The sequence below is a fragment of the Segeticoccus sp. genome (assembly GCF_035708005.1).
In genome coordinates, this window is sequence record NZ_DASSTI010000011.1 from 1 (window position 1) to 40650 (window position 40650).

Here is a 40650-nt window from a genome sequence, read left to right on the forward strand (position 1 = left end):
CGCACCTACACCGCCCACCTGGTCGGCACCGACTCCCTGACCGACCTGGCCGTCATCCAGATCGACAACCCCCCCACCGACCTGACCCCCATCCACCCGGCCGGCAACAACAGCCTGACCGTGGGCCAACCCGTCATGGCCATCGGCAACCCCCTGGGCCTGGCCGGCACCGTCACCACCGGCATCGTCTCGGCCCTGGACCGCCCGGTCACCACCCAACAAGAGGGCGCCAACAACAACCCCTTCACCAACTCCGGGGCCGAGCCGGTGGTCACCAACGCCGTGCAGACCAGCGCCGCGATCAACCCCGGCAACAGCGGCGGCGCCCTGGTCGACGCCTCCGGCTCCCTGGTCGGCATCAACTCCTCCATCGCCACCGTCAGCCAGTCCTCCTCCCTGGGCGGCCAAAGCGGCAACATCGGCATCGGCTTCGCCATCCCGGTCTCGGAGGTCAAGACCATCGCCGGCCAACTCATCAACACCGGCCACGCCGAACACGCCTACCTGGGCGTCTACCTCAAGAACGCCCGCGTCAAGGTCGGCTCGGCCACCCGCGACGCCGCCGGCGTGGCCCGCGTCGTCCCCCACTCCCCCGCCGCCAACGCCGGCCTGAAGAAGGGCGACGCCATCACCGCCATCGACGGCGAAACCGTCAACGGCTCCCTGTCCCTGGTCGCCCAGGTCCACCAACGCAGCGTCGGCGAGAAAGCCACCCTCACCCTCATCCGAGGCGGCCACCAACACCAGATCAACGTCACCTTCACGGCGAGCCCGAACGCGTGATCTCTCCGAACCTGCCCGGCTGCCAGCCCAGTACCTGGGCGGCGGGTCAGCACGTAGGGCGACTCAGCAGCGGCCCGTGCCCATGTCGAGGAGCCGCTCGAGCACGACGGGTGCGGTCCGCAGGCCATCGTGCTCGTGCTCATTGGTCACCCACGCCCGGGAACCCCCCACCCGTCCCAGCGTCTCGAGCTGGAGGTCGGCATCGACGTAGAGGTCGTCGTAGTAGACAGCGGCACACAGGGGAACCTCGTTGGCGGCCAGCCGTTCCACGTCATACAGCGGGCTCCAGTCGTCCTTGGCGGCGAGCAGGTCGGCCGCCGCCGCGAACGGGCGAAGCGAGCGGATCTCGCGGAACATCCAGGGGAACATCATCTCGGCGGTCAGCAGCACCGGCCTGGCAGTCGAGGCGAACTCCGGCCTCCGGTCGTACTCCCGCTGTGCCGCCCAGCCCGTCGCGGCTCCGGCTCCGTAGCTGTACTCCTGCAGGGCATAGAGCACGTTGTCGACATACCCGGTCCGGGTCTGCACGTCATACAGGAAGGAAGGGTGCAGTTCGCCGCCCGCCCACGCGTCGTCGAGCAGCCAGTGGACCGTCTCGAAGCCGTAGCTCATGCCGAACACGCCACCTAGGGTGCGAAGTCGGTGCGGAGTGAGCACGTCGCCGTCCGGGAGGCGTACCTGCTCCTCCTCGAGGTGGTCCACCAACCGCGCCACGGCGGCCACGTCCTGCGGATAGCGCGCGTAGTACTCGTGGCTCCGTCCCTGTGCGCGGGAGAACGTGCGGGCGTAGACGTCCTCCGCGGTCGCGGTCACTCCCGGAATGCCGCCGGTGACGTAGCAGTGGGCCAGGCCCTCTGGGGCCTGCGACAGGTAGGTCAGGGTGACGAATCCACCGTAGCTCTGCCCCAAGGTGTCCCACCGCGCGCCGCCGGTCAGCCGGCGGCGCAGGATCTCCGCGTCCGCCACGATGGCGTCGGCGCGGAACAGGCTCAGGTAGTCGGCAAGCTCCTGTGCGGGACGGTCTTGGGCGGTCGTCGGAGTGATCGGCGTGCTGCGGCCCGTCCCACGCTGATCGAGCAGGACGACGCGGTGGCTGCGCAGTGCGACGTCGATCCAGCCCGACCGGTCCACGGGCCGAGGTGACTTACCCCCCGGACCGCCCTGCAGGAACAGCAGGTACGGCAGGTCCTCGTGCTGCTTGGCGGGATCGACGAGTTCGCGCGCGAAGACCTCGATCGTGGCGCCGTCAGGTCTGCTGTGATCGAGCGGAACAGTGACGACGTGCTCGCGTGCGACGTAGCCGGGTAGTCGGATCATGTCCCGATCCTGCCGCATCGACGCCGCCGTCCCCGGTGTCGACCCGCACCGCGCGGGCCACCTTCATGCTCGGATCTGAGCAGTCAAGGTCAAATTTGGTCAAAGATTTGCTCCTGCGACGCTCCCGACCGCTGATCTGCCGGTAGCGTCTCCGGCCGTACCCACCCCGTTGAGGAGCCCCCATGACCCGTCGATCCCGTGCCCGAGTCGTTGCCCTGACCGCCACCGTCGCCACCGCCCTCGGTGTGATCGGCACGACCTCGGCGGAGGCCGACACCGGCCCCGGCACCAACTCGGGATCCGCCTTCTCGGTGTCCGTCGGGAGCCGGGGGCCGTGGTCCAACCCGGACGACACGCCGGCGGGGACCTTCATCGACCGGAACGGGACGTTCTACTACCAGCAGTCCCACGCCTTGTACGGCCAAGATGCTCCGCGCGCCTGGGACTTCTACACCGGCAGCAACGTCGACACCGCCGCCCGGTCCAGCACCAGTGACGCTGCGGACCCGGGCAACCCGCTGGACTCCAACGCCGACACCACCTGGCGGTGCAACCACAGCCCGACGGGACTCGAGTCAACGTTCGCCCCGGCCGGATCGCGCTACTCCCAGCGCAACTACTGCGACCTTGTCGGTGTCTGGGTCGACCCCGACACCGGCAACTGGTACGGCCTCGTCCACAACGAGTTCACCCCCCAGCCGTTCGGCGACGGGCTGCACTTCGACGCGATCGACTACGCGGTGTCGACCGACGACGGCCGCACCTGGACCATCAAGGACCACGTGATCACCTCGCCGTTCAGCACCACGCGCGGCGATTCGGGCGCCTTCCCCGAGCAGACCTACGACTACGGCGACGGCGACCCGCGGCTGTTCGTCGACGCGAGGTCGGGCTACTTCTACGTCTATTACGGCTCCCGGATCGTGGACAAGGGCGGCAGCTGGAGGGCGTTCTACTCGCACGTCGCGCGGGCGCCGATCTCCGCCAAGATGGCGCCCAGCTCGTGGCACAAGTGGTACGACGGCCGGTGGTCCCAGCCGGGCCAGGGCGGCCAGGAGAGCAACCTCGTGCCGGTCACGGCCGAAGACCCCGACGGCTACACACCTCCGGCCAAGGAGTACGACCCGAGGAACCCCGGGACCACCGCCGAGCAGGTGGCGGCCGGCACGACCCCGCCGACCTCGCCGCTGTTCGTCATGGACATCACCTACGACGCGTACCTGGGGCTCTACATCGGCGAGCCGCAGAACGTCGACCAGAGCGGCAACGCCCCGCAGCAGTACTACGCCACCGACAACCTGGCCACGCAGAAGTGGACCCTGATCGGCGACACGGGCGGCTATCACACGGCGTCGTGGTACCGGTGGTTCCTCGACCCGGTGAACAAGACGAGTACCTCGATCGTGGGCAAGGACTTCCGGGCCTACTGCTCGTTCGGTTGCTCCGACGGCCGGTATGCCGAGTACGTCAACGTCTCGATCGACTCCCCCGCCCCTGCGCACCCGGTGGCCACCGACACGGCATACCGCATCTCCTCGGCACGGGGCTGGTTGCTGGCACAGGCGCCGCACAGCCACGCCACCACGTCGGTGCGCACGGACAAGGGGCTGGCCTCCTGGGCCTTCGTCGCCAACGGCGACGGCTCCTACCGCATCGTCAACACCGCCACCGGTGGCGTGCTGGGAGTCGACTCCGGGTCCACGCGGGGACGTGCGTGGGGAGCGCAGCCGACCGTGACCCCTCCGTCCGAGGACGGCCCCTCCGTGGGGCAGCAGTGGTTCGTGCTGCCGGACACCTCGGCCACAGACGGATCGGCGACCGGCACGGTGCGGATCGTCAACCGCTACAGCGGCTTGGTGCTCGGTGTCTCGCACCACCCCGACCGCCTCGTGGAGACCACTCCCGTGCGGTCATGGACGGACCGGACCCGCGGGAAGCGCGGTGCGCCCCGTACGGCCGCGGAGCAGGTGCTGACGCTGACGCCGGTTCGCTGACCCCTTCGACCTGGGCTGGTCCAGTGACGTCTGGGACTTTCGGACCCGACTCGACCGAGGTCAGAGGCGATAGACGCGCGTGGCGTTCTCGGAGCCGATGAGGCCCAGGACTCGAACGGCGTCCGCCCGGGACCAGTCCCCGTCGGCGACCCACTGGCCGACCACGTCGCTCACGGCCCGTCGCCACAGCATCGATCCGAGGAGGTGTAGCTCCGCCGGACCCCAGGCGTCCGAGGAGTACAGCTGCTTGTGGAACGGGGCGACCTCGAAGGACTCCGCGACCAGCTGCCGGCTCTGTGCTCCGACGTAGTTGATGCCGAGGCCGACGTCGAAGTAGACGTTGTCGAAGACCTGGGCGAGGTAGCCCGCCTCACGGTGGTACGGGTAGCAGTGCAGGAGCATGATCGGCACCCGGGTGGGCTCGACCTGGCGCAGCCAGCCCGTGAGCAGCACCGGGTTCGCCCGGTGCAGGTCGAGGTCGGGATCGCCATAGCCCGTGTGCAACTGCAGCGGAAGACCCCGGTCCACCCCGCACCACAGCAGGTAGCGGAGCAGGACCGGGTCGTCGATGCGGACGTTGGAGGGCTCACGAGCCAGCAGCGTGTCCACACTCGCCCGGACCTCTCCGTCCGACGGCCGTTCCGGAGCGAAGTCGAAGCCGTACCGGTAGGCCACGATGCTCTTGAGCCCCACGGCATCAGCGGTTGCCGCCGTCAACCGCTCCGGAAACAGGGTGACGAACTCGGATCCGCTTCCCACCTGCGTGAGCAAGGACTCCGCGACGGTTTCGAGACGCACGACCTCCTTGGCGGTCGAACCGGCCACTGCGGCGTGCTCCGCCACCCCGAGGATCGCGTCCCCGAGGTAACCGGTGTCGAGGAGGAAGCACGAGACTCCGGCCGCGCCCAGCAGCCGTCGGGACACCGCCTGGTTCCCGAGCGAGACACGGGCCTGCCAGTAGTCATCGGCCGTCGCGTGCACCGGCAGCCCCAGGTACGGGGAGCACCAGCGCCGAATGGCGAAGCCGACCTGCGAGTCGAACTGGGTGCCTGCCGAGGAGCCCTCGGGGGCCTCAGTGATCATCGACTCGAACTGCCCCCGACTGACGTCAGACCTCAGCGCGCCGTGGACATGGTGATCCACCAGGGGCAGGGAGGCCACCTCCTCGCCGATCGGCCCGTCGAACATCCTGTGCTCCGTCACCATCCTGCGAACTCCTTCACGGCCTCGGCGTCCACACGTCCGGACTGGGCGTCGTCGATCGCCCGGGTCAGCAGCTCCACCGCGACATCGACCTCGTCGTCGGCGATGACCAGCGGCGGGGTGACCTCGAGGACGTTGCCACCGACGTAGTAGCACACGGCACCCAGCTCCCACAGGCGATAGACCACCTGTGCGGCCAGGTCCGGGGCCGGCGTCTTGCTCTGGCGGTCCTGCACCAGCTCGACTCCGATGACGAGACCGGGGCCCCGGATGTCCCCGACGCACTCCAGACCGGCGGTTGCCTCAGCAAGCCCACTGCGCAGTCGCCGCCCCGCCTCGGCCGCCCGCTGCGCGAGGCCCTCCTTGACCAGCACGTCGAGCACCGCGCGGGCCACGGCGGTGCAGACCGGGTTGCCAGCAGTCGTCAGGAGGGCCGAGGCAACGGGCTGATCGAGCACGGCAGCGGGGCCCACGGCTGCCGAGATGGGCAAACCCGCACCCAGCGCCTTGCCGAAGGTGACCAGGTCGGGGGTGGCGCCGTCGCGCTCGAACGCGTGCAGTGTCCCCGGGCGTCCCAGTCCGACCTTCACCTCGTCGCAGATCGTGAGGACGTCCAGTCTCCGGCACAGCTGTGTCAGCTCCGCCAGGAAGCCGGGTGGGGGGACCACCAGGCCGCCGTCGGACAGGATCGGCTCGACGATGAGGCAGGCGACGTCGTCTTGGGAACACTCACGTTCCACCGCCTGCAGTACGGCGGCGACCTCGCGCTGGGGGTCCGCGGCCCGGTACGGGTTCGGATAGGGCAGAAACACGGTGTCGGGTGTGCTGGCCACGCTCCCCGCGTCGATGTGGACCCCCGAGACGCCCATCGCGACGCCCAGGCCCCCGTGGTAGCTGTGCTCGAAGGCGATCACTCGGCGCTTTCCCGTGGCGAAGCGGGCACAGCGCAGGGCTACATCGTTCGCGTCCGTGCCGGCGTGCCCGAGGTAGACCCGGCGGTCCGGATCCCCTGGCGTCAGGGCGAGGAGGTCCTCGGCCAGTCCGACGCTGTCTGGGTGGACGGCCGAGAGACCCCCGGCTCCCGCCGGGCGCGAGATTGCCCGGTGCGCAGCGTCCACCACCGCTGGGTGTCCGTGCCCCAGCCCGGCGGCCGTCCACGTGGCCGAGAGGTCCAGCAGTCGGCGCCCACCTGGTTCGGTCAGCCAGCAGCCGTGCCCCGACTCCACGGCGAGGGGGAAGAACCGCAGCTTCTCGACACCCGCGACGACGCGGTCCCTGGCGTAGAGCTCCGCAGCCGAAGACGTCACCGGTCCACCAGCTCTTCCGTGGCATCGGGCAGGTCTTCGCGTCCCTCACCCAGCTCATGGGCAAGGGAGGCACCGATCCGCTTCGTCAGCCGCGGCGCGGTGAGGGCGATGACCACGCCGATCGCCACCCAGATGAGGGCCAGGTAGGCGGGTGAGAAACCGACCTGGTCGCGCAGGCCGTACCAGATCACCATGAGGATGAACACGGCTCCCAGGCCCGGTATGACGAGCTCAGCCATGCGCACGGAGATCAGCTTCCGTCGTGCAGCGAAGAAGACGGCCAGTTCCACGAGCAGGTACACGACGAGCACACACGTCGCGCCGGTGACGGCGAAGTAGAAGTAGGAGTCGATGGCCGCGTTGCCGGTTCCCATGTGGGGCCACCCGCTGAGGTAGGAGGCCAGGTCGACGATGAGGACCGCGGCGAACACCACCCCGACAGCGTTGCGCGGCAGGGCACTCGGCCCCGACACCTGGGCGAGCTGTCGCGGCCCGAAACCGTCGCGGGCGAGGGCGAACATGAGCCGCGAGGCGGTCGCCACGGACGACAGGTTCGACCCGAACGCCGACATCACGGCGGCGATGATCACCAAGAGCGCGAACCAGCGGCCGACGTAGGTGTTGGCCAGGTCTCCGAGGGTGTTGCCCGAGCTGCCGAAGGCCTTGAGGCCCTGCGGATCGGTGCCGAAGCCGATCGTCTGGGCGAACATGACCACCACGAACAGCACGCCGGTGAGGAGCACCGAGCCGAACAGCGCACGCGGGATGTTGCGACGGGGCTGGTCGGTCTCCTCACCCAGAGCGGCGCAGCCTTCGAAGCCGGCCCAGGAGAGGAAGGCCGCGACGACGGCAGCGATCACGGAGCCGAACGTCGTGCCGTGGAAGGTGAAGACCTCGAAGGTGACGCCCGTCCGGCTGTTTCCTCCGGCGGCGAAGATGACGATGGCCAGGACGATCATGGCGGCGATGCCGAATCCCTCGATGACCAGGAGCCATCGGGCGACCGTGGAGGTGTCCCGGACGTTGAGGTATGCCGAGATGGCCACCCCGATCACCGCGGTGACGATCCACGCCACCTGCGGTGGCGCACCGCCGCCCGCAGCCGCGGCGAGGAACGCGTTGAGGAAGGCACCGAGCAACGCCACCGTGCAGATGGAGAAGAACAGGTAGGTCCCCATGAGGGTGAACCCGGCGACGAAGCCCGCTCGTGGTCCCATCGTCACGCCGACGAGGGCATAGGCGCTTCCGGAGTGGTTGTAGCGCCGGGTGAGTCGGGCGAAGCCGTAGGCGACGAGTCCGACCCCCACGGCGCCGAGGAGGAAGACCAAGGGAACGGCCGACCCCACCTGCGCGATGAGGCCCTGCCCGTTGCCGGCCATTGCCAGGGTGGGGCCCATCAGCCCCAGGGAGAGGGCCAGGGCCTCCCAGAGCTTGAGCTTGCGACGCGCTGCGTTCATGGTGATGTCTCCAATGCCTCAGGAGCAGGTCAGGCGGACCAGGCCATGCGGGTCCGGTGGAATCGCGTGTCCCCCATCGCTTCGGCGGCCTTGGCCTCCGCGAGTCGGACGGCGGTCACGGCGCGGTGGAGCGGCTCGCCGAGGATCGACTCTGCCGTCGGGCTCGCCTCCAGCAGTCGGGCCGCTGACTCCAGCGACGTGGGAAGGCGGACGACACCGGCGGCCCGGGCGTCCTCGGCCGACAGGTCCGCCGGGTTGGCGGACACGGCCGCGGGCAACGCGGCCCGGTCCTGAAGGCCCTGCAGTGCGTGCCCGACGAGGAGGCCGACGGCCAGGTACGGGTTCGCGGCGGTGTCGATGCACTTCACCTCGACGTTGGCGCCGTTGGGGTTCCCGGGGTTGGCGGCGATGAGCCGGACCGCGGCCTCGCGGTTCTCCACGCCCCAGCAGCCGAACGCGCCGGACCAGTGGCCCGGCAGCAGGCGGTCGAGGGACACCACCGACCCGGCGAGCACCGCCATACACGCCGGCAGACCGGAGACCAGTCCCGCCACGAGGTGGGCGCCCTCCGGGGTGAGATCAGCTGCCTCGCTGCCCCCGGTCAGGAGCGGGGAGCCGTCGCGCGCGAAGGAGAAGTGGACGTGGGCGCCGTTGCCGGCGCCGTCGGGGAACGGCATGGGCGAGAAGGAGGCCTGCAGGCCACAGGTCCGAGCGACTCGGCAGATCACCGTCCGCGCCAGCACGGCCGCATCGGCCGCACCCAGCAGGTCGGACGGCAGCAGGGACACCTCGAACTGCCCCGGGCCGTACTCCGCGTGCAGCTGGGCCACGCCCACGCCTGCCTCATCCAGCTGCTCGGCGAGCGTGCTCGCGAAGCCGGAGAGCGTGGACAGCGGGCCCAGCCCGTAGCCGGGCCAGCCGGTGTCCGCTCCGAGGCGATCACCCTCGGCGTCCAGCAAGGTGAACTCCAGCTCGAAGCCGGCCCGGGCGCTGAGGCCGAGGGCCACCAGCCGGTCCGCCTGCCGTCGAGCGACGTCGCGCCAGCACAGCGGGGACCGCTCCCCCTCCTGCGTGTAGACGTCCGCCGGGGCCCAGGCGAAGCCCTCGTCCAAGACCACCGCCCGGCTGAGGTCGGCTCGCAGGCGAAGGTCACCGACCACACCGATCTCGCTGGTCATCGCGATGTCGCCGTCGACGCAGAACACGGGCCACGTCAGGGAGGCACCCATCCCCGCGGCGGCGAACTGCTCGATCTGCGCGGGCGCGACAGCCTTCGCTCTCAGGACACCGCCGGAGTCGACGATGACTCCCGCCAGCAGGCGCGCACCCGCGCTGCGCAGCCGGTCGGCTTGTTCGCCATGGACAGAGGGGGCAGAGGGGGGCACCGTCGGCACTGAAACACACCATTCTCTCTTGCGGATATATGGTGCGGATCGTTATATCAGTTTCAGGCGAGGACGGGAAGGGAGTCTGCGGGATGTGCCGACTGCTGGGTTACGTGATGAGACGACCCACTGCTGCCCGGGCAACATTGGCCGAGGGCCAGTTCGAGGACTTCACCGCGCTGTCCTCCGTCCATGCCGACGGCTGGGGGATGGCGTGGACGCAGGGAGGGGCTCTCGGCAGCGCCACCTCGCCACGCGCGGCCGCCGACGACGAGCGCTACCACGACCTGGCCGGGAAGCCGTTGGGCGACGCGGGTCTGGTGCACCTGCGGTGGGCCACCGACGGCCTCGAGGTGGCGCCGGAGAACACCCATCCCTTCGTGGAGGATGGCTTGGCCCTGGCGCACAACGGCAGCATCCAGCCCGTGGACCGGCTCGACAGCCTGCTGGCCGGGCATACCAGGGACGGGTTGCGCGGCACGACCGACAGCGAGCGCTACTTCCGGCTGGTCCTGCAGGAGCGTGCCCGGGGATGCAGCGACGTGGAGGCCGTCCAGCGCACCGTCGCACGGATGTTGCAGGAGTTCGGGCACGCCAGCCTGAACGCCCTCGTGCTCTCGCCGTCGCAGCTCATCGCGGTGCATGCGAGCCGCACCGCAGCCGCCCCGCTGTCCGACCTGGAGGAGCTGTTCCCCGGCCTGAGCAGCGCGCCCATGGACCACGTCGAGGCCTACTTCCAGATGCGGTACCGCGAGACCGCCGAGGGCGTGGTCGTGACGTCCACGGGATACACGCAGTCCGACTGGGTGGGCCTACCCCACAACTCGATGCTCGTGATCGACCGCGTGACCTGCGCGACGCGGGTTGTCGACCTCGCCTCCTCACTGGACGCCGCCTCATGACCCAGCCCGTTGCCGACCGGCTGCGGACCGCCCTCGCCCAGCTGACTCCGTCCGAGCGCCAGGTGGGGCGGGCCCTGCTCGCCGACTACCCGCGGGCCGGCCTGCAGAGCAGCAGCGACCTCGCCGCGAGCGCCGACGTCAGTGCACCCACCGTGGTGCGCTTTGCGCGCGCGCTCGGTTTCGCCGGCTACCGCGAACTGCAGTCGGCGTTGGTCGCCGAGCTCGAACATCGCGCCGCCAGCCCGATCACCCGGTATGCCGAGACGCGGTCCCAGCCGGTCGGCACCGGGTGGTTCGGCACCAAGCTGAACGACAGCATCGACAGCATCTCCACCTCCCTTCGGGACCTCCCGGAGGCGAACGTGGAAGTGGCCGTCGACCTCCTCAGCGACGAGAAGCTGAGAGTCCACGCGCGCGGCGGGCGCTTCAGCAACTTCCTGGCGCAGTACCTGCTGATGCACCTGCACCAGGTGCGCCGGAACGTCTCGGCACCCTCCGTGCCCCTGACCCCGGGCCTCGCCTTCACGATCGACGCCGGCAGGCACGACCTGTTCGTGTTGTATGACGTGCGTCGCTACCAGCAGAGCACCACCGAGCTCGCCCAGCGACTCGCCGAACGGGGGTCGCGCGTCATCGTCGTGACCGACCCGTGGCTCTCCCCCGCAGCCAACCGGGCGGACGTGGTCCTGCCGACGTCGGTCGGCACCTCCAGCGCGTTCGATTCCCTCGCCTCGGCGTTCGTCCTGACCGAGCTGCTCGTGAACGCCGTCCTGCAGCGACTCGGGGACGACGCACTCCAACGGATCACCGCGTGGGATGAGGCCAGCGGCTACGAGACCCTCCCGTGAGGACCGCCCTCAGCGTTCCTGCCACCAGCGCTCGCTCCGCGACGAGGCCCCGTCCGGATCTCCGGTGGAAGCGGCTGGCAGGGCGTCCATCAGCTCGAGGATGCGCTGCATGCCGCTGTGCCAGTTCTGCTTGAGTGCGGTCAGCGCGCCCGCGAGGTCGCCATGGACGAGGCACTGGGCGATCTGCTCGTGCTCCTCCGCCGCCCGCTGCAACATCGTGTCCTGACCGACCTGGAGGTGCTCGTAGCGGCGCAGGCCAACCTTGACAGAGGTCAACAACTCCATCAGGCGATCATTGGTACAGCCGCTGAGCAGCAGGTCATGCCACTCGTCGTCGTAGCGTTCCACAGTGCCGACCGGGGCCTCGGAGTCGGAGAACTCGTACGCCTTCCGCAGCAGCGTCGGCGCCACCTTGTCGAGGACGGCCGGGTCACTGAGCTGGAGTGCCAGCATCTCCAAGGAGGCCAGCACCTCACAGAGGTCGGTGAACTCCTTGCGGCTCAGCGGAGCAAACCGAAATCCCTTGCCACTGTGGCTCTGGATCACGCCCTCGTGCTCGAGCGTGATCAGCGCCTCGCGAAGAGGTGTCCGGCTCACCCCCAACCGAGCCGCCAGCTGCCCTTCGTTGATGGCGTGGTTCGCGGAGATCTCTCCTCGCTCGAGCAGCAGCAACACCTCTTCACGCACCTGCTCGCGCAACGGCCTCCGGTCAATCGGCACCTGCGTCACCCCCTCCCGTGTTCACGCGGTCCCTCCCCCATCGACGGGGATCACGGCACCGCTGATGAAGGCAGCCTCATCGCTTGCCAGGAACGCCACCGTCTGGGCGATGTCCAGCGGCTTGCCGATGCGTTGCAGCGGACGGTCCGCGGCCTCGGCGTAGAAGTCCTCGCGGTCGACCCCGAGCTGGCGCGCCTCATCCTGCAACATCCCCGTATCGGTGTCGCCCGGGCACACGCAGTTCACTCGGACTCCCTGCGGCCCGTGATCGATGGCCATGGCCCTCGTCATGTTGACGACTGCGCCCTTGGACGCGCAGTAGGACACGGCCCGGCCGCCGCCGGAGATGCCCCAGCCGGATCCGGTGTTGACGATCGCGCCCCCGCCGCCCGCGGCCAAGGCCGGCACGGCGTATCGGCTCATGAGCATGATCGACCGGACATTGACCGCCATGACGAGGTCCCAGTCGTCGGTCGTGATATCGCAGACGGTCGACCGGCGGATGATGCCCGCGTTGTTGAACAGAAAGTCGAGCCCGCCGTACTCGTCGATAGCCGATTGGACCACCTGCCGACAATCCTCGTCCTGCGACACGTCACAAGGGACGAACAGGCAACGACCGCCGCCGGCGGAGATCGCGTCTGCTGCGGCCTTGCCTCGGTCACGGTTGTGGTCGGCCAGGACGACGGAAGCTCCCCGCTCGGCCAAGAGCGCGGCCGTCGCCCGCCCGATCCCGCCTCCCGCCCCCGTGACGATGGCGCGCCGGCCGGCAAGTGTCTGAGTCATCCGTATCCCTTCTGTGCCCTTCTGTGCCTTGGACCCGCAACGGGCGGACCACTCCGTGGAAAGCCCTTGACACCCTACCCCAACTGAACTCAGTATTCTGAATACAGTCGACGGAGGGAACGGGACATGACGCAACGGCGACGCACACTCGCGGCGATGGTGGCGTTCGGAGCGGTCGCGACCGTGGGGGTCAGCGCCTGCGCAACCGGTGGCGCGGCCGCTGGGGGTGATACTCCGACATCCGTTGAGGCTTCGACCCCAGGCAAGTTGAGTGGCACCGTCACCGTCTGGTCGTGGGACGTCGCGGCACAGGCGCTCAAACGGCTTGCCCCCGCGTTCGAGAATCAGCACCCGGGTGTCCACGTCAAGGTCGTGGACATCGGCTACGACAACGCCTACGACAAGATCTCGGTCGGTCTGCAGTCCGGCTCCGGCCTTCCCGACGTGCTGACCGTCGAGTCCGACCACATGGCGACCTACTTCTCGCGCTTCCCCAAGGGCTTCGTCGACCTGGCGCCGGCGGCGCAGAAGTACAAGAACGACTTCGACCCCGCCAAGTGGGCCGCCTCCTCCGACCAGCAGGGCCACCTGTTCAGCCTCCCGTGGGACTCCGGACCCGTCGGGCTCTTCTACCGCAAGGACGTGCTCAAGAAGGCCGGCGTCAACCCGGCCAGCATCAAGACCTGGGACGACTACGTGCGTGCCGGCGAGCGGGTCAAGGCGAAGACCGGCAAGGCCATGCTGATCGCCGACGTGACCAACGGCGACGCCCTCTTCCCCATGCTGCTCCAGCAGCTCGGGCAGTCCTACTTCTCCGCAGACGGCAAGGTCGCGGTGGACACCCCGGCTGCGCACAAGGCCCTCGGCCTCATGCAGGCCATGCAGCGCAAGGGGCTGATCGACAACGAGAAGGGCTGGGACGGCCTCGTCACGGCCACCAAGGCCGGCAAGGCGGCGGCGCAGCCGATCGCGGTGTGGTGGAGCGGCACGCTCACCAGTGAGATGCCGGAGCTGAAGGGCAAGTACGGCGTGATGCCACTTCCGACGTTCGGCGGCCAAGGCGCCCCGACGACCAACAACGGCGGGTCCACGCTGGCGATCCCCAGCCAGTCCAAGAACCAGCAGGCGGCTTGGGCGTTCGCCAAGTTCATGCTGGCGAACAAGGCCAACCAGGTCTCGATGATGAAGAAGGAGGGCCTGTTCCCCTCCTACCTGCCGGCTCTGGACGACCCGTTCTTCCACCAGCCGCAGCCGTACTTCGGGGGTCAGCCGGCCTACGAGGTCTTCGCCTCGTTGGTCAAGAAGATCCCGCCGATCAACTACACCGACGACTACTCCAAGGCCTCGGACGTGGTCAACAACACCGTGGCCTCGGTCCTGTTGAACGGCAAGAGCGTCAACGGGTCCCTGGCCTCGGCCTCGCAACAGATCGCCTCTGCCACCGGACGTCAGTCCGCGAAGTGAGCGCATGACCGTCCAGTCGCCGACCCGTCCGGCGGTCGCCGGTGCCGGTCAACAGACTCGTCGTCGCCGCCGGCTCCGACTGACCCACTGGGTGTTCGTCGGGCCGGGAGCCGCGCTGTTCGCGATCTTCTTCGCCTATCCCCTGGTCGCCAGCCTGCTGCAGAGCCTGCAGAGCAACCAGGACGGCAGGAACGTCTTCGTGGGACTGCAGCAGTACCAACGGATGCTGCACGACCCCCTCATGGCCAAGGCCCTGCTCAACACCGGGCTGATCCTGGTGGTGCAGGTGCCGGTCATGATCGGGCTGGCCCTCGTGCTCGCTGCTGTCCTGAACAACTCGTGGCGGCGGTTCCGCACCACCTTGCGCATCGCCTACTTCCTGCCGGCGGTGACCACCCTGGTCGCCTACTCCATCGTCTTCCGGGTGCTGCTGAAGACGGACGGGGGCGTGGTCAACCAGGCGCTCCAGGCCGTCGGGCTGCACGGGATCGACTGGCTGAACAGCCCCGGTTGGGCGCGGATCGCGCTGATCGCTTCGATCACCTGGCGGTGGACCGGCTACAACATGGTGATCCTGCTGGCGGGCCTGCAGGCGGTGCCGAAGGAGCTGTACGAGGCGGCGTCGGTCGACGGTGCAGGGCCGGTGACCACGTTCGTGCGGGTGATCCTGCCCGAGCTGCGACCGGTGCTGCTGTTCACCACCGTGACCTCCACGATCGGCACGCTGCAGCTGTTCGACGAGAACTTCATCCTCACCGGCGGTGGACCGGCCAACGCCACGCTCACGCCGGTCCTCTACCTCTACCGCGTCGGCTTCCAGCAGCTCGACTTCGGCTACGCCTCGGCCATCGCCTGGGTGGTCGTCCTGATCATCGGCGTGCTGTCCCTGCTGCAGTTCCGGTTCCTGGGAAGGGAGCGCTGATGGCATCGGTGCTGCTCCGGCTCCGCCCCGGGCGGATGATCCTGCTCCTGCTCCTGGTCGCCGGGGCCGCGGTGAGCGTGTTCCCCTTCTACTGGATGGTGGTCTCCGCCACCCACTCCACCGACCAGCTGTTCGCCTCCCCACCGCCATTCCTCCCCGGCGGCCACCTGCTCCACAACCTCGCCGCCCTGCAGGACAGCGTCGGCTTCGCCAGGGTGGTCGCCAACAGCGTCGGTATCGCCGTCGTCTACACCGTGCTCAGCTCACTGGTCAGCACCATGTGCGGCTACGGCCTGGCCAAGTACTCCTTCCGCGGACGCGGCGTCCTGCTCGGCATCGTCCTGGCCACGATGATGATCCCGTTCCAGGTGCTCCTGGTGCCGCTGTTCCAGATGATGGCCAGTGTCGGCTGGATCGACAGCTACCAAGCCGTCATCCTGCCGTTCCTGGCCAACGCGTTCGGCATCTTCCTGATGCGTCAAGGCTTCCTGGGCTTTCCCAACGACCTCATCGAGTCGGGCCGCCTGGACGGTGCCGGCGACCTGCGCATCTTCTACCGGATCGTGCTCCCGAGCGTCCGGCCCCAGCTGGGCGCCCTGGTCATCTTCACGTTCATGACGCAGTGGAACTCCTTCATCTGGCCGCTGCTCATGCTGAACACCGAGGACAAGTACACGGTGCCGGTGGCACTGAACACCATGATCGGCCTGACCCACGTGGACTACGCAGGCCTCATGTTGGGCTCGTTCATCGCCACGCTGCCGCTCATGCTGGTGTTCCTGGTCTTCCAGAAGCAATTCGTGTCCGGACTACTGGGCGGAGCGCTCAAGGCATGACCCTCACCCGAGACCCCGCGCTGCTCTACGGCGGCGACTACAACGCCGAGCAGTGGCCTGAGTCGGTCTGGCTCGAGGACGCCCGCCTCATGCGCGAGGCCGGCGTGAACCTGGTCACCGTCGGCGTCTTCTCCTGGGCCCTGCTGGAGCCACGGCCGGGGTGCTACGACTTCGGCTGGCTGGACCGGCTGCTTGACCTCCTGCACGAGCACGGCATCGCGGTGGACCTCGCCACGGCCACGGCTGCTCCGCCGGCGTGGCTCGTGCGGCAACACCCTGATGTTCTCCCCGTGACGGCCGAGGGTGTGCGACTCGAGTTCGGCAGTCGCCAGCACTTCTGCCCCAGCTCGCAGACCTTCCGGGAGTATGCCGCCGAGCTCACCGGGCAGCTCGCGCGCCGCTACGCCGAGCACCCTGCTGTCGCCATGTGGCACGTCGGTAACGAATACGGCGACCACGTCACGGAGTGCTTCTGTCCCCGCTCGGCCGAGGACTTCCGGGCCTGGCTCACCGAGCGCTACGGCGACGTCGACGCCCTGAACGAGGCGTGGGGAACCACGTTCTGGGGTCAGCGCTACGGTGACTTGGCCGAAGTCGAGCCACCGCGTCTGGCTCCGGCCCCACCCAACCCCGCGCAGTCCCTCGACTGGCGCCGATTCTGCAGCGACGCCCTCCTTGCCTGCTACGAGAACGAGAAGGCGGTCCTCGACGACATCTGCCCTGGTCTCCGGGTCACCACCAACTTCATGGGCCTCTTCGGGGCCCTGGACTATTGGCAGTGGGCAGCACATGAGGACGTCGTCTCCAACGACGCCTACCCGGACCCGAACGACCCTGAGGCGCACGTCGCCATCGCCATGAGCTATGACCTGATGCGTTCCCTGCGGCACGGGCAGCCCTGGCTGCTGCTGGAGAGCGCACCCTCGGCGGTCAGCTGGCGCGACGTCAATGTCCCCAAGCCGCCCGGTCTGCGTCGCCTGTGGAGCATGCAGGCCCTCGCCCACGGCGCCGACGGCATCATGTTCTTCCAGTGGCGCGCTTCACGATCCGGCGCCGAGAAGTTCCACAGCGCCATGCTCCCTCACCGGGGCACCCGAGCCAGGGGGTGGACCGAGACCGTCGGGCTCGGCGCGGACCTGCAGTCCTTGGCGGAGGTCACCGACGGCAGGAGCGCCGCGGACGTCGCCGTTCTGCTCGACTGGGACAGCTGGTGGGGCCTCGAGCTGACCGACCACCCCTCGCAGCGCCTCCACCTCAAGGAGATCCTCACCCACTGGTACCACCCGCTGTGGACGGCCAACCTCATGGTCGACTTCGCCCGGCCGGACGCCGACCTCGACGCCTACCGGCTGGTCCTGGCTCCCTCGCTCTACCTGCTGCCGGACGCCACGGCAACCACCCTGGCGGGCTACGTCGAGCGCGGCGGCCACCTGGTCGTCGGCTGCTTCAGCGGCATTGTCGACGAGCACGACCGTGCCCACCCGGGCGCCTTGTCGCCGCAGCTGCAGCGGTGCCTGGGGATCGAGGTCGACGAGTGGTGGCCGGTCGCCGACGGCACGGCGGTGTCGGTCGACTGCCACGGCACCCCGGGCCACGCCACCACCTGGTCGGAGTGGCTGGAGCCCACCACCGCCGACACGTGGGGCACCTACGCCTCGGGCCACCTGGACGGCCGGGCCGCCGTCACCCGCAACCGCCACGGCGCCGGGTCCGCGTGGTACGTCAGCTGCCAGCTGGACCGCCCGAGCCTCGCGCACCTGCTGGAGCGAGTCGCCGACGAGGCCGATGCCCGGCCGGTCCTGGCGACGCCACCGGCCGTCGAAGCCACCCTGCGCAGGAACGACCGCGGCACCTACCTGTTCCTGCTGAACCACGGCGAGAGCCCTGCCGAGGTCACCCTTCCCGCCCCGGGCACCGACCTGCTCGACAGGGGCCGGGAAGCCCTGCACACCCTCACCCTGGGACCGCGCCAACCGGCGGTCCTGCGCCTCGACGACAGGAAGACATGCCGATGAGCCCTCGCCGACCACGTCGCCGCATCGCCATCACCGGCATGGCCCTGCTGAGCCTGCTCGCCACCGCGCCCGCCGCGCTCGCCACGGACCACCACCGCACCCACGACCACACCGCGCGGCCGGCTTACGCAGACGTCCTGGACCTGCACGGCGCGCCCGCGACGGCGGAGCCACCGGAGACCTTCAAGGTCAACGTGTTCGCCGACCGCGGCGCCTGGCACGCCTATGCCCTCCCCCGCCCCGGCGACACCGAACGCTATGGCGGCTTCACCGGCCCGCTCTACATCGCACAGGAGTACCCGTGGTGGCTCAGCAAGGAGTTCACCAGTATCCACTTGCACGACCGTGAATCGGGTCAGCCTGTCTCGCTCGCCGGTGACGACCACCCGCGCCTCGAGTCGCTCCCGGGGCGGCTGCGCCAGCGCTACCGGGTGGACGACCTGACGCTCACCCTCGACCTGCGCTACGCGAGCAACCGGACCGCGTTGGTCACCGCGCGCATCGAGAACACCGGCTCACGGCCGCGGGTGCTGGACGTCGACTGGACCGGAGCCCTGCTGCGGCCCGCCAAGGAGCCGATGCGCAGCGCACCTCAGCTGCTGGCCACGAGCCGAGGGGTGGCCGTCGACTTCGCCAAGGTCCGGGAGACGTGGGACTACCTGACCGGCGGCGAGGAACGGTTCGCCGTCCGGCACGCCGAGCCGACCCGGACGACCGTGCAGGGCGACCGCTATGCAACCCGGCTGAGGGAGCCCATCTCACTTGCAGCCGGGGAGTCGCGACAGCTCGCGTGGACGGAGACCTACACGTTCACCGCCGCCGAGCGTCGGCACGAGGCGCGCCACGTCGCGGCGGCCCTGCGCCGACCGGGTGCCGTCGTCGCCTCCGACGACAGGCGCTGGGAGCGCATGGTGGGGGACGTGACACGCGGCAAGCGGCCGGCATACCGACGGACGGCGGTGAAGGCTCTCGAAACCCTGGTGACCAACTGGCGCAGCCCCGCGGGCGAGCTGGAGTCCGACGGGATCACGCCGTCGATCAGCTACAAGTGGTTCACCGGTGGGTTCTGGGCCTGGGACAGTTGGAAGGAGGCGGCGGCCGTCGCCGGCTTCGACCCCACGCTGGCGGAGTCGACCATCCGGTCGGTATTCGACCACCAGATCACCCGCGGTGACGCCGAGCGGCCGCAGGACGCCGGGATGGTGCCCGACGTCATCTTCTACAACGACCCGTCCACCGGTGGCGGCAACTGGAACGAGCGCAACTCCAAGCCACCGTTGGCGGCATGGGCCACCTGGGAGGTCTACCGCCACACGGGCGACCGTGAATTCCTTCGGGAGATGTACCCCAAGCTGGTCGCGTACCACGACTGGTGGTACCGCAACCGGGACCACGACCACGACGGGATCTGCGAATACGGCGCCACGGTCGACCCGGCCAACGACTCCCCCGAGGCCCGTCGTCTCGCGGCGGCATGGGAGTCGGGCATGGACAACGCTCCCCGCTTCGACAGCGACCTGGGCGCGCACACGGTCCCGAACCGCGATGCACAGGGGCAGCTGGTCGGCTACTCGCTGGCGCAGGAGTCGGTCGACCTCAACTCCTACCTCGTCGCCGACAGCCGCTACCTCGCGGACATCGCGCGAGTACTCGGCCGCTCGCACGATGCGGTCCGGCACGAGCAGCAGGCCGAGCGTGTGGCCACGTTCATCCGAACCCACATGTTCGACACCAACGACGGGTGGTTCCACGACATCTCGTTGAGGAGCAAGCAGCCCCTGGCGGAGCGCGGCATGGGCATCGAGGGCTCGATTCCGCTGTGGGCCGGCGTGGCCGACCGCGAGCAGGCGAGGCAGGTGCGCGCCCACCTCGTCGACCCGCGCGACTTCGCCACGCACGTGCCCATGCCCACCGTGGCTGCGTCGTCTCGGTACTTCTCCCCCACCGAATACTGGCGCGGTCCGGTCTGGCTCGACCAGGCGACCTTCGCCATCCACGGCCTCGAGCGCTACGGCTACCACCGGGACGCCCGCGTCGCCACGCAGGCCCTGCTGGAGAACGCCACCGGGCTCCTCGGGCAAGATCCCATCATGGAGAACTACGACCCGCTGACCGGTGCCCGGTTGAACTCCACGAACTTCAGCTGGTCCGCCGCGATGGTGCTGCTGCTCACCGAGTCCCGGTCAGCGAGCCGATGAGCGTGCCGCCGAACAGCCTCAGCCAGGTGAGCGGCAGGCCCCAGTTCGCGGCCGAGACCGTGGAGTCCTTCCTCGCCGAGGAGTACGGATTCCACGGCACGCTGGACACGCTGCCCTCTGAGCGCGACCAGAACTTCCGGGTGTCGGTCGCCGGGCGGCCGCGTTACGTCGTCAAGATCGCCAACGCCGCCGAGGACGCCGACGTGGTGGACCTCCAGCACGACGCGATGGCGCACCTGGCCGCCGTCGGCATCGGGTGCCCGCGTCCCGTGGAGGCGAGGGACGGGCATACCATCGGGACGCTGGAGGGACACCTGTTCCGGGTGCTCACCTTCCTCCCCGGCCAGCTGCTGGCGCTGCGCACCGATCGCTCCCCGGCGCTCCTCACCGACTTCGGGTCCTTCCTCGCGCGGCTCACCAAGGGCTTTGCCGGTTTCGACCACCCCGCCGCCGGGCGACACATCCAGTGGGACGTCACCCTGGCCGCCAAGGTCCTGTCCCGCTACCTGCCGGAGGTCACCGCCGACCGGCAGCCCTTGGTGGAGCGCGCCCTGCACGCCTTCCAGCAGCACGTCGAGCCCCTGCTCGACACGTTGCCCCGCAGCGTGATCCACAACGACGCCAACGACCACAACGTCCTGGTTCAGGAGCAGCGGGTCACCGGACTGATCGACTTCGGCGACATGGTGCGGTCCCTCACGCTGAACGAGCTGGCCGTCGGCTGCGCGTATGCCGGGCTCGGCCAGCCCGACCCCTGGCAGGTCATGGAGCTGGTCGCCGACGGTTACGACGCGGTGGGCCAGCTCAGCGACGTGGACCGCACGCTGCTGCCCCACCTCGTGCGCACGCGGCTGGCGACGAGCGTCGCGATCTCGGCCCACCAGCAGGCCCTCGCCCCGCACGACGCGTACTTGAGCATCTCCGAGGCCCCGGCGTGGCGGGCCCTCGCCGCCTTCGACCAGAGACTGGAGCACAGGTGACCGACAGCAACACCGGCACGGCATCGGGCGTCGAGGAGCTGCTGCGCCGCCGCGCCCAGCACCTCCCGCAGGCAACGACACTGCACTACGAACGCCCGCTGCACGTGGTTCGCGGCGAGGGCGCCCACCTCATCGACGCCGACGGCCACCGCTACCTCGACTGCATCAACAACGTCTCCCACGTCGGCCACGCGCACCCGAGGGTCGCTGAGGCGGCGTGTCAGCAGATGCGGCTGCTGAACACCAACGCCCGGTTCCTGTACGAGCAGCTCTTCGACTACGTCGAGCGGCTCACCGCCCTGCTGCCCGAACGACTCTCGGTCTGCTTCCTGGTCAACTCCGGCAGCGAAGCCAACGAGCTGGCCCTCCGCCTGGCCCGCGCCCACACCCACCGGCGCGGGGTCGTGGTGCTCGACCACGCCTACCACGGCAACACCACCACCCTGATCGACATCAGCCCCTACAAGTTCAACGGGCGCGGTGGGGAGGGTCGGCAGCCGTTCGTCCAGGTGGCGGCCACGCCCGACCCGTATGCCGGCCGCTTCCGTGGCAGCGGCAGCGCGGCTGGCTATGCCGACGAGGTCCGCACCGCGTTCGACCGCGCGGCCGCCGAGGGTCATCCGGCGGGTGCCTTCATCGCCGAGTCGATCATGGGCTGTGCCGGGCAGGTCGAACCGCCGGCCGGTTACCTGCAGATGGCTTACGACGCAGCGCGATCCGCTGGGGCGGTGTGCATCGCCGATGAGGTGCAGATCGGGTTCGGGCGGGTCGGGGACGCGTTCTGGGGGTTCGAGCTGCAGGGCGTGGTCCCCGACGTCGTCACCATGGGCAAGCCCATCGGCAACGGCCACCCGCTCGGTGCCGTCGTGACCACGCCCGAGGTGGCCGACTCCTTCGCCAACGGCATGGAGTACTTCAACACCTTCGGCGGCAACCCGGTGTCCTGCGTGGTGGGCAGCGCCGTACTCGACGTCATCGAGGACGAGGAACTGCAGCAGCACGCACGGCAGGTGGGACGGCACCTGCAGGGGGGCTTCCACCGCCTCGCCGAGCGGCACCCGGTCATCGGCGATGTCCAGGGGCGAGGCCTGTTCCTGGGCATCCCCCTCGTCAACGACCGGCAGACGCGGGACCCGGCCGGCCGGCTCGCCCGCGACCTCGTGCGGCACCTGCGGGAGGAGGACCGCATCCTGCTGTCGGTGGAGGGACCCGGTGACAACGTGCTGAAACTCAAGCCCCCGCTGCCCTTCTCCACCGAGGATGCCGACCTCCTGCTCGACGCGGTCGACCGATTCCTCGCCCACGACCACGGGACTCGCGCCTAGCACGGTCGCGCTCAGTCCCACCGCACGGCGCGACGGTTGCCTATCCGGCGGCGGTCAGTCCCCCACCAGGATCACGTGGAGCGTGCGCGGGCCGTGCACTCCCTCCACGCGGCTCAGCTCGATGTCGCTGGTGGCGCTGGGGCCGCTGATCCAGGTGAGCGCACGACGTGCCTGCACGGACGGTCGCAGCCGGCGGACCGCGTTCGGCACGTCCGCCACCACCTGTTCGGCGTGCACGACGCAGACGTGGACGTCCGGCACCAGTGACAGGACGCGTCGCCCCTGGTTGCCGGAGTGGTCGAGGACGATCGTGCCCGTGTCGGCGATCGCCACACCCGCGCCGGTGACCACCGCGTCCAGCGACTCGAGCTCCGCGACGGTCAGGTCGTCGTCGACCACGAGGTCCGCCGCCGTGCCCGTCAGCCATGCGCGGTCCAGCTCTGGTGGGACGCCGATCCGGCGCACGTGCACCCGCGCGAGTGCCGCCGCGACGCGGGCGGCGAGGTCCACTGGGCGGCAGCGGTCCACGACGGCGCGGTAGTCCTCGGTGCGTCGTACGAAGGTCTCCAGCACCTCGGCGCGCCCACGGCCCTCCTCCCGCGGCTCGCGCCGCACGGGCTCCGGCGGCTCGGGCACGTGGTGTGCCGACCGGATCCGGTCCAGGATCTCCTCGCGGGCGATGCTCATGCCTCTCCCCCGTCGTCGTGCGTGCGCGACCACCACTGGCGGAAGGTCTCCCGCGGCGGTGCCGGGACGTCGCGTGCCTCACTCCACGTGGAGGCCGGCCACGGCAGCCGTCCCAGCGTCCTGCGTCCACGCAGCAGCCGCGCCGCGGCGGTCACTCCTTGCTGGGTCGCCGCGAGCCGCTTGGCATCACCGAAGATCCACGACGCCGCGCTCATGGCCGCCGACTCCGGACCCGGCAGTCCACCGCGGTGCTCGTCGACGACCTTGGTGCGCAGGTCGACCAGCATCCGGGGGATGTCGATGCGCACCGGGCAGACCTCGAAGCAGGCGCCGCACAGGCTGGACGCGAACGGCAGCGACCGGTCGATGGGGCTGGTCGTGCCCCGGAGCTGCGGGGTCAGCACCGCGCCGATCGGTCCTGGATAGACCGAGCCGTAGGCGTGGCCGCCCGTGCGCTCGTACACCGGGCAGACGTTGAGGCAGGCCGAGCACCGGATGCAGCGCAGCGCCTGCCGTCCCAGCGGGTCCTGGAGCACGTGGGTGCGTCCGTTGTCGAGGAGGATGACGTGCACGTCTTGGGGACCGTCGCCGGGTGTCACCCCGGTCCAGGTCGAGGTGTAGGGGTTCATCCGTTCACCGGTGCTGGACCGGGGCAGCAGCTGCAGGAAGGTTCCCAGGTCGTCCCAGCTGGGGAGCACCTTCTCGATCCCGACGACCGAGATGAGCGTCTCGGGCAGCGTCAGGCACATGCGGCCGTTGCCTTCCGACTCCAGGACCACGAGGGACCCGGTGTCGGCGATGGCGAAGTTCGCGCCCGAGACGGCCACGCGCGCCCGCAGGAACTTCTCGCGCAGATGACGTCGCGCGGCCTCGGCCAGCTCCTCGGGCCGGTCGGTCAGGTCGGTCGGCGCCGAGCGCCCCACCTTGCCCATCTCGCGCAGGAAGATCTCGCGGATCTCGCTCCGGTTGCGATGGATCGCGGGCACCAGGATGTGCGAGGGGCGGTCGTCGGCAAGCTGGACGATGAGCTCGGCGAGGTCGGTCTCCCAGGCGTCGATACCCGCGCGCTCCAGCGCCTCGTTCAGCTCGATCTCCTGCGTGGCCATCGACTTGACCTTGACGACCTCGTCGGTGCCGGTGGCCCGCACGAGGTCCACGGCGATGCGGCAGGCCTCGTCGGCGTCCCGGGCCCAGTGCACGGTGGCACCGGCCCGGGTGAGGTTCGCCTCCAGCTGCACGAGGTAGTCGGCGAGGTGGTCGAGCGCCTGATCCTTGGTGGCCGCCCCGTCGAGCCGGAGTGCCTCCCAGTCGGCGACCTCGTGCACGACCTCTGCCCGCTTGGCCCGGATGGTGTGGGTGGCGTGCTGCAGGTTGTGTCGTTGCACGGGATTGGCCAGTGCCCGGCGGGCCAGCGTCGGGAACGTCGGCATGCCGATGAAGGTCGGTGTCGTGCTGGCCGTCGGGGCCTGTGCCCCCGCGCGATGTGCGGCGTTCACGCCGGGTCCTCCTGGGTCGAGGCGAGCACCTCTGCCAGGTGCATGGTCCGCACCCCGGCACGCTGGCGCCGGAGCAGCCCGCCGATGTGGGCGAGGCAGGAGTTGTCGCCGGCGACCGCGACCTCGGCCCCGGTCTCGCGGATGTGCCGGGCCTTGTCGGCTCCCATGGCGACCGACACGTCTGCGTTCTTCATCGCGAAGGTCCCGCCGAACCCGCAGCACTCCGTGGCGGCGGGCAGGTCGACGAGGTCGATGCCCCGCACCGCCCGCAGCAGCTGCAGCGGCCGGTCCCCCACCCGCAGCATGCGCAGCGAGTGGCACGTCGGGTGGTAGGTGACCCGGTGCGGGAAGTACGCCCCGACCTCCGTGACGCCGAGGACGTCCACCAGGTACTCGGACAGCTCGTACACCCGGGGGGCCAGCGCCTCGACCTCGCGCACCAGCCCCGGGTCCCCGGCACGGCGCGCGAGGTCGAGGTGCTGCTCGCGCACCGACCCGGTGCACGACCCGGACGGCGCGACCACGTGGTCGTACGAACCGAACACCTCGACGAAGGAACGGACCAGCGGTACGGCCTCGTCGGCATACCCGGTGTTGGTGAACATCTGGCCGCAACAGGTCTGTGCGGCAGGGAACTCGACCGCCACGCCCAGCCGCTCCAGCAGGCGCGTGGTGGCGATCGGCGCCTCCGGGAACATCGTGTCGTTGAAGCAGGTCGCGAACAGCGCGGTGCGAGCGGCCGACGTCATGGCAGCATCGGCGCGAGCACCGTGGACTGCAGCCCGACCAGGGCACACATGATCACCAGCAGTGCGACCGACCACGGCAGCACCTTGCGGAAGATGTCGGACTCGCGCCCGACGAGCCCGACGGCGACAGCCGCGATCGTCAGGTTCTGCGGGCTGATCATCTTGCCCACGACTCCTCCGGAGGAGTTCGCCGCGACCAGCAGGGTCGGGTCGATGTTGGCCTGGTGCCCGACGGTCTGCTGCAACGTCGCGAAGAGGGCGTTCGCGCTGGTGTCCGAGCCCGTGACCGCGGTGCCCAGCCAGCCGAGCACCGGCGACAGGAAGGCGAACGCCGCGCCCGCCCCGGCGATCCACGTGCCGATGGTGATGGTCTGGCCGGACAGGTTCATGACGTAGGCAAGTCCGAGCACCGAGGCGACGGTGACGAAGGCGAACCGCAGCTTGACCGCGGTGTCGGCCACCTCGTGGGCCCACTGGCGGGCGGTCACTCGGTAGACGATTGCGACGACGATCGAGCAGATCATGAGCAGGGATCCGGGTGAGGACAACCACGCGAAGGGGTACACGGTCGAGGTGCTGACCTCCCCGGACGGGGTCAGGACGTTGCCGTCGAGGCCGGGCCACGGGAGGGCCAGGTCCGTGGCGCCGAGGAGCTCCTTGACCGGTCCCACCAGCTTCGAGGCGGCGAACACCACGATCACGAGCAGGTAGGGCAGCAGCGCCATCACGACGCGGCCCGGCGTGAGGGCTCGTGCCCGCTCGTCCATCTCCGACGCGGAGGTGTAGGCGACGTCGTCGGCGCCGATCGCGGTCTCGCCCGCTTCCGCGCCGGCGCCCCCACCTGCGCCCACGGCCGCGAGCTCGCGCTGGCGGGCGGCTCGCAGCTCCTCGTGGGCCTCCTCGCGACCGGCAGGCCTCCAGAAGCGCAGCACGACCACGGCGGAGGCGAGCGCGGTGAGCGAGGCGATCACGTCGGTGAGCTCCACGGAGATGTAGGTCGCGGAGAGCCACTGGGTGACGGCGAAGACGACACCGACCACGAGCGCCACCGGCCAGGTCTGCCGCACGCCGCGACGTCCGTCCACGAGGAAGACCAGCATCAGCGGGACGACGAAGGCCAGCAGCGGGGTCTGGTGACCGACGTAGGCACCGACGCTGTTGTAGTCGATCCCGGTCAGGTGACCCGCGGTGATGATCGGGATGCCGATGGCGCCGAACGCCACCGGGGCGGTGTTGGCGAGCAGCGCGACCGCCGCCGCCCGCAGCGGCGAGAAACCGACCGCGATGAGCATCACGCCGGTGATGGCCACCGGCGCACCGAAGCCGGCGAGCGCCTCCAACAGGGCGCCGAAGCAGAAGGCGATGATGATCGCCTGCACCCGCGGGTCGTCGGAGACCAGGTGGAAGGCCGCCCGCAGGTCCTCGAACCGGCCACTCACCACGGTCACCTGGTAGAGGACGATGGCGCTGAAGACGATCCACATGATGGGCATCAGCCCGTATGCCGCGCCCTCACCGGCCGCCAGGATGGCCAGTGACGTCGGCATCTGGAAGCCGGCGATCGCCACGATGACGGCGATGGCCAGCGCGGTGAGACCTGCCCAGTGCGCCTTCCAGCGCAGGAGGCCGAGGGTGACGAAGATGCTCGCCAGCGGGAGCACGGCAACGAGCGCGGACAGCCACAGGCTGCCGGCGATGGGGGCGAGTGGGGGTTGATAGGCGGTTGGCACCGAGGCCTCCAGTGGGGAACGAAACTAATGGTCTTACCATTAAGGTGCGGAGAGGCTAGCAGTGGGAGGTCCGCGGTGTCACCCCCTCTCGCGGCATGGCTACCCTCGTGGCGTGTCCACCGACCACGTCCTGCCGAAGAAGGCCTGGGAGCAGGTCGTCGACTGGGTGGAGCAGCGCATCCTGTCCGGAGAGCTCGTGGTGGGCTCGCACCTGCCGGCCGAGCGCGACCTCGCCGTCCAGGTCGGGGTCAGCCGACCCGCGGTGCGCGAGGCGGTCCGCACCCTGCAGGCCTCGGGGGTGGTGCGGTCCACGGTCGGCGCCCACGGCGCCGGCGGCACCACGATCGCCGGCCTCCCCCACCAGCCGCTGACCCGGCTGCTCCGGCTGCACGTCGCGCTCGCGAACTTCCCGTCCGCGGACGTCACCGAAGTGCGCGTGGTGCTCGAGCGGCTGTCCTGCCGCCTCGCCAGCGTCGACGCCTCGCCCGAGGGCATCACCGGGATGCGCGAGCTCCTGGAGAGGATGGATGATGACGACCTCCCGCTGGAGACGTTCAACGACCTCGACACCGACCTGCACGTGGCCATCGCGCGGACCGCGGGGAACCGGCTCGCCACCGACATGACCGTGGCGATCCGCGAGTCGATGCGCATGCCGATCCTGTCGGCACTCGGTGTCCTGCAGGACTGGCGCGCAATGCGGTTGATGCTGCGCACGCAACACCGCGCGATCGTGGAGGCCATCAGCGCCCACGACGGAGATCGTGCCGCCGACCTCGTTGAGGAGCACATCCGCGCGGCCTACGACCGCATGACGTCGCTGCACGTGCGCTGACGGTCGTCGGCCGACAGCGCACGTGCAGCGAGGAACCAGCACGGCATCAGTGCATGCCGTGCCCCCCGTGCCCGGGCCCGGCGTGCGTCGGCTGCCGCGGCACCGCGACCGCGGCGAAGCCGGCCAGCAGGACCATGGCCACGGCGGTCACCAGGAAGGCGCGTGGGAAGCCGTCGAGCAACCCGGCCCGCGTGGTGAGGTCACCGGCGAGCGCGGTCAGCGTGGCGACGCCGAGGGCTGCGCCGACCTCGTGCCCGGTCATCATCACCCCGGACGCCAGACCTGACTTCTCGTGGGGGATGCCGGCCATGGCAGCCACGGAGATCGCGACGAACATCGGACCGACGCCGAGGCCGATCACGATGAACGCGGGAAGCACGTCGGTCAGGTAGGCGGGGTCGGCGTCCATGCCGGCGAGGTAGGCGGCGCCGGCGGCGACCACGAGCAGGCCCGCGACCATCATCGCCTTGGGGGTCACCGTGCCGAGCAGCTTCGAGGCGACCGTCGCCGCGAGCGTGATGGCGGCGGCCAGCGGAAGGAACATCAGCCCGGTCACGACGGCGGACGTCCCGAGCGCGCCCTGCAGGAAGAGCGAGCTGAGGAAGATGGCGCCGACGACCGCGCCGGTGATGACGGCCATCACCGTGGAGGCCGACACGAGCGAGCGGATCCGCCAGGTCGACGGCGGGACCAGTGGTGCCGGGACGCGACTCTCGATGACCGCGAAGGCACCGAGCAGGGTTGCGGCGAGGGCGAACCCGCCCAACGTCCGTGGGGAGCCCCAACCACCGGTGTTCGTCCCCTCGATGGCGAAGACCAAGGCCAGCAGCCCGGCGACCGCGGCCACCGCTCCGGGCACGTCGAGTCCCCGGAGGCCGCCGGTGCGCCGGCCGCGAGCGACCGCGCGAACGGCGAGGACACCCACGACGAACCCGATCGGCACGTTGATGAAGAAGACGGCCTGCCAGCCGAGGGCGCTGGTGAGGATGCCACCGAACAGGACGCCGGCGGCGATGCCCATGCTGCCCACCGTGCCCCAGGTGGCGAGGGCCGCGGCCCGCTGCCGGCCGGCATACGAGGTCATGACGATGGACAGGGCAGCCGGGGTGAGCAGCGCCGCGCCGGCGCCCTGGGCCCCGCGGGAGAGCACGAGCATCGCCGGCGAGGAGGCGAAGCCGCTGACCAGTGAGGCGGTGGTGAACACCGCCAGACCGGTCAGGAACACGGTCCGGCGGTCGAGCAGGTCGGCGAGCCGGCCGCCGAAGAGGAGCAGTCCGCCGCTGAGCAGGACGTAGGCGCTGACGGTCCACTGGTAGTCGGTGCTGCTGAAGCCCAGTGCCTCGCCGATGCTCGGCAGCGCGACGTTCACGACGCTGACGTCGAGGATGACCATGGACTGCGCGGCCAGCATGAGACCGAGCACGGTCCACGGTCGGCGCTGCTCAACCTCCTGCGGCGGGTGGTGGGGGGCGACCTGGTGGGTCGCCAGGGTGTCGTGGGACATCGGATCCTCCTGTGGATCGGGGGGTTCGGGCGGGTCGGCCCGGTGGAACGACTCTCGCGCCCGGGCACCGGGGGTCGCGCCGGTGAAATCACCGGGGTTCGTGCGTCAGGCCGCGCCGATGGCCTCCAACTCGCGCAGGCGCGCAGCCCGGCGGGCGGGCAGCAGGCCGGCGAGGAAGCCGGCCGCCACAGCGAGCACCGTCACGACGGCGAGGCGCCCGACGGGCACCACGACGCTCGCCTCGGGGTCACTGCCCAGGGCCACCGTGGCGGCGGCACCGAGCGTGACGCCCACGACGAGCCCGACCACGACGGCCAGTGCGGCGACGAGCACCGCCTCCGCGCAGACCATCCGTCGCACCTGTGCCCGCGTCATGCCGATCGCACGCAGTAGTCCGATCTCGCGGGTCCGTTCGACGATGGACAGCGCCAGGGTGTTGGCGATCCCGAGCAGCGCGATGAGCACGGTGAAGGCGAGCAGCACGGTGACCAGCCCCAGGATCTGGTCGACGGCTCCGGCGCGGGCCTGGACCGCGTCATCCTGGTCACGCAGGACGGCGGTCGGGTAGGGCTTCAGCGCCCGGTGGATCACCTGCTGTGCGGCGGCGCTCGACGTGCCTTCGGCGAGGGCGACGTAGACGCTCGCGTCCACCCGCTCGGTGAACAGCCGGTCGAACGTCTCCATCCCGATGATGAAGTCGGTGCTCAAGGCACGGGCGTCCCCGTCGTTCATCAAGCCCACGACTCGCAGCGAACGGTTGCCGGTCTTGGCGAACGTCATCGGTAGCCGGTCGCCCACCTCCAGCCCGCGCTCGGTGGCGACGTGGCGGGCCAGCACGAGGCCGCCATGGGACAGGTCGCGCAGCGAGCCCGCGTCCATCCGGGCCGACACCACGGCGCCGATCGTGGCCGGGTCCACGGCGGTCAGCGCGCTCACCCTGCCACGGTCCTTCCAGTGGCCGTAGCGCACCGGCGACGTCGCGGCCACCCCGGGCAGCGACGCGACCCGGCCGCGGACCGCCGGGGGTAGTCCGCCGAGCATCTCAGCGCGCGCGCTCTCGACCACGAAGTCCGCGGTCACGACCTCCTGGTAGCCGGCCGCGATCGACTGCTTCACCGAGCCGCCGAGCACGACCATGAAGCTCATCAGCGCCAGGCTGAGCCCGAGGCCGAGCACCGTCGCGGCGGTGCGACGCGGCGCCCGCGCGGCGAGCTCCCCGGCCAGCCGCCCCGGCACGCCCAGGGCACGCAACGGCCGCCCGACCTGCCGGGCCAACGCCGGGAGCAGGACGGGTCCGAGGAGCGCCAGCGCGAGCAGCGCCAGCACGCCCGAGAGTCCGACGGTGAGCGCGTCCCCCCAGCCGGTCAGGGCGGCGAGCGCGCCCGCGACGGCGAGGGTCGCGGCCAGCACGCCGACGACGCGGCGCAGTCGGCCGGTCGCCAGTGGCGCGTCCGCCGTGCGCATCGCCTCCAGCGGTGAGACGCGGGCGGCCCGGCGGCTGGGGCCGACCGCGGCCAGGACCGTGGTGACCACCCCGACCGCGAACGCGGTCAGCAGCGACGTCGGAAGGACGGCGAGGGAGCCGTCCGGGAGCGCGACGCCGAACCGGCCGATCAGGTCGCGCAAGCCGAGCGCCGCGCCGACGCCGAGCCCGGTCCCGAGAGCGGAACCGACCACCCCCAGGATCAGCGCCTCACCGAAGACGGTCCCGAAGACCTGCCCGCCGGTCGCCCCGGCCGCCCGCAGCAGCGCCAGCTCACGGGTGCGCTGGCTCAGCACGATGGCGAAGGTGTTCGCGATGAGGTAACCGCCGACGAGGAGCGCCGCACCGGCGAGCGCGAGCAGCAGCACCCGAAGGTAGGACAACCGGTCGGCAGCCGCGGCGACCCCTGCCGCGGCGGTGTCGCGGCTGGACGTGGCGGCATACCTCGGCCCCAGCGCATCCGCGAGGCGCGAACGCACCTCGGCCGCCGTCGAGCCGTTCGCGGCGGTCACCTGCACCTCGGAAACCTGGTGGCCGAGCCCGAGCAGCCGCTGCGCCTGCCCGAGGGTGGTGAGCGCGGCGGTGCTGTCCGGTATGCCCGGCTGGTCACCGAAGCCGGCCAGACCCACCACGGTCAGCGGCTGGGTCCGGACCGCCTGGATGCGGACCGTGTCGCCGAGGGCGATGCCGTGGTCTCGGGCGGTGACCGCGTCGAGCACCACCTCGCCGGCAGCCGACGGGGCGCGCCCCTGCCGCAGCCGGTAGGGGTTGGTCGGCCCGTCGGTCCACGACCGCAGCAGCGAGGGACCGGAGGGGGCGATGGCGGTGCCGCCGACCTGGATCAGTCCGCGGCCGGTCGCCACCGGGTATGCCGTCCCGACGCCGGCCGTGTCCCTCACCGTGCCGAGCACCGTGGTGGGCAGTGGCTCCCGGTCAACCTGGACGCCCATGGCGGAGTCGAAGGCGACGGCCGACTGGACGGTCACGTCCACCCCGCTGCTCTGGGTGGCGAACTGCTCGTCGAAGAGCCGCTGGGAGGTGTCGGTCAGCACGAGGCTGCCGGCCACGAAGGTGACCCCGAGCACGATCGCCACCAGCGTCAGGGCCAGGCGGAAACGGTGCCGCAACACCTGCTTGAGCGACAGTCGCAGCATCGGAATCACTCCCCCATCCGGTCCAGGACGGCGGCCACGGTCGGGTCGACGAGGTCGCCTGCGACCCGGCCATCGATGAGGAACACGACGCGGTCGGCATACGCCGCGGCGGCCGGGTCGTGGGTGACCATGACGATGGTCTGGCCGAGGTCGCGCGCCGCCTCCCGCAGGAAGCCGAGTAGCGCCCGGCCGTGCCGGGTGTCGAGGTTGCCCGTGGGTTCGTCGGCGAACACGACCTCCGGACACGTGACGAGGGCCCGGGCGGCGGCGACCCGTTGCTGCTGGCCGCCGGACAGCCCGCTCGGTCGGTGGTCGAGCCGGTCACGCAGGCCGAGCGTGTCGACCAACTGGTCCATCCAGGCGGGGTCGGGACGGCCGCCGGCCAGCGTGAGCGGCAGCGCGATGTTCTCCGCCGCGGTGAGAGCGGGGACGAGGTTGAACGCCTGGAAGACGAAGCCGATCCGCTGGCGGCGCAGCAGAGTTCGCGCCTTTTCCCCGAGGCGGCTGAGGTCGGTGTGGCCCACGTGGACGCTGCCGGAGTCCACGTCGTCGAGCCCGGCCAGGACGTGCATCAGGGTGGACTTGCCGGACCCGGACGGGCCCATGATCGCGGTGAGCCGGCCGGCCTCGACCTCGAGGCTCGCGCCGTCGAGGGCCCGGACGGCGGTGTCGCCGCGGCCGTAGGTCTTGACCACGTCGACCGCTCGCGCGGCGATGGTCCGGCTCAAGGTGGGGATGGGTGGGGTGGTCAGGGTGGTCACGTGGTGCTCCTCGGTGGTGGTGGGTTGTGTCGTCAGCGGTGCCGGCGGCGAGACAGGGCCTCGTTGCTGGTGGTGGGCGATGGGAGATCCGCCGACCACCAGCACGAGCGCTCCGGGGCTGGCTCAGTGCGCGCCGGCGCGGATCGTGAAGGGTGCCGTGATGACGGTGCCGTCGGGCAGCCGGAACTGTGCCCACATCCGGTAGGTCCCGGCGGTGTCGAACCGGGCGTGCAGGTCCAGCTCGGGGCCGAAGGTGGTGCCGGGGACCGCGAACACCGGCCGTCCGCGGGAGTCCTCGACCTCGGCGTGCCGGTGGGCGAATCCGGTGCCGTCGCTGCGCACGATCGCGGCGTGCCCGGCGGCGCCGAGGTAGGGCCGCAGCCCGCTGACCGGGCGGCCGGTGGCCGCGTCGGCGAACCGGAAGGTGAAGTCGCTCTGTTCACCGACCGCTGCGTCGCCCTCGAGGCGAATGACGACCCCGTCGCGGACGACGCGGCGCACCTCGCTCGACGGCGCCGGTGCCTGCCGGTCGGAGCCGGGACCGGCGACGGTGAGGGTACGACTGTCCAGCACGTCGCTCATCTGTCCCTGGCGGCGGAACTCGGTGTGCGCGACGTACGTCCCCGCGACCGGGAAGGTCACGCGGACCTGCAGCCGGCCGGGTTCGCCGGTCGGGCGCGGGTGGATGTGGGCGAAGGTGGACAGGTCGCTGCGGGTGAGGATCAGGTGCGCCCACACCTGGTGGGTGCGCACCAGGTCCTCGACCGGCTCACCGGTCCGCGCGTCCCGGACGGTCAGCGTCAGGGTCGTCGGGACACCGGGCCGGATCGGGGCGGACGAGGTCAGCGCGACCCGCAGCCCCGCGTGGTGCGGGTCGACCGGGGGCGCCTCGGTGGTCTCCATGACGCTCATGGCCGGGCGCATCGGCATACCCATCCCCTCGGTCCAGGCGAGGATGCCGTTCATGCCGCGGGACGCGGTCTCGGTGCGGCTGGCCCACGTGAACGTCGACCCGAGGGCCAGCGCGACGACGGCCACACCGACGAGGAAGGCCCAGCCGCCGACCCGGCGCCGCACCGGCGGGTGCAGGATCTCCTGCGCGGTCTGCGGCCGCTGGAACCTGCGCAGCCGCAACGCGTTGCTGACCACCGACACCGAGCTCATCGCCATCGCCGCGGAGGCCAGCACGGGGTCGAGCAGCAGCTTGTCGAAGCCGTAGAGCGCGCCGGCGGCGACGGGGATCAGCAGCACGTTGTAGCCGAAGGCCCAGCCCAGGCCCTGCTTGATCGTGGCCACCGTCCGGCGGGACAGGGCGATCGCCGAGACGATGCCGCGCAGGTCGCCGCCGACGAGGGTGACGTCGGACGCGGCGATGGCCACGTCGGTACCGGTGCCGATGGCGACGCCGAGGTCGGCGGTCGCCAGGGCGGGCGCGTCATTGATGCCGTCGCCAACCATCGCGACGACGTGGCCCTCCTGCTGCAGGTGCGTGACCTGTCCGGCCTTGTCGGCGGGCAGCACCTCGGCGACGACATGGTCGATGCCGACCTGGCTCGCGACGGCCCGCGCGGTGGCGGCGTTGTCGCCGGTGAGCATCCATACCTCCAGGCCGAGCGCCTTGAGCTGGGCGACGGCCTCGGCGGACTCGGCCTTCACCGTGTCGGCGACGCTGACCAGACCCGCGAGCTGGCCGGCAGCCGCGACGTACATGGGGGTCTCGGCCCGCGCGGCCCGTTCCGCCGCCTCGGCCGCGAGCGGTGCGGTGTCGATGCCGGCCCGGTCCAGGAGGGCGGTGTTGCCCACCAGCAGCGGTATGCCGGCCACGGTCGCCCGGACACCGTGCCCGGCGACGGCCTCGAACTCGGCAGCCGGGGAGAGCTCGAGCCCCCGCTCACGGGCGGCGGCGACCAGCGCCTCACCGACCGGGTGCTCGCTGCCGACCTCGGCCGAGGCCACGAGGGCGAGCAGCTCGTCGGCCGAGCGGTCGAGTGCGGTGACACCGGCGAGCCCGGGGCGGCCGTGGGTGATCGTGCCGGTCTTGTCGAGCACGACGGCGGTGAGCCGGTGCGCCGTGTCCAGGGCCTCGCTGTTGCCGATGAGGATGCCGAGCTCGGCGGCCCGGCCGGTGCCGACCATGACGGCGGTCGGCGTGGCCAGCCCGAGCGCGCAGGGGCAGGCGATGATGAGGACCGCGACGGCGGTCCCGATCGCCAGGGTGAGGTGGGTCTGGGCAGGGCCGAACAGCGCCCACCCGGTGAACGTTCCGGCGGCGACGAGCAGCACGAGCGGGACGAAGACCGCGGCCACCCGATCGGCGAGCTTCTGCATCGGGACCTTGCCGGACTGGGCGTCCGCGACCAGGCGGACGATCTGCGCCAGCGTGCCGTCCTCGCCGACGGCGGTGACCTCGACGACCAGTGTCCCGGAGGTGTTGAGCGTCGCTCCGATCACGCTGTCGCCCAAGGCCTTCGCAACCGGGACGGACTCGCCGGTGAGCATCGACTCATCGACGCTGGAGGCGCCCTCGACGACGCGGCCGTCGACCGGCACCTTCTCACCGGGCCGGACGCGCACCCGGTCACCCACGCGCACCTCGGCGACGGGGACGTCGACCTCGGTACCGTCGCGCAGGACGCGGGCGGTGGCGGGGGCGAGGCCGACCAACGCGCGAATGGCGTCGGCGGTGCGCAGGCGGGCCCGCTGTTCCAGCCACCGGCCGAGCAGGACGAGGGCGATGATGACCAGCGAGGTCTCGAAGTAGACGTGCAGCGGCAGTCGCCACCGCTCGGCCAGTCCCGGCCAGAGGGTGACGAAGGTGCTGTAACCCCACGAGATGCTCGTGCCCAGGGCGACCAGGGTGTGCATGGTGGTGGAGCGGTGCCGGGCGGCGGCCCACGCGGCGCGGTAGATGTCGGCGCCGGCCCAGAACTGCACCGCGGTGGCAACCACCAGGATCAGCGGCATCAGCCAGTCCATGGTGTCCAGGTAGATGGGGACGTACATCACCGCCATGAGGCCCAGGCCGGTGGTCAACGCCGCCTGCCAACGGCGTTGGAGGGCACGGAGTTCGGCGAGCTTGCGCTCGTCCCGCCCGTCGACCCCTCCCGGGTCGGCGGAAGCGCTGGCGGCCGCGGAGGTGCCCGAAGCGGCAGGTGGGGCGGTGTCGGGGACGGAAGCGCGCGGCATACCGCTGTAGCCGGCCTTGGCCACGGCGGCGGTGAGGTCCTCGAGGCCGACGCGTGCGGGGTCGAAGCTGACCGAGGCGGTCTCGGCGGCGAGGTTGACGCTCGCCTCGAGCACTCCGTCGACCCGCGAAAGGGCCTTCTCGACGCGGCCCACGCAGGCAGCACAGGTCATGCCGCCGATCTCGAGGACGCAACTGGACCCGGCCACGGCGCCGGTGGCCGTGGTGTCGGTAGTCGTGGCGCCGTTGGTCTGGGCCGGTCGGGCGGTGAGGGTCATCACGGGTCTCCCTGTTGTTCGGCGGGTGTCCGGGCGGGTGTCCGACGGGTGCTCGGGCGAAGGGGGTTGCTGGGCCGCAGGGCTCAGCGGACCTCGTAGCCGGCCTCCTCGACGGCCGCGTGGACGGCGGCGACGTCGAGCGGCTGGTCGCTGGCGACGGTCACGGTGGCGGCGGCCAGGTCGACGCGGACCTCGCGGACGCCGGGGATGGCACCGACCTCGGTGGTGACCGCGCGGACGCAGTGCGCGCAGGTCATGCCGTCGACGCCGTAGATCGCGGTGGTGAGGGTGGACATGTCGTGCTCCTGGGATCGAGGGGCCCCGCTGCGTTGCGGGCTGGGTCGATCCTGCGAGAGGCGACCGGTCCGCCACACCGGCGAAATTGCCGGGATTGGTCGCCGGGTCGGGCCCCGGAGCGGTTATGGTCTGCGCGTGCTGCACGGTCGGGGAGCAGAGCGCGCGCGCCTGCACGAACTGGTCGATGCTGCCCGCAAGGGCCACGGTCGCGCGCTGGTCGTGCACGGCGAGGCGGGCACCGGCAAGTCGGTCCTGCTCGAGGACGTCGCCTCCGGCCTGGCCGGCGTGACCGTGCTGCACACCCAGGGGATCGAGTCCGAGGCCCCTCTCCCCTTCGCGGCCCTCCAGCGGTTGCTCCGCCCCGCCCTGCGGTATGCCGACCGCTTGCCTCCCCCACAGTCCCTCGCCCTGCGGGTGGCCTTCGGTGAGGAAGTGGGCGAAGCGGACCGGTTCCTGGTGTTCCTCGGCGCCCTGGGGCTGCTGGCGGAGGCCGCCGAGCAGCGGCCGGTGGTGGCGCTGGTCGACGACGCCCACTGGCTGGACGACGCGTCCGCGGCGGCGCTGCTGTTCGTCGCCCGCCGACTGGAGCTGGAGCGGGTGGCGCTCGTGTTCGCGGTGCGCGACGGGGACGTGCGCACCTTCGAGGCACCGGACCTGGACCAGGTGCCGTTGGCCGGGCTCGGCCTGGGCGACGTCGCCGCGCTGGTGAACGAGCACGCCGAGGTCGACGTCGCGACCGAGGTCGCCGCCCAGCTGCTCGCCAGCACCGGCGGCAACCCGCTCGCCCTGGTCGAGCTGCCCCGCGTCCTGTCCGCCGACCAGCTGGCCGGCCGCTCACCGCTGCCCGGGCGGCTACCGGTCACCAGCACGCTCGAGCGGGTCTTCCTCGACCGGGCGCGCCGGCTCTCCCCCGCCGCGCAGCGGTTGCTGCTGGTCGCATCCGCCGACGACTCCACGCAGGTCCGCACCGTGCTGGCGGCGGCCGCCGCGCTGGGTGCCGGGGCCGACGCGCTCGGCGAGGCGGAGGGCTCGGGGCTGCTCGCGGTCGAGGGCGGCGCGCTGCGGATGCGCCACCCGCTGGTGCGCTCTGCCCTCTACACCGCCGCCACGAGCGCCGACCGCCGGGCCGCCCACGGCGCCCTGGCGGACGCGATGACCGGTTCTTCGACCGGCACGGACGACGCCGACCGGCAGGCCTGGCACCTGGCCGAGGCCGCGACCGGACCCGACGACACGGTCGCCGCCGCGTTGGACGACGCGGCCCAGCGGGCGTTGCGGCGCAGCGGCTACGAGGCGGCCAGCGCCACCTTCGAGCGGGCCTCCGGGCTGACCGTGTCCGATGACTCGCGCGCCCGGCGCCTGCACGCCGCAGCCGCCAGCGCCTGGCTGGCCGGGCAGCCGGGACGCACCGGTGCCCTCGCCGCCGAGGGGCGGTTGTGCGCCACGGACCCGGTCCTCCGCGCCGACCTCGACCGGCTCCGGGGCCGGGCGGAGTTCCACGTCGGCTCCATCCCCACCGCCGTGCGCCTGTGGACCCAGGCGACACGGGACATCGCGCAGGTCGAGCCGCTGCGCGCCCTGCCCCTCGGGGTGATGGCCTGTGCCGCCTCGACCTTCGCGGCCCCGCCCGACCGCACCGACCTCGACCCCGCCGAGCTGGCCGTCGACCTGGCCCTCGAGCCGCCCGCCGAGCCGGCCGCCGGCCCGCCCGGCGAGCCGCCCGCCGAGCCGGCCGCCGGCCCGGGCACCGAGCTGGACCCGCGGGCGGCGCCCCGGGAGCGCTGCCTCGCCGGCCTGTTGACCGGGTTCCACCACCTCCTCGCCGGCCGGCTGCCGACGGCGACCGCACCCCTGCGGGTCGCCTTCGCGGTGGCGCCCGACGTGCCCGACCCCGACCTCGCCAACGCGATCGGGATCGCCTCCTTCCACCTGTCCGACGACGACACCTTCCGGCGCACCTTCACCTCCCTGCTCACCCACGCCCGGGAACGCGCGGCCTACGGGCTGGTCCTGTTCGCGCTGCCCCGGCTCGCGCTGGCCGACTTCTGCGCCGGACGGCTCGGTGACGCGGTCGCCGACGCGTCCGAGGCCCGGCAGCTCGCGCTCAGCTCCGGGCAGGTGGCCCTGTCGGCCATGCCCCTGGCCGAGCTGGCCCTCTACGCCGCCTTTCGGGGGGACGACCAGTTCGACGAGCACCTCGCCGAGCTCGACCGGGTCGTCGCCGGCCACCAGGTCGGGGTCCTCGGTGCCCTCGTGGACGACGCGCGCCGGTGGGCCGTGGGCGAGCGCGAGCTGATGGCGGGGCGGTATGCCGACGCGGTGCACCACCTTGCCCAGCTGCGAACCCCGCCGATGGTGCACCTGACCGGCTACCCGCGCCTCGAGGCGGCCGTTCGGGCGGACCGGCTGGACCTGGCCCGCACCTGGTGGGACGAGCTGTGGGCCTTCGCCACCGCGGTGGACTCCCCTGCCGCCCACGCCGTGGTCGCCCACGGGGCCGCCCTGCTCGCGGGCGACGAGGCGGAGCAGCACTTCCGGGCGGCGCTGGAGCACCACGCCGACAGCGGCCGCCCCATCGAGGCAGCGCGCACCCGGCTCGCCTACGGCGAGTTCCTCCGCCGGCGCCGCCAGCGGGTCGCCGCCCGAGAGCACCTGCGCGCGGCGCTCAACACCTTCGAGGACGTCGGTGCGGCCCCGTTCGCCGAACGGGCCCGCCAAGACCTGCGTGCCTCCGGCGAGACCGCCCGCAAACGGGACGCGTCCACCGGTCAGGACCTCACCCCGCAGGAGCGGCAGGTGGCCAAGTTCGTCGCCTCCGGCCTGTCGAACCGCGACGTCGCGGCGCAGCTGTTCGTCAGCCCGCGCACCGTCGACTTCCACCTGCGCAACGTCTTCGCCAAGACCGGCGTGACCTCCCGGACGGAGCTGGCCCAGCTGGCCCTCGCCTGACCAGCGCCCGGGCAGATCCCGGCAATTTCGCCGGCGCCAGCCCTGCACCGTCGTTCTTAGCGTCCTCGCCATGGACACCACCGCAGCCACGACCGCCTCCGCGGTCACCACCGACTCCGGCACCCACGTGCCTCTCGACGTTCTCGTCATCGGCGCCGGGCAGGCCGGCCTCGCCCTCGCCTGGCACCTGTCCCGCCAGCAGGTCCGCTACCTCCTTGTCGACGCCGCCCCCGAGGTGGGCCACTCGTGGCGCACCCGCTGGGACTCCCTCACCCTCTTCAGCCCGGCCCAGTACGACGGCCTGCCCGGCACCCCCTTCCCCGCCCCACCGGACACCTACCCCGGCAAGGACCAGGTCGCGGACTTCCTCGCCTCGTATGCCGACCAGCACGCCTTCCCGGTCCTCGCCGGCACCCGGGTGGTCCGGTTGGCACAGCACGAGGACGGGTTCGCCGCCCACACCACACAGGGCGTGCTGCACGCCCGCCAGGTGGTCGTCGCGACCGGCCCGTTCCAGGCGCCGCACGTCCCCACGCTGGCAGCCGGCTTCCACGGCATACCGCAGGTGCACAGCGCCGACTACCGGCGCCCGTCCGACCTGCCTGCGGGGCGCGTCATCGTCGTCGGCGGCGCCAACTCGGGCCTGCAGATCGCGCAGGAGCTGGCGGCAACCCGAGACGTCGTCCTGTCCGCCGGCACGAATCCGCCGAGCGTGCCGCAGCGACTGGCCGGGTACGACCTCTTCTGGTGGCTGCTGAGGCTGGGCCTGATGGAGAAACCACCGGACTCGCGGCTTGCCCGGCGGGTCCGCGCCCGGGGCGACGTCGTCATCGGCACCAGTCGCCGAGCGCTGCGCCGCGCAGGCGTCGACCTGCGGCCGCGTCTCGTCGGTGCGGAGGGTGCGACCGCCCGCTTCGCCGACGGCTCGAGGGCCGACGTGGCCGCGGTGCTCTGGGCCACCGGATTCCGGCCGGACTACTCGTGGATCGACGGGCCCGTCACCGACCGGGACGGCATACCGCTGCACGACGGTGGCCGCAGCCGCGCCGTGCCCGGCCTGTGGTTCCTGGGCCTGCCGTGGCAGCGCAGCCGCGGCTCCGC

Annotated in this window: 30 protein-coding genes; 14 read left to right on the forward strand and 16 right to left on the reverse strand. The window is 71.2% G+C overall.

Going from position 1 to position 40650, the window contains the following annotated elements; all coding sequences use genetic code 11:
• A partial coding sequence (locus VFL99_RS00865) for a S1C family serine protease (RefSeq protein ID WP_325104428.1) occupies positions 1-783 on the forward strand: 783 nt, incomplete at its 5' end.
• A gap of 63 nt (positions 784-846) precedes the next feature.
• Here the strand turns inward: VFL99_RS00865 and VFL99_RS00870 are convergent.
• Positions 847-2100 (reverse strand): alpha/beta fold hydrolase, encoded by a 1254-nt coding sequence (locus tag VFL99_RS00870; protein WP_325104429.1) that lies wholly within the window; start codon positions 2098-2100, stop codon positions 847-849.
• 182 nt (positions 2101-2282) lie between these two features.
• Here VFL99_RS00870 and VFL99_RS00875 point away from each other — a divergent pair, with 182 nt between their 5' ends.
• Positions 2283-4094, forward strand: coding sequence for an RICIN domain-containing protein (locus VFL99_RS00875; protein WP_325104430.1), 1812 nt, complete (start codon positions 2283-2285; stop codon positions 4092-4094).
• A 60-nt stretch (positions 4095-4154) separates the two neighbouring features.
• On the opposite strand, the gene VFL99_RS00880 is transcribed toward VFL99_RS00875, so the two are convergent.
• The 4 genes from VFL99_RS00880 to VFL99_RS00895 are packed head-to-tail and all read right to left on the reverse strand — an operon-like array spanning position 4155 to position 9446.
• Complete coding sequence (locus VFL99_RS00880; protein WP_325104431.1) at positions 4155-5297, reverse strand: amidohydrolase family protein; 1143 nt, start codon at positions 5295-5297, stop codon at positions 4155-4157.
• Entirely contained in the window at positions 5294-6604 is a 1311-nt protein-coding gene (locus VFL99_RS00885; RefSeq protein WP_325104432.1) for an aspartate aminotransferase family protein, read from the reverse strand. The genes VFL99_RS00880 and VFL99_RS00885 overlap by 4 nt, the downstream gene beginning before the upstream one ends.
• Positions 6601-8061: an APC family permease gene (locus VFL99_RS00890; protein ID WP_325104433.1), complete on the reverse strand. Its 1461-nt coding sequence runs from the start codon at positions 8059-8061 to the stop codon at positions 6601-6603. The genes VFL99_RS00885 and VFL99_RS00890 overlap by 4 nt, the downstream gene beginning before the upstream one ends.
• 29 nt (positions 8062-8090) lie before the next feature.
• Complete coding sequence (locus VFL99_RS00895; RefSeq protein ID WP_325104434.1) at positions 8091-9446, reverse strand: glutamine synthetase family protein; 1356 nt, start codon at positions 9444-9446, stop codon at positions 8091-8093.
• Positions 9447-9538: 92 nt separating this feature from the next.
• Between VFL99_RS00895 and VFL99_RS00900 the strand changes: the two genes are divergently transcribed.
• Positions 9539-10348: a class II glutamine amidotransferase gene (locus VFL99_RS00900; protein ID WP_325104435.1), complete on the forward strand. Its 810-nt coding sequence runs from the start codon at positions 9539-9541 to the stop codon at positions 10346-10348.
• A complete protein-coding gene (locus tag VFL99_RS00905) occupies positions 10345-11196 on the forward strand; it encodes a MurR/RpiR family transcriptional regulator (protein WP_325104436.1) in 852 nt (283 codons plus the stop codon). Before VFL99_RS00900 ends, VFL99_RS00905 begins: the two co-directional genes overlap by 4 nt.
• A 9-nt stretch (positions 11197-11205) precedes the next feature.
• Here the strand turns inward: VFL99_RS00905 and VFL99_RS00910 are convergent, their stop codons facing one another.
• Both VFL99_RS00910 and VFL99_RS00915 read right to left on the reverse strand, forming a co-directional pair.
• Entirely contained in the window at positions 11206-11916 is a 711-nt protein-coding gene (locus VFL99_RS00910) for a GntR family transcriptional regulator (RefSeq protein ID WP_325104437.1), read from the reverse strand.
• A gap of 21 nt (positions 11917-11937) precedes the next feature.
• Positions 11938-12702 (reverse strand): SDR family NAD(P)-dependent oxidoreductase, encoded by a 765-nt coding sequence (locus VFL99_RS00915; protein WP_325104438.1) that lies wholly within the window; start codon positions 12700-12702, stop codon positions 11938-11940.
• 267 nt (positions 12703-12969) lie between these two features.
• Here VFL99_RS00915 and VFL99_RS00920 point away from each other — a divergent pair, with 267 nt between their 5' ends.
• The 7 genes from VFL99_RS00920 to VFL99_RS00950 are packed head-to-tail and all read left to right on the forward strand — an operon-like array spanning position 12970 to position 22442.
• Positions 12970-14166: an ABC transporter substrate-binding protein gene (locus VFL99_RS00920; protein ID WP_325104439.1), complete on the forward strand. Its 1197-nt coding sequence runs from the start codon at positions 12970-12972 to the stop codon at positions 14164-14166.
• Positions 14167-14170: 4 nt separating this feature from the next.
• Positions 14171-15088: a carbohydrate ABC transporter permease gene (locus VFL99_RS00925; protein ID WP_325104440.1), complete on the forward strand. Its 918-nt coding sequence runs from the start codon at positions 14171-14173 to the stop codon at positions 15086-15088.
• Entirely contained in the window at positions 15088-15924 is an 837-nt protein-coding gene (locus tag VFL99_RS00930; protein WP_325104441.1) for a carbohydrate ABC transporter permease, read from the forward strand. The genes VFL99_RS00925 and VFL99_RS00930 overlap by 1 nt, the downstream gene beginning before the upstream one ends.
• Complete coding sequence (locus VFL99_RS00935; RefSeq protein ID WP_325104442.1) at positions 15921-17939, forward strand: beta-galactosidase; 2019 nt, start codon at positions 15921-15923, stop codon at positions 17937-17939. Before VFL99_RS00930 ends, VFL99_RS00935 begins: the two co-directional genes overlap by 4 nt.
• Positions 17936-20137, forward strand: a complete 2202-nt coding sequence (locus VFL99_RS00940) for an MGH1-like glycoside hydrolase domain-containing protein (protein ID WP_325104443.1) — start codon at positions 17936-17938, stop codon at positions 20135-20137. Before VFL99_RS00935 ends, VFL99_RS00940 begins: the two co-directional genes overlap by 4 nt.
• A gap of 26 nt (positions 20138-20163) precedes the next feature.
• Entirely contained in the window at positions 20164-21117 is a 954-nt protein-coding gene (locus VFL99_RS00945; RefSeq protein WP_325104444.1) for a phosphotransferase, read from the forward strand.
• Positions 21114-22442 (forward strand): aminotransferase class III-fold pyridoxal phosphate-dependent enzyme, encoded by a 1329-nt coding sequence (locus VFL99_RS00950; protein WP_325104445.1) that lies wholly within the window; start codon positions 21114-21116, stop codon positions 22440-22442. Before VFL99_RS00945 ends, VFL99_RS00950 begins: the two co-directional genes overlap by 4 nt.
• A gap of 54 nt (positions 22443-22496) precedes the next feature.
• Here the strand turns inward: VFL99_RS00950 and VFL99_RS00955 are convergent, their stop codons facing one another.
• The 4 genes from VFL99_RS00955 to VFL99_RS00970 all read right to left on the reverse strand — a co-directional run bounded on the left by VFL99_RS00955 (position 22497) and on the right by VFL99_RS00970 (position 27104).
• A complete protein-coding gene (locus VFL99_RS00955; RefSeq protein ID WP_325104446.1) occupies positions 22497-23129 on the reverse strand; it encodes a LutC/YkgG family protein in 633 nt (210 codons plus the stop codon).
• Positions 23126-24559, reverse strand: a complete 1434-nt coding sequence (locus VFL99_RS00960; protein WP_325104456.1) for a lactate utilization protein B — start codon at positions 24557-24559, stop codon at positions 23126-23128. Before VFL99_RS00960 ends, VFL99_RS00955 begins: the two co-directional genes overlap by 4 nt.
• A 62-nt stretch (positions 24560-24621) precedes the next feature.
• Entirely contained in the window at positions 24622-25374 is a 753-nt protein-coding gene (locus VFL99_RS00965; RefSeq protein WP_325104447.1) for a (Fe-S)-binding protein, read from the reverse strand.
• The gene (locus VFL99_RS00970) at positions 25371-27104 is read right to left on the reverse strand and encodes an L-lactate permease (protein ID WP_325104448.1); all 1734 of its coding nucleotides are present in this window, start codon (positions 27102-27104) and stop codon (positions 25371-25373) included. The genes VFL99_RS00965 and VFL99_RS00970 overlap by 4 nt, the downstream gene beginning before the upstream one ends.
• 112 nt (positions 27105-27216) lie before the next feature.
• On the opposite strand from VFL99_RS00970, the gene VFL99_RS00975 reads away from it, so the two are divergent.
• On the forward strand, positions 27217-27939 hold the full coding sequence (locus VFL99_RS00975) for a FadR/GntR family transcriptional regulator (protein WP_325104449.1): 723 nt from the start codon (positions 27217-27219) through the stop codon (positions 27937-27939).
• A 46-nt stretch (positions 27940-27985) separates the two neighbouring features.
• On the opposite strand, the gene VFL99_RS00980 is transcribed toward VFL99_RS00975, so the two are convergent.
• The 5 genes from VFL99_RS00980 to VFL99_RS01000 all read right to left on the reverse strand — a co-directional run bounded on the left by VFL99_RS00980 (position 27986) and on the right by VFL99_RS01000 (position 36599).
• Complete coding sequence (locus tag VFL99_RS00980) at positions 27986-29443, reverse strand: MFS transporter (RefSeq protein WP_325104450.1); 1458 nt, start codon at positions 29441-29443, stop codon at positions 27986-27988.
• Between the two features lie 105 nt (positions 29444-29548).
• Positions 29549-32080, reverse strand: a complete 2532-nt coding sequence (locus tag VFL99_RS00985; RefSeq protein ID WP_325104451.1) for an ABC transporter permease — start codon at positions 32078-32080, stop codon at positions 29549-29551.
• 5 nt (positions 32081-32085) lie between these two features.
• A complete protein-coding gene (locus tag VFL99_RS00990; protein WP_414713698.1) occupies positions 32086-32841 on the reverse strand; it encodes an ABC transporter ATP-binding protein in 756 nt (251 codons plus the stop codon).
• A 123-nt stretch (positions 32842-32964) separates the two neighbouring features.
• Entirely contained in the window at positions 32965-36303 is a 3339-nt protein-coding gene (locus tag VFL99_RS00995) for a heavy metal translocating P-type ATPase (protein ID WP_325104452.1), read from the reverse strand.
• Between the two features lie 83 nt (positions 36304-36386).
• Positions 36387-36599: a heavy-metal-associated domain-containing protein gene (locus VFL99_RS01000; protein ID WP_325104453.1), complete on the reverse strand. Its 213-nt coding sequence runs from the start codon at positions 36597-36599 to the stop codon at positions 36387-36389.
• A gap of 136 nt (positions 36600-36735) precedes the next feature.
• On the opposite strand from VFL99_RS01000, the gene VFL99_RS01005 reads away from it, so the two are divergent.
• Complete coding sequence (locus tag VFL99_RS01005) at positions 36736-39549, forward strand: helix-turn-helix transcriptional regulator (protein WP_325104454.1); 2814 nt, start codon at positions 36736-36738, stop codon at positions 39547-39549.
• Between the two features lie 70 nt (positions 39550-39619).
• A partial coding sequence (locus VFL99_RS01010) for a flavin-containing monooxygenase (protein WP_325104455.1) occupies positions 39620-40650 on the forward strand: 1031 nt, incomplete at its 3' end.

Bases quoted from the DNA above. Each gene is read 5' to 3' on its own strand.
- VFL99_RS00935 (WP_325104442.1), top strand. From the start codon at position 15,921: ATGACCCTCACCCGAGACCCCGCGCTGCTCTACGGCGGCGACTACAAC.
- VFL99_RS00995 (WP_325104452.1), bottom strand. From the start codon at position 36,303: ATGACCCTCACCGCCCGACCGGCCCAGACCAACGGCGCCACGACTACC.
- VFL99_RS01000 (WP_325104453.1), bottom strand. From the start codon at position 36,599: ATGTCCACCCTCACCACCGCGATCTACGGCGTCGACGGCATGACCTGC.
- VFL99_RS00870 (WP_325104429.1), bottom strand. From the start codon at position 2,100: ATGATCCGACTACCCGGCTACGTCGCACGCGAGCACGTCGTCACTGTT.
- VFL99_RS00905 (WP_325104436.1), top strand. From the start codon at position 10,345: ATGACCCAGCCCGTTGCCGACCGGCTGCGGACCGCCCTCGCCCAGCTG.
- VFL99_RS00925 (WP_325104440.1), top strand. From the start codon at position 14,171: ATGACCGTCCAGTCGCCGACCCGTCCGGCGGTCGCCGGTGCCGGTCAA.
- VFL99_RS00940 (WP_325104443.1), top strand. From the start codon at position 17,936: ATGAGCCCTCGCCGACCACGTCGCCGCATCGCCATCACCGGCATGGCC.
- VFL99_RS00890 (WP_325104433.1), bottom strand. From the start codon at position 8,061: ATGAACGCAGCGCGTCGCAAGCTCAAGCTCTGGGAGGCCCTGGCCCTC.
- VFL99_RS00965 (WP_325104447.1), bottom strand. From the start codon at position 25,374: ATGACGTCGGCCGCTCGCACCGCGCTGTTCGCGACCTGCTTCAACGAC.
- VFL99_RS00955 (WP_325104446.1), bottom strand. From the start codon at position 23,129: ATGAGCATCGCCCGCGAGGAGATCCTGGACCGGATCCGGTCGGCACAC.
- VFL99_RS00900 (WP_325104435.1), top strand. From the start codon at position 9,539: ATGTGCCGACTGCTGGGTTACGTGATGAGACGACCCACTGCTGCCCGG.
- VFL99_RS00960 (WP_325104456.1), bottom strand. From the start codon at position 24,559: ATGCCGACGTTCCCGACGCTGGCCCGCCGGGCACTGGCCAATCCCGTG.
- VFL99_RS00985 (WP_325104451.1), bottom strand. From the start codon at position 32,080: ATGCTGCGACTGTCGCTCAAGCAGGTGTTGCGGCACCGTTTCCGCCTG.
- VFL99_RS00980 (WP_325104450.1), bottom strand. From the start codon at position 29,443: ATGTCCCACGACACCCTGGCGACCCACCAGGTCGCCCCCCACCACCCG.
- VFL99_RS00875 (WP_325104430.1), top strand. From the start codon at position 2,283: ATGACCCGTCGATCCCGTGCCCGAGTCGTTGCCCTGACCGCCACCGTC.
- VFL99_RS00930 (WP_325104441.1), top strand. From the start codon at position 15,088: ATGGCATCGGTGCTGCTCCGGCTCCGCCCCGGGCGGATGATCCTGCTC.
- VFL99_RS00915 (WP_325104438.1), bottom strand. From the start codon at position 12,702: ATGACTCAGACACTTGCCGGCCGGCGCGCCATCGTCACGGGGGCGGGA.